The following is a 56,383-nucleotide window of genomic DNA, read 5'->3' as shown; positions in this document are numbered from 1 at the left end:
TTACATCATGCCCACACACTACAGCAGCTTGCTCGTCGTGCTTTCGACCTGCAGCGTCTTTGTGTATGGAGCAATCCGCTTGGGGGATGATCGGCGGCTTCGTTCCCCCCTGTGGAAGATGTCTGCGGTGATCGGTTTGCTTTTCGTCTCATACATGTTGATCGACGCGTTCGATGGTTTCTCTGTTTTGCTGATCGTTACCGCACTCATTGCGACCTATGGTCTATTTGATCCGGCGTTTGAGCCAGCTTGGCGTGCTCGTGAGATAAGAGGCGACAGCCATGTTTCATAATTGGCTGGATCGTTGGGACGAGGGCCGAGCCCAACGCGGCGAAGAGGCCAAGAAGACCACGGACCTCATTCTGGACGCCGATCGTGCATTTCCCGGCATGGGGGCGGCTGAAACGGTAGAGGAGTTTTGCGTTCTCGCGGAAACGGCCGCCGCTGACCCGGACTTTTTTGAGCCGCCTGATTCAAGCGACCAAACCTTTGAGCTTCGGGATGGCTGGCTGAAATTCCCTTCGGACGTTGCAACCGATGTTGCTGAAAACAACATCGTGTGGGCCAGGATCACGGAGAGCGGAAAACGCGATCAGGCGGTGGTGATCTTCCATCACTGGAACGCCGAAAGTCGGAACCGGCAGATTGCCGGGTTCCTCTCCTGGCAAGGGATTGCGGTAATCGAGATCGCCATGCCTTACCACTTGGAGCGCAAGCGTCCGGGCTCGCTCTATGCCGATTACATGCTCAGCGCCAATCTCGGCCGAACGGTGCAGGCCGTCAGACAGGCTGTATGGGACGGGCGCAAGCTTATCCGCTGGCTGAAGCGCGAGGGGTATCGGGATGTTTCTGTCCTCGGGATGAGTCTTGGTTCCTGGATAGCCGGACTGGTCGCGGCGCATGAAACCGCCGTTTCTCGGGCGTCACTCTTCCTCACGGCAGGAAGCCTTGCCGAAATGGTATGGACCGGGCGCGCAACCCGTTCGATCCGGAAGAGCCTCGAGCCGCACCTTACGCCCGCCCTGCTCCAAAGAGCGTGGGCACCTCTCAATCTCGAGAACGATGCAGACAAGCTGGCGCGGCCAGGCCTCGAGCTTCATGTCATACTGGCATCGAGGGACACGGTTGTTTTGCCGGACCTGTCAGAACGCCTGCTACGGAGGCTGAAGAATTCCGGAGCCAGAGTGAGCGTAGTGCAGCTGAATTGCGGCCACTACTCTCTTGCGCGGCCACCCTACATCTTGAGAGCTGGCTGGAGCCTGAAGCGGTTTCTGTTGCGCAAGCGCGACGCCGCTCAGGCATAGGGCGCTTGAGCGCCGCATCGAGCGGCACCCGACCGCAATGAGGGGAGCCCCCTTCGGCCCCTCCCCTCAAACTCCCCTTCCCCCTCACGACGGACGCGCCCCGCAAGCGGGACGGCTGACTGAGGCTTGTTGTCGTTTCCGGCTAGGAGCATCGACGCGAGCTCAACCACCGCTGCAGCATCACGGCGATGGAGATCCGATCTGGCGGCCGGATCACGATTTGCCGGTTGAAGGCAAAGGCGACGGCTGGGGCTACGAAGGCCGCGCTTTCAGGCCGCTCCTTAGTGGCCGTACGTAATCTAATGCTGCGCACGATACGTCAGGCCCCGCCTTGGCGTGAAACCCTGAAGGGTTCTCCTCTCCGCTTCGCTCCGTTGCGATCGCTGCGCGATGCACTCGGCGGTTCCAGCCGTATTCGAGCTTCGCGATTACGCACAACCACTAAGGAGGAACTCTGATGAAAACGCTCGTAACCTTCTGCCAGAAAACCGGCCGTCGCCTTCGCCAGTTCATCAACCGGCAAATCGCGAAGTTGTCCCGCAAGGGCCAACTTCGGTTCTCCATCGCCGTGATGCTTCCGCTCATCGCCAAGGTCGAGTTCAGCTATCAAGTCGAGCTCAACAGCAAGGCCGGAAACGACAACAAGCCTCAGTGAAGTACGGCCGCACCCTGCCCTGCAGGGTGCGGCCTATCCGTCGTGATCCCGAACCCGCGGCCTTGCATGCGCCCGCAGGAAGCATATTTGCTGGAACATGACCGACTTTCCAAAAGCGCCACCCGAAAAGGATGAAAGCCGCTACATCGCGTGTCAGATGGCGGTGGAAACTGTTTTGCAGGACCTGGTAGAGGATGCCATGCGCCGAGGTTGGGAGGAGACGGAAGTCCTCTCTGCCATTACAGAGGTTGCGGACAACCTCATGCTGGCGGCGGATGCCAATCGGGATCTAGACCTGCTTCTCGCTGCTCTGAGAAGAAACATGCCCCCGCCCAATCTTGCCGGTTAGGCGTCTCCAACATCGAGCGAATATACTGCCGCTGCGTCTTCAGGGTCGCGAAGTCCCTTGAACGAGGCGTGGCGCAGTTTCCCGTCGGACGTCCATCCCCGGAAGTCGATTTCAGCGATCAGGCCTGGATTTGTCGCGATGCGGGTCTTCTCTTTGAAGCGGATCACCGGCTTGTTCGTTTTCAGCTTGTCGAGCTGCTTTCGCAACGCTCGCGCTTGCTGATGTTTAAAGCCAGTTCCGACACTTCCGACATAGACGTACTCACCTCCTCTGAGAGCTCCGAGAAGGAGGCTTCCAAAGCCATCTGGCATAGCTGACGACAGTTCGTAGCCGAGGATGGCAAAGCTTTCGCGCTGGACGCACTTGATCTTAATCCAGTCGCCAGTCTTGCCCGGTCTGTAGGGGCGATCACGATGCTTGCCGATGATGCCTTCCAGGCCCAGCGCGCAAGCGTGTTCGATCAGCCTTTCGGGATCCTCGTTGATTTCCTCGGACAAGCGGATCGCCCCTGTGGCCTCATCAAGCAGATCCTCAAGGATGTGCCGCCGTGCAGCAAATTCCAGCTTACGCAGATCATGGCCGTCGAGGTACATGAGATCGAACGCGAACATGAGCGCGGTTGCAGCCGGGTGTTTTCCGGTCCGGCCCCCAAGCGAGCCCTGCAGCAGCCCGAAGTCTGATCGCCCCATCTCGTCGAGCACGACTGCTTCACCATCGAGGATGAATGTCGCCGGACCAAGAGCGGCCGCCGCTGACGCAATGGCCCGGAATCTTTCCGTCCAGTCAAAGCCGCCGCGTGTCAGGATCCTCACCTTGGATAGCTCCCGGTGGACAGAAATCCGGTAGCCGTCCCACTTGATATCGTAGGACCATTCAGGCCCCTTCGGCGGGCGGTTCTTCAAGACGGCTAGGCAAGGTTCGACGCGATCCGGCATGGGATCGAACAGGAGGCGCGGCTGTTCAGGGTCGCGAGGTCTCAGGCGTCCGCTTCGCAGCGGCGCCTTATCTTCCGTCAGAAGCGGTTTTGGCGGCTTTCGCGGTCCTTTTACCATTCCGCCATTTCAGCAGAGACAGCTTAACAACCCGCTTAGGAAGCCTCTGGACCTCCGTCCGCTTGCTCCATAGGGTTTCGGTGCCCGGAAACGACGTAGGACAGGCACTGGTGGATCAGGCAACCGCCCAGGAGCTGCTGAAGCTCATTCACAGTATCGCAGATCCTTGCGAGGATATCATCGCCAAGGCTGGCGATCTCGCCGGCGATCCGTCCCAACCGCCAGAGATCCAGCAAGCCTCTGCTGACCTGGCTGCGACTGTTGAACAGCTGTTTCAGATCGCCCACTACATCATGAACGCAACGCCCAGGCTGTAGAGGCAAGGAACGGTTTTGCCGGGGGAAGTCGGTCCCGGCTTCCGCTTCGCGGCGCTATGCTAAGCCTCCTGCGGCTTCCCTTCTTCCGTCAAAACCGTGTCGAGAATTCCCGCTTTCCCGCCCCTGAAGGAGGGGCGGCGCTATGCTGAAAGCTCCGATGTTCTTCATTGTCCTTCTCGGATCTCGGACTCGCGCCGATCGATCCGAGCCGAGCGGCTAACCGCCGCTATCGACACATTAAATCAAGTTGAAATGGAGAGCTGCCCGAGGAGCGGAGCGCTCATCACTCGGAGCGCAGCGGGCAGATCCATCGTTTTATAACCTGGTGAAGACGGAGAACCGGCGTCGCCGGTTCGCATCCGCAAGGAGCGGCCGGGATCGGCCGCCCATCGATCCTACCCTGTACCGCTCTTACGATAGGTCGCCGATCGCGCCAATGGGCAAGCGCGCAGGCGCCGTCGCTCGTCAGGAAAAACGGCTTTCGCCGTCAGGCCGGCAAACCTTCCGTTTTTCCTTCCTCCCGCCCCATGACCCGATCCGCGTCCTAACGGGAGCGGGCTGCGCCCTCCCCCTTCGTTCCGCCGGATGTGGGGGCACATCCTTCGAAAACGAAGGCAGAGGCTTCGCCCACTAGCGGGGCTTGCTCCCAAGGGAAACGGGAAAAACTGGAGCAAGAGACCATGAGCAACATCATCGCGGTAGCATTGAACAAGCTGGACGCAGACCCGAAGAACGTCCGCAAGACTTACACCAAGGAGAGCATCGAGAGCCTGTCGGCCTCGATCCTCGCCAATGGCGTCATCCAAAACCTTGTGGTGCGCAAGGCATCCAAGGGAAGATACCTCGTAACCGCTGGCGGTCGCCGCCTTGCAGCCCTCAATCTTCTGGCCGAACGGGGCGAGATTACGGCTGACTACGCTGTGAATGTCATTGTCCGGGAGGCGGGTGACGCCACGGAATTAAGCCTGACCGAGAACGTGATGCGGGAGGCGATGCACCCCGCCGACCAGTTCGAGGCATTCAGAGCGTTGTTCGATGAGGGCAAGTCAATCATGGACATCGCCGCCCGGTTCGGGACAACCGAAATCATCGTCAACCGCCGTCTTGCGCTGGCGAAAGTTTCCCCTGTCCTGTTCGGGGCGTTCCGCGCCGAGGATATGACCTTTGAGCAGCTTGCAGCCTTCACCATCACCGACGATCACGCTCGACAGGAAGAGGTTTGGAATGCCCTCCCCTCATGGGACCGCAGCGCCAACACAATCAAGCGCCGTCTCGCCGTGGATGAAGTCCCTGCAAGCGACAAGCGGCTCGCGCTGATCGGCGGTTTAGAGGTTTATGAGGCGGCTGGCGGTCCAGTGCGCCGCGACCTGTTTGCCGAGCAGGGAGGAGGCTTTGCATGCGATAGCGGCTTGCTTGAAAAGCTGGTTGCCGAGAAGTTGGAGGTCGAGGCGGAAGCCGTGAAGGCCGAAGGCTGGAAATGGGTCGAGTGGTGCGCTCAGCAGCCGGATAACATCTATCAGATGGCCCGGGTTTACCCGCAGCGCGTGGACCTCCGCGACGAGGATCAAGCCAAGCTTGACGCACTGACTGAGCGTTATGACGAACTGGCGGCGCAGATCGATGCGGATCAGGAGGATGAAGGTGCAGAGGCCGCCTTGTCCGCCGTCGAGCAGGAAATCGCCGTCCTGCAGAAGCGCGAAGAAGCCTATCGCAGCGAAGACCTCGCAATGGCAGGGGCAATCGTCACAATCGACCATTGGGGCAAGTTGTCGGTGCTGAGAGGCCTTGTCCGCGACGAGGACAAGAAGAAGGCCGAGGCCACGGAAGGGAAGCAAGGCGGGGCGACCGAGGAGGCTGACGGCGCTTCGAAATCTACGGGGCTGACCCATTCAGCCGCATTGATTGAAGACCTGACCGCTCAGAAGACGGCGGCACTTCGTGTCGAGCTGGCGAACAATCCCGACATTGCGCTTGTGGCGGTCGTCCACGCAATGCTGCTCAAGGTGCAGTACCGTACGGCATGGGGCATTCCCGGCCACCAGAGCGCGCTTGAAATCTCTGTCACCCATGAAGTGCTGGACGGTTCGATGAAGCGGCCCGCCGAGAACAAGGCCCTTGAGGCGTGGGGAAGCCTTGAGGAAAACTATGGGCATCGGCTTCCCGGCGATCCTGCTGACCTTTGGGAATGGCTGATGGATCAATCACAAAGCGAATTGTTGCAGCTTCTGGCCTATGCCGCCGCCCATTCCGTCAATGCGGTTGAGAAGAAGTTCAGCAGTCGCAGCCAAGCGCTGGCCCATGCCGACCAGATGGGCCGCGCATTGAACGTGGACATGCATGACTGGTTTGAGACCACGGCGGAAAGCTATTTCAGCCACGTCAACAGGCCGACCATTCAAGCCGTTGTTGCCGAGGTGCGCGGCGAGGATTTCGCCGCTGGTGTCGGCAACATGAAGAAGGGCGAGGCTGCGGAGTATGCCGCCAAGTCCATCAAGGACAGCGGTTGGCTTCCGCCTCACGTTCGGATCGCGTCTGACCCCGACGCAGAGGGTGAGGCTGAAACTTCAGAGGACAAGAACGAACACTCGTTCCCGATGGCAGCGGAATAATCCCGCCGCTGCTTTCCGCCGGTCACGTCCTCCAGCGTGACCGGCTCCCCTATTCCAGAGGACAAGCCATGCTTGATTCCGTACCTGATCCGACCCTTGCCGCCGAAAGCTGCTGCCAGCTAATCAACGCCTACCTGAACGATCCGGAGCATGTTGATTGGGATGACGTGCAAAAGGCACTCGATACAGCGCTAAAGGCCTTCGATCTGCCACCGACCCACTTTGAGGAGGCTATTCAGCGCGGCTGAGTTTACTGCAAGATCGCACCTTAGCGCCCGCTTTGGCATCGAGCCAATGCGGGCGCTTTCGCAGGTGCCTGGGAGGCAGAAACGTATCGGGGAACGGCACATCAGGCCGCTTGTTGAGAGGAGGCCCGCGCCCCCTCCTCTCAAACTCTCCTCCCCACCCGGTTGAATTTCCCCAACAATAACGGGGGGTAAATCCTACTCTGGAAACGTTCAAGATTTCAGCGTGAAGAGAGGGAAGACGCGGAAAAGCATGCTAACAAATTGAAACGTAAGCGCTATTTCAGATGCCGGCTGAATCGGCGCAGCAGCGCGGAAATGTGTCAACTTGCATCAATTCGGTATCTCAGGCTACAAATCGTAACGAGCGGAACCGTAACCGATTCCGACTCACACATTCTAACAGCTTTTTGGAGATAACACCCGGCCCAGAAAAGAAAAACCGCTCCCGAAGAATCCGGAAGCGGTCTGCAGTTCGGTAATAATAAGCCAAAACCGTTCTCGCAGACCTCCCCTCCGATGTCAATAATCAAAACACCTTTTCGGTGAACGGCGGAGCTTTGTCTGGCCTCTGACAGGAGACGGACGATGGGGGAACCCACACAACACAAGCGGCCGACAGGTCGCAGAATGACGAAGGAGCGAGCCGAATTCCGGCGACTGGCGCAGTCAACGGAAATCGGAACGGTGACGCGCGGCCAGCTGGCGGTACTTGCAAGAAACCTGATGACAATCGGGATGGTTACGACCGCAGAATATGCGTTGCTGGAAGCCATCATAACGACCGCCAAGGCAGACGCCTTCGACAAAGGAGGGCGGCCGATCGTCTACAAGTCGAACCGACAGCTCGGCTATGACATCAACAAGTCGCCAGGGCGCGTAAGCCGGATTCTCTCCCGATTGTACGACCTCGGCCTTGTCACCATGCAGGACAGTGCGAATTTCAAGCGCTACCCGATCCGTGACGGCGAAGGTGATATTGCCGACGCCTGCGGCATTGATCTGCGTGTCCTGATCGCTCGGCACCATGAACTTGATCAGCTGGTGCGCCAGAAGCGGGAAGAGATTCGAGTGCGCGACAGCGCGGCGCGTCGCTTCCGGGACGCTCTGCGTGCCGCGAGATATGCTCTGGCGTCCTCAACCGAGCGAGGGGAAGCCATTCTCGGGCGGATCGGGTCCCGTGTTGAGAAGATCGCGGCTTTCATAGGATCGGCCAAGCACGCACCGGCCCATGTCCTCCGGAAGGCAACAATGCTTTTGGAGTGGCTTGCCGACCGATTGCGCAACGTGAATCGGTCCCCGCAAGCGCCCGACATAGATGCAAATCCGACATGCGCGGATGTCGAAAACGACATGCACATACAGATTACAACCCCAAGACCTTTTGAAGCTCGTAATGATGAACGGCGTTCGCCTAACGGCGAACAAATCAGTTCGTTAAGGGCTGGCTCCGCCAGCAAGAGGGCTTTTGAGGAAAGCCTGGGGAGCCGTTCGCGCCAAAGCAATAGGCAACTGCAAGTGCGGCCTTCACTTGTGGCGCTGAAAGATGTGTGGCGGGCTACGCCAAGCCTTGCCGAATATGGCTACGAGCCCCCGCGTAGCTGGGCGGACCTGGACCGGATCGCTCCCAAACTTTGCCGCATCGCCGGCGTGTCCGAGGATGCGCGCCTGCGGGCCGTGGAACGAATGGGCCAGCAGGCGGCTGCGGTTGCGATCGCTCTGACCTTTGAGAAATACACGCGCGCCGAAATCAGCTCGCCTGGCGGGTATTTGCGGGCCATGACAGACCGAGCCGCGATCGGAGAGCTTCATCTGAACCGCTCGGTATTTGGGTTGGCAGCCCGCAATTCTATGGAGGCGCGCGCTTGATGAATATTCGCTTGGTGGGAGCCGCGCTGGCTGCGCTTCTGTTCACTGCCTCCGCTGCGTCGGCCGATTTTTCAGGCCAGGCGCGCGTGATTGATGGAGACACCTTCAGCATTCGTCAGCAGAGGATCCGCATTGCGGCTATTGATGCTTGTGAGCGCGATCAAACCGGCTTCAGGAATGGCGCGATATGGAGGTGCGGCATCGAGGCACGACGGTTCCTCGCCAGCTTGATCGATGGCAAGCATGTCCGCTGCATTGAAGTCGATCGAGACCAGTACAAACGCCTTGTCGGCCAGTGCTTCGTCGATGGCTCGGATATTGGCCTTGAAATGGTGAAGGCGGGCCAAGCCAGCCTCCTGTTGCGTTATCTGCCAAGATCCCACCCGATCGATCTGGACCAGTATCGCCGCGCCGAGGCAAGAGCTCGACAGCGAGGCCAAGGCTTGTGGGGCGCTCAGGTTGAATCGCCCTCCTCCTATCGCCGCAGCCATTCCGGCAACTGAACGACTGGCGGCGCTCAAATGGGCAACAGATGGCGAGATCTCACGTTTTGGCGAAACCATCGGTTACCCCAGCCTCTTGTTTCAGGCTGCTGGTTCGGCTGCATTCAGCACAATCCCGCCCTTGACCTGTGCCGATGTCCCATTTGTCGAGGTGACGTATTGCTGCAAGCGCTCAGGCCCCACACCTCCAAAGTGGTTGCTCTTGATGCCCGTTCGCACGGCGACGCGGTTGGCGCAAAGCCGTTCGTCTCCAAATTTCCCCCGCCTTCGGCTTCCTCGCGAAACAAAATTTGTCCCCGGCCAGCCTCCTTCGCTGCGCTCCGGCCTACGGTGCGCACCGCTTTTCGCCGTGCCTAAATGAACGATCATCGCAACCACCATAGAGGAGTGATTAACATGAGCATGACCAACTTCATTCAGTTCGACAAAGACGACATCGACAACGCCAAGGGAACCGGCCTCATCTCCACCATCGACCGGGACCTGGACATCAAGGTTACACCTTTCGACTCCACCAACGAAAAGGCTCCGACGCATCGCGTCTATGCCAAATCACCTCGCGGCCACGACATCGAAGTTGGCGGCATCTGGAAGAAGACCAGCGGAGAAGGGAAGCCGTACTACACCCTCTCCATCAAGCGCCTCGGCTTCAACGCCAACTTGGGCCGCTACCCCGGCCAAGATGACGTGGCACTGCAGGCCATCATCGAATGGGAACCCCGCGATTGATCGCCCTGGGAGGCCCGATCTCTGATCGGGCTCCCACCATAAAAGAGCTGATTACCCCGCATTCTCTGGATATTCGGCTCTTTTTGTGCTAAGTGAAACAGTAACTGGAGGCTCTGCCAATGAACGTTCATGCCCCTCGCCCCGATCGCTCTCCGGAAGCTGTTGCAGCCCGACAGAAAGCCGTCGATCAGGCTCGTGCCGCCAATATGCGGCAGGGTTACACTGGCGATCCGGTTTTGGAAGAAGCAAACGGCCGTTACGTTGCGGGAGACATCACTTCCGAGGAAATGCGCCAAGAGTTGCAGGCCCGCTTCAAGCGGGCTTGATAATCACTTAGATATTTCTCGCGGCCGCCTGTGATCTCAGGCGGCTTTTTTGCATGAGGTTTCGCTTGGCCCGCGATGATGGAGCCAAAGGCTCCTACACCTATCCAAACACTTCAGAGGATAAGGATTTAAGGGATGTTCTGAAGAACAAGCTGGATATCAGGAGCCATTCGGCGCTACGTGAGGCCGAATACGCTTTTACGGCTTTGAGGCAAACGGAGCTGGCTGAGGGAAAAGGCCCGACCGGGAATCACGACGCAGCGCATCTGAAGGCTCTGCACGGCTACATCTTTCAAGATGTCTATGAATGGGCAGGACATACGCGAAATGAAAGTCCTGTCGTCGATGGGCATCGGGTAGAGCCGGTAGGCGGGCTTTCGAAGGGCGATACGACTTTCCTCCCCGGCTCGCGCATCGAAATGGGTCTCAACGAGGCGCTGAGGCCTGCTAGAGACGTTCAGGGCTTGCGAGCCGCCACACCTGAGCAGTTCGCCGAGAAGGCCGCTCACGTCCTATCTGAGTTGAACTATGTTCATGCCTTCCGCGAAGGCAATGGAAGGGCAAACGAAGCTCTGGTGGTCTCATTGGGCCGCACCTATGGGCATGACATCGATCTGACCGTCATCACCAAACCTCGCATGATTGAGGCATCCATTGAGACCACGAATGATCCGTCCAGTCCTGCGATGAAGCACCTCATCCAGGATGCAATGGATCCTAACCGCCGCGAGGCGATCCGCAGCGCCATGTCAGATCTTGAGCAGGCTGGCGAGAAACCCTTCGAGCACAATATCCGCACGGCCCGCCCGGGCGAAGTGATCGAAGGGCAGGTTCTCGGGCATGACAATCGCGTGGCGAGTCTCGTGACCGATGGGGGGATTGTGGCCGTTGACCGCGCTGACCTTCCCGAGCGGATGCCTCTTGACGACGAGGAGGTGAAGTTCACCGCTCGATCTGATTTCAAGGCTCTGGGTCGGCCGGAACAGGTCCAAAATGCCCATTCGCAGCCAGGTCAGCAAAAGGCCCAAGAGCCTAAGTCGCAGCACATCAATGCCGAGCTTAAGGCTATCGAAGCGCAGCAGCTTGCCGATCGCCAGCGAAACCGTGACCAAGACGACCGAGAGCGCTGATCTGCGGCCCTGACGCTGCATTGAGGGCCCGTGTCGTCGGTCGGGGTGCCTACGCTCAGCGCCCTCTCCTGTCCGTTGGATGGTTTGACGGACAAACTACGATAGCCCCTCACCCATTCAACCGCTTGCGCGGTCCTACACTCCGTTGCGGCCCTACGGGTGCATGGGCTCGTTTCGCTATCTTCGGATCTTTGCCGTCAACCAACGAACAGGAGACGGCAATGCAGAGCGTAAAGGACACCTACCAGCGGATCACCGACACCATCATCCAGCAGCTCGAGGCCGGCACCAAGCCCTGGATTCGGCCATGGCGCGGAAATGTTCGCAGGTCGGCTACGCCGCTGCGTGCCTCCGGCGAAGCCTATCGCGGCATCAACGTGGTCATGCTGTGGCTCTCCGGGCAACTCGCCGGCTACGACGAAAACACATGGATGACTTACCGGCAGGCTCAGGAGCTTGGCGCCCAGGTCCGCAAGGGCGAACAAGGAACCCTCGTCGTCAAGTACGGCACCTTCACGCCGAAGGATCAGGAGGCGGACGATCGCGCAGTCCCCTATCTCAAGGGCTACGCTGTCTTCAACGTCGAGCAGGTCGATAACCTGCCTGACCGCTTCAAGAGCCCGGCCGATGATTTGCTAATGGATGCCGTTCCAGTTCTCGAAAACGTCGAATCCTTCATAGATCGCACTGGCGCGAAGATCACCTACGGCGGCAAGCAGGCTTGTTATCGCCCTGGTCTCGATGACATTCTGATTCCGGATCGGGGGCGGTTCCTCAGCGAGGTTCACCTTTACAGCACTGTTCTTCATGAAATTTCTCATTGGAGTGGTGCAAAGGCACGTTTGGGTCGTGATCTGAGTGGGCGGTTCGGCAGTGAGGCCTACGCCATGGAGGAGCTTGTTGCCGAGATCTCAGCCGCGTTCGTCTGCGCCGATCTTGGCATCGAGCATGATCCGCGAGATAACACCGCGGCTTACGTTGAAAACTGGCTCAAGGTGCTCAAGCAGGATTCACGTGCAGTCATCACTGCCGCCGCAAAGGCTCAGGCAGTCACTGACTATCTGCGACAGTTCAGCTCTTCTAAAGGGTAGGGCCCCTGGCATAACTGTCGGGCCTCATGCGCATCGACCCAAAACTTTACAACTGTAAAGTCGGGCATCCTTGATGCGTTAACTTCTTGTTAACGAAAAACGCCTTGAAGAATCGGTGTCAGTCTGGCATCCCTGACGGAAATGATCTCGTAAAGTGGTCAGAACCGTCAAGAGGATTGAATGTTGCAGCCAGCTTCTCAGAGCGTCAGAGACACTGCGTCGAAGATCGGGGTCTACACCTCGAAACTCTCGGCGGAGCTGAACGATATGCGTGAGGCTGTTTATCCACCCTCTGCGCAGAAAACATTTGGTCGGACATTCTCAACCCTTGACCTAGTGAGGCTACTCAAGGTTCCGGAAAGTACTCTTCGCCAGTTGACGTTGGAAGGGAAGGGGCCTTTGCCCGAGCGTGCAGAAAACAACAGGCGAACCTACACGATAGAACAGGTCAAGGAACTGAGGGCATTCCTGGCCGAACTTCGTCCGGACGAAGCTGGCGAGCTGCTTCCGCATCGTCGCAAAGGGGAAAAGCTTCAGGTAATTGCTACGGCGAATTTTAAAGGTGGTAGTTCCAAGACAACCACTTCTATCCATCTTGCACATTTTCTAGGGCTTCAGGGTTATCGGGTCCTGTGTCTTGATCTTGATCCGCAAGCATCGATGACTGCGCTATTTGGTATTCAGCCCGAGTTCGATCTCGGCGAGAATCAAACAGCCTATGCAGCCATTCGATATGACAATGAGAGGCGGCCGCTCGCTGAAGTGATCCGGCCAACCTATTTCCCGGGTGTAGATCTAGTTCCTGGCAATCTGGAGCTAATGGACTTTGAGTTTGATACCCCGTCCTATCTGACCTCGAAAACCAGAGATGACTTGGGTTTGTTTTTCGAGCGGTTAAGCAGTGCTCTGGCCCGCGTCGATGATCGATACGATATCGTTATCATCGACACCCCACCGTCCCTTGGATACTCAACGCTCGCCGCTCTTTACGCAGCAACGTCCTTAATCATTACCGTTCACCCGGCGATGCTCGACGTTGCATCGTGCAATCAGTTCCTGATCATGATCTCCGATCTATCGGAGGTGCTGGGGCAGTTTGGAGCAAAATTTGAGCATGACTTTTTCCGTTTCCTGCTCACCCGCGTGAACCCGAATGACGGGCCTCAGAAGTACATGTCTGGAGTCATGCGCCGATTGTTTGGTGATGATGTACTGGTTGCGGAGGCGCTCGAATCGACGGCAATCGCCGGTGCAGCGGTAGCGAAGAAGACCCTATACGAGCTCGAGTCGGGCGAGGTCGGTCGTGAAGCGTTGAAGCGTGCAATTGAGAGCGCTGATCGAGTTAACTCCGAAATCCTCGACCTCGTTCACAAAGTTTGGGGGCGTAGCACATGAAGAAAAGCATCCTTCAGCGAATGGCGGCCGCCGAAAACCGGACAGAATCTACTGTGGTGTCGGACGCGTCTGACAAGCCCTCGCTGGCGCGGCGGCACTCTTCACCGGTCATTTCTAATGTGGGTCGAGCACTGACACAGCTCACCGAAGATAGTGTCATTTCACTCGATCCTGACCGTATCGACCGCTCCCCCTATAGAGATCGCTTTAGCAACGACGAAGATGCGGCCAAAGAGCTCGAGGCGCTTAAGGTTTCCATCGCAAGCGAAGGCCAAAAAATTCCGGTTCTCGTTCGGCCGCATCCGACGAAACCGGATCATTACCAGCTTGCCTACGGTTACCGTCGATGGGCGGCGATCAAGGCCATAATGGCAGAAGCGGATCGCCCGGAGACCATAAAGATTCGAGCGTATGTTCGGGAGCTTTCCGATCGGCAATTGATTGAAGAGCAATCGCTTGAGAATGGTGTTCGGGAAAACTTGACCTGGATCGAGCAGGCAATGTGGGCAGTACAGCTCAAAAGTGCTGGCCTTTCCCATCGCGCCATGTGCCCAATCTTGGGAGCTTCAGAAGCGGCAATATCGCATCTGTTTCGAGTGACGGAGGCGGTTCCCGAAGACATCATTCTTGCGATCGGCAGAGCAAAAGGAGTTGGTCGCCCGAAATGGACCGCATTTGCCGAGTTGCTGAAAGATCCGAGCAGCGCAGCACGTGTTCGCAAGATAATCGACACGGTCGAGTTTCGAGGCGCTGACAGCTCCAGCCGTATTGCCCAAGCGATACGAGCTGCAAGTGCTGCAGCCGACAAAGTGACTGCGGAACCAGCTGAAGAGATTGTTGACTTCGCCGTGGGTGACCGAGTTTTTGGCCGCATGAAGAGTAATTCGGCTGGAACTACGGTCTCAATCCCGAAGCAGGAACGCGCTTTCGCGCGCTGGCTGGCGGACCGAATGCCTGACCTTCTAAGCGAATACAACAATCAGTCCGATCCAACTCACCAAGAGGTGTGATCGAGACACTCGTTAATTGGTCAAGAGGAGAGACCGCGACAAAAGAAAAAGGCCCCCAAAACGTTTCCGTCATGGAAGCCTCTCTCAATTCCTAGCAAGATCGAGAATCGCATTTCCATGAATCCCAGTCAAGAGTCTTTGGCATCGTTTTGGTGAGCGGATTTCTTTTGCCTGAAGAAAGGTGAAGGAATATGCAGACGGGAAATGTGACGACGCCTTTTGGGCGGCGGCCGGCGGTGCTTGCTCTCGTGAAGAGGCAGCTTCAGGCGTCCGAGACGAAACCAAACCGCCCGGTCGAAAAATGGAAGGTGTTTCGCGACGCCTGTGAGGCCCGTGAACGCCTCGGCCTCCAGGACAGGGCGCTGACTGTGCTGGACGCATTGCTGACGTTTTATCCGGAAAGCGAGCTCAACTGCGATAGCGGATTGGTGGTCTTCCCTTCGAACGCCCAGCTTTCTGTCAGAGCGCACGGCATCACTGGGACGACCCTGCGGCGACATCTGGCTGCACTGGTCGAATCCGGGCTCATCCAGCGCAAGGATAGTCCGAACGGGAAGCGCTACGCTCACCGGGACAAGTGTGGCGATATCGAGCAAGCTTTCGGGTTCGATCTTTCTCCACTTTTGGCTCGTGCTGCGGAACTTGCAATCCTGGCACAGGAAGTCGCTGCCGAACGCCTGCAGTTCAGACGGGCCAAAGAGGCGCTGACTATCTGCCGGCGTGATGTACGCAAGCTAATTTCCGCCGCGATGGAGGAGGGGGCCCACGGCGACTGGGAGGCCATCGAAGACATGTATGTCGGCATTGTCAGCCGACTTCCCCGCAATCCTGACCGTCACCAGGTGGAGGGAATCCTCGACGAGATTCAGCTTTTGCGCACCGAAATCCTCAACCTTCTGGAAAATCAGTTAGATTCTCAGAATATGGACGGCAATGCTGTTCAAAATGGCTGTCACATACAGAATTCAAAATCCGAATCCATCCATGAACTTGAACCTAGCTCTGGAAAAGAGCAGGGCGGAGCCGTCGAGCTGGAAGTAGCACCCAAAGCGGTTGCTCAGCCGTTGGCAAAGCCGGAACAGATGAAGGCGTTCCCGCTGTCCATGGTCCTGAAAGCCTGCCCGCAGATTTCGGAATACGGGCCCGGCGGCACGATCTCCCATTGGCGCGAGCTGATGGGCGCCGCGGTGGTAGTACGATCAATGCTTGGCGTTAGCCCGTCGGCTTACCAAGAAGCTTGTGAGGTGATGGGGCCGGAGAACGCGGCGGTTGCCATGGCTGCAATCTTGGAGAGGGCAGGGCACATCAACTCGGCAGGTGGATATCTCCGCGATCTCACGCGCCGGGCGAGGAGAGGGGAGTTCGGACTGGGACCGATGCTGATGTCGTTGATGCGCGCCAATGCGAACAGCGATCGGAAAACGGGGTGAGGGGTAGTGCCGACGTACCGGGTCGTGGGCTCGATCGAATAGACCACAGGGACGAGGGACGACGCGTTCCTAAATGGCCATCACTTGACGGCCCTTTCCGTTCTTCAATCGTCTGTCGGTGTATCGACCTTGGATGATTTTCGACCTGGTGGCCGGCCAGGGAGACGGCCTTTCCTGCTGACTCTCGCCGCTTTTCTAGTCAGTCGTTGGCGTTCGGCCTCAGCTTTTGCTTCGGCCTCCGCTTCCGCTTTTTGCCGAGCTTCAAGAACATCCTTAGGCGTCAGTTGGCCAACTATACCGATCAAACTGCGTATGGTGTCATGCGGGAGGTCATGAATGAGTCTGAAGAGTTCAACCCGATCATCGGCCTCTTCAGGATTTTTACCGTAGAGATGAGGTGCTGCGGCATGAATCATCTGCATCGGCAGGAACCCAAGGAGCTCGGAAAGGTGAATCATTCGAGAGACGGTCAGTCGCGAAATGTTCAGTTCGTAGCGGCTGTAGACCACTCGAGCGAGACCAGCCAGGGTCGCGAAATCACTCTGGGTCAGACCAGTTTTCGCGCGTTCGTCGAGTAGGAACGCGGAAAGTTTTGCGTCGATCTCGCCGAAGCTGACTATGCCGTCGAATCCCTCCTTGCGGTACAAGGGTCTCTGGAAATCTGGATCTGTAGTCTCAACCAGTTCCCTTGATTTGATATAGTCGGATAGATTCCGCACAGTCGGTATTCCCTCAGTCCCCAAATCCGCCTGTGGCAGATATCACGCACCATAACGTGCCATTAAGGCACTGTCATCCTGCGCGCCAGTTACAGAGCCCTAACAAAAGTGGGGGGAATGAATGCCAGGGTGCTGATCTCCTCGATATAAAATCCGCAACTCAGGGCGCGTTGTCCATCACATCAAGATCCAGTGGGATCATTCCTGTTCACGGCTTTCGCAGCGATCAGGTTCCAGCTGTGGGCGCTGGATTGAAAAACGCCTTCGACCGTTCTTTCTTCGGAGATCCAGCTCAGCTTCACGCGCATTTCGCATGCCAATGAAAGCTGGTCGATGCTGATGCACCTTGTGATCAAAATCTCAGACTTCGGCCCAAGTGTCTCAAAGTCCCACATCGCAAACCGGAACAGCTCCCGTTTCGCGTGTTCGTTGGTTGGCCAATCAGCTTGTTTGACCGGCTCGGCTGGAGAAGAACCAATAACAGGCATAGTCCTCTTTATGGACTGAATGTCGATCCCTGCCTTCTCCGCTGCTTCAGGGTTGATCAATAAGCCAAGGGTGGTGCCCACGGCCACCCCGGCCAGAAATCGAAGGTCGAGGATCAATAACCATTATCCTTCAGGAACTGGTCGATTGCGACCTTGACGATCACCGTCATTTTTAAGTCGTTTTCAGAGGCTGCGCGCTCCAAGCGTTTCTTGGTGTCGTAATCAAGAGGGCAATTGACGAAGTGCTTGCTCTCGCGCGCCTTGTTCTGCTTGAGCTCCTGCAGTCGTATTCTGGACGCCTCACGCTCCAACGACTTGTTCGTCGCTCTCTCCCGGCGAGCCTCCGGTGAGGGCAAAATCAAACTTGATCTTGGGGGCCCCTGAACGGCTGGTACCTGAGCAGGAGCTTCTTCGACAGCGACCTCGTCCGGTTGATGGCTGGCGACCGCGTTTTCTGCTTCGTTGTCTATAGCCGGCTGCGACATTGGATTGGGTACATTCCCCCGGGACCGTCGCGGTGCAACGGGAAAATCAGATATGCTGGAAGTCCCTTTAGCCATCTTACGACCTCTTCTGCTCGTTCGGCAGGAAACGTTCAATTTCTTGCATCAAGGTCATGACCTCGCTCCGGGCCTTTTTGACTGAGTCGCTCAGCTCCAGCATTTGCAGCGTCCCATATCCAAGTCTGATGTCGCGGTATGGGTTTCGCTCATAAAGCTCAGTGTCCAAGAGGTATGAATCATATCCCTGTTCCTGCAAGTTTGCGATGAAGGGGCGTATCAGGCGGTAGGCTTCCAGTGAACGTCCCGGGAGAGTAATCCGGGTTCTGAAGTTGAGATGTGGAATGTTTCGCCCGGTACGATCGCAGGTGTCAGCCACGTCCATTGCTGCCTGGCCGGCAGCAAGAATCTCGTCTTGGTTTGGCTGGATCGGGGTCATAACGATGTCCGAGCCGGCGATGATCGTGTCTCGCAGTACGGTGTCTTGACCGGGCGAGTCGATCAGCACGACGTCAAACCCATGCGTTTCGTTCTCCAGAATATGCTGAAGTGATGCGTTGGTTACTGCAGTGCGAAGCTCAATGCCGTCTGGCCTGTTGTCTTTCGCCTCGGAACGGGACCACCACTCATTCAGGTTTTGTCGGCCATCGGCATCGACCAAGAGCACTTGCTTACCATGAAGCGCATATTCTCCAGCGACTAGGATTACGGCGGTTGTCTTGCCCGCTCCACCCTTGCCGCTTACCAGCGATATGCAGATTGCCATTACACGATCCTCTCAAGACTAATGGTTCCCCCGCCCCCTAGCGATCCGACGTGGGTTCAATCGGCACATCAGTATCGTCGTTAAGATCTTCACATCGAAGCAAACCTAACATGTGAACACACGCAGGTTAAGATCAAAACATGCGTGTGAACACACGCTTTAGGACATCTATCAAACCACACGACTTAGTCGTGTGGTTTAATCGAGTGCTTAGGTCGAGTGGTGAACCCCGGAGCCGCGTGAGGCCTCACTTGGCGCTCGCACGGAGGGCGCAAGGGCGAAGAGCGAAGCGTCCCTTTCGCCTGAGTACGAGGGACAGACAAAGGCCTTCAGAAGCGGTTTTGGCGGTGAACCCTGGTGAGCGTTCCAACGGAAAGAGTGCGAAGCGAAGCGGAGCCAATCAAGAGGTGGAATTTGGTTGAAATTATGGGGTAGTGCTTTAGGTTAAGAGTGGCAGGATACGCAAAAATGTTTTACATTTTGCATTGCGATCGTGGGACAAGCCCACGATGAGGGTCGCAAAGCTCCGGGGAGGCCTAGTTGATTGATGAGTGAGGACACAATCGAAGTGCCGACAGCCAAGCAACGCAAGGGGCGTCTAATCAACGTGCGCGTCAGCGATGCAGAGTATTCGGCCATCGAAGAAGCGGCCAAGTCGGCCGGTATGAGTGTGTCTGCTTTTTTCCGTTCGCTGCTCCTCGAGGGTGCTGGCGTTCGACCCATTCTGACTGCGGAAGACAGGTTGATCATGGCCGCGTTGCTCGAAGACATGCGGATGATCGGCATCAATTTGAATCAGGTAGCCCGCTCCCTGAATGCAGGAAAGGGTGTCCATCCCTCAGAGCTGGACATCAACCTTGGCAACGTACAGCGGATTCAGGCGGCTGTAATGAGTGAGCTGCGGACACTTTCGCGCCGTGCCGGGCATGAGCGCCGAGGCGAGGTGTAGGCCGTGGAGTTCTTTTTCGGCACTTTCACAAGCGAATGGGAGCAAAGGCGCGCGGCGCTATTGCACGAAATGACGCTCGGCGGCCGTGGGAGGGCTGTCGAGGAAGAGCTTGAGAAGAGACTGAAGAATCTGCAGCACCAGGTTGGGATGTCTAAAGGCGGGTCGGCATCTAGGGGAGGGGTGAGGACTTCGGCATTCAACGTGTCATCGCCTTCGAGGACGATGGCTGCCGGTTCGGGTGCTATGCGATCAATGGACGTTCGTCTTGCGAGCGTTGCCAAAGGGAGCCAGCCAGCAGTTGTCAAACTGGCTTCCTACGGTGGTGGCGCCCGCGTCGGCTCGATGCTCAACTATGTTTCCAGAGGGGGGGAGCTGAAGGTTGAGAACGAGAACAGCGAGACGTTGCGTGGCCGTGAGGAGCTGGCGCGTCTCCGTGGCGATTGGGATCACCTTTTCCAAAACAGGACCGAGAGCCGCGATATCGGCGCGTTTAGCGTCGAGGTGAGCGTTTCCGGCGGCTCGAACCCGCATGAGCAGGTGCGGGACGTTCTCAGCAGTGGCTTTGGTGATCGACGCTACGCTTACTCTGTCGAAACCCGAACCGACGGATCGCTGAAGGTCGAGGGCTATGTTGTGTTGCGCAGCGGGCAGGGCGAGCGGCTGACGGCTGACGCGAAGGCGGCCGCCATCGTTCAGGAGCGTTTCGACGCCAGCGCCGTTGCGAAAGAGGCCCCCGCGGCTTTCTCGTTCACAGGCTATGGCAATGGCGTGGAATATGGCGCTGCCAAGTTGCGAGACCTGATCGCGCAGCGGAACGACGTTCGAGACGATCAGGGACGCTCGATTGCCGATGACAAGGCTGCGGGCGACCTGGTGCAAAAGGAATGGCGGGATGAGCTGCATAGCCGCAAGAGCCGTGACGTGATGCACGTGATCATGTCGGCGCGTGCCGGCACGGATGCTGTCGCTTTCGAAGGAGCTGTTCGCGACTTCCTGGCTGAGCAGTTTGCGGGCCATCGGTACGTTTTCGCTATGCACGATCCGGAGAGCGATCCGAAAGAAGCAGGGGAGGGGGGCAAGCGGCCGCATGTTCATGCTCATGCCATCGTTACCATGCGTTCGGAATCGGGCGACCGGATCGAGACGACTCCGGCCACCTTCAGGCAATGGCGTGAGGTCATGGCCGAGAAGGCGCGTGACCACGGCATCAATATGGAAATGACCGATCGGCGAGAGTTCGCCACGCCGCCAGCCTTCACGCGAAATCAGGTTCGCGCCGTCAAGCATGACGGTCGAACCGAGCATGTAGGCACCAGCGATCCGGCGCAGGCGCGATATGACGCAAAGCGAGCTGGTCGGCGCGTGGTGGCGACGAGCCAGAGAAGCCGCCAGTACATCCTAAAAGCGCAGGAGACCTGGCAGAAGATTGCAGTCAACGCCGGCGACACAGTGGTTGCGGCCTACGCCGCTCAGCATCGCTCCTATCTGGAAAACGGCCTTGCCCAAACGGATCAATCGCCTGCTGGTGCAGTCATTCATGCAGATTTCGGCGGTGATTACCGCTCCAATATGGTAGCAATCAGAGACATGTTGTCGGAGGCAAAGGACATGCGCGAGCAGACACGCCCAGAGTTCGAAGCGTACGAAAAGACTGTTGAAACGGCTCTATTCAACCTTCAGCGCAGCGCTGGTCCAGAGGACCGGTCAGGCTTCGAAGAAGTTTCCTCCCTCGCTCGCGAGATCGTCGATCTGCGCAGGCAGATGCTCGAAATGAAGGAGCGTGGGCTTGATGAGCAGGATGGACGCAACGCTGCTGGCGACGTCTCCAGAGAAAGTGGCGTCGCGCCGGAAAGAACGGCATCTGAGGTGCAAGAGCAGACGAATGCTAACCTTCAGTGGGAGGCGGCTGTTGCCAAGCATGGAGAGGCTGTCGTTGAGGCTGGTAACGATGCGATGGCAAATGTGGAACACTATCGCTCCGGCCTCGCCCATATCGAAGCCGGCGAGCTCGGAGACGAAAACCGGGAGCAGTATGAGAAGGGCCTTGAGGCTTCGCTTCATCATGCAGCTCAACTCGCCGCTACCGGAAACGGCTATCTACGGGATGTTGCCAACGAAGATCCGGAACTGCGCGCGGAGATCGAGACCATTGAGCGCAATGAAGAGCGTGGGGACGAAAACAAGTCAAACAAGCAGCCGATAACTGCGGATACTGCCGACGATCGCCAACGCGATCTCAGGGTGGATCTGGAAGAGGAACGTCCGATTGGGCAAGCGGAGCGTGAGGCTCACCAGCTCGCTGAGACGGTGGACGCTACTCAGAGGCAGCAGACAAGTGTAAACAGAGACAGGGAAGCGGCCCAGCGGGGCGGCGAGACCACTCGGACTGATCCCGCGCAACAGCACATTCCTCGTCTCGAGGAGTTGGAGCGTGAACAGGTTGAACAGAGGGAGCGTAATCGGGACGACCGTGATCGCTAAAGTGTCATGCAGGACGGTAATCAGAACACCTACCTGGTGGAAGTAAACGACCCCAAGTCTGCCGACATCGTCGGCAAGATGATGGTGTGGGGTATGGTCTCCGTTGGGATCCTCGCGATCCTGATCAAGGTCTACGGGACCGTGATCGGCTGGTATCATGCTTCTGTGGCTTGGCTAACAGAGGCGGGTCAGTACGCAGCCAGCTTCTGGCCCTTCTGAACCTGAATTAGCGGCCGGCCTGTTCCATGATTGGATCAGGAACGGTCGCTGCGAATAGCTCTTCCAAGCTCTTCCTCTTGCGCGGTGATTTGCCTTCGGCTTCCCGTTCGACGAACTCCCTTAGACGACTAACCCGATCATTGTGCGCTTTTTCGATGTCGTTCTCTGAGACAGGTGTTGTGTGCTTTTTGGGAGCGGGCACAGCTGCCTTAGCAGGTTCCGGAGTGCCCCCGGCGCTGACCTTCTTGTTGGCCAGGGCGGATGGATTCACAACACGAGCGGGCGAGGTGGAGGGCGCTGGCTCTTTCGGAGCCTCCTCCTGGACAGGCGCCCGCTGCTCCTCCTCTTTCGCCTCAGTCGCAGGCTTTATCGCTTCCGCTTGTTCAGCTTGTTCCTGGCCTGCATTGGCATAGGCTGGCGTGGTCGCTGGAACAGGTTTAGGTGGCAGGTAATCGACAGTTGGAACGGTCGGTATGTGTGTCTGAGAATAGGCCTCCGCCTCCTTGAAGGGCTGCGTCTTAAAGAAGCGCAGCTTGTCTCCAAAGATTGGCCGCTGACCCTCCACCAGCAAGATCATCTTGTTCTCGGGCATCTGGCGCACTTCCTGCGGCATCATCAGGTCCCGATCGCGAATTTGCTCGACCTTTGTTCGGCGCGGGAGGCCCATAAGCTCGATAGTGCGGGATTCAGACTGATATCGGATGGTTCTCTTGCCAAGCGCGCGGGAAGCATATTCTGCCGTGGCCTGGTCATTGGCACCAAGGATGAGCTGATAGCCGCAGTTGCCAAGGAGCGAATGTCGGGACGTCTCACCATAGATCTCATCCAGGTTCTTCAGGTCCTGGATGATGAAGGCGAGCTTGATCTTATAGCCGGCCACATAGGGCAGCTTCGTCATGATCTCGTCCATGCGCTTCAGCTGGCGAAACTCATCCAGCAGGAAATAGACCGGCACGGAGTTGGGATCATGCTCAAGGGTAAGTATGTCCATCACCTGTTGAACGAACAGCGTCAGCAGCGGCCTAAGAAGCGTGATGTCGGTGATGTTCGGGGCAAGGTAGATTGTGATGGGGCGACGCTTCATGGATCGAAGGTCCATGTCGGTCATGTTCGTTGCGGCCACAACGCGTTCGTTCTTGAACGGCCTCATCGCCTTCTGGATATCAAGCAGTGCCGAGGCCGCGGCCCGATCCGAGAGAGACAGGTAGGAATTGAAGCTCTCCATCGTGAACTTCGACAGGTATGGCTCCTTCTCCTTGATGTACTTCATCAAGGCCTGCAGATCGGTCCCGCTGTTGAAGAAGGAGTTGATCTCGCCGAGGTTCCTGCGTCCTTTGTAGAAGGGGCTTTCGAGAACATAGCTGATGGCGCCGGCGAGAACCTGTTGAGCTGTGGCTTGCCAAACTGAATTCTCGGATTCGGTGTTTTCCGGTACAAGAATGCTGGCGATATTTTGAATGTCAGTCGTGCGATTGCCTCGCTCCGGACGAACGAAATCCAAGGGATTATAGCTGTTGGTCGTCTCGGAACCCGGCGCGAACAAGAAGACCTGGCTGCCGTTGCGCTTCCGATAGCCGGCGGTTGCCTTGTAGACCTCGCCCTTCAGATCCGTGACGATCATAGAGCCTTCGTGCATGAGAGCGTTGGGGATGACGTAGCCCGCGCCCTTACCGGATCGCGTCGGGCCAATAATGAGGTGGTGGCGATCGTCATACGCGCGGAGGACGTTGCTCCCGATGCGACCGAATATGTGACCTTTCTTGCCAAACCACTTCCCGCGCCGAAGGGTTGCAAGATCCTGAAAGGCCGCATCCCCCAATGGATTGCTGGTAGGTTTGAGCCCAAGGTAAGCAATGAGGCCTGATACGAGCAGCGCGGGCACTACGGAGCCGAGCGCGACTTTTTGAAGGGACGGGGAGGAGCTATAGGCCCAGAACTGCTGAATTGGTGCGAATGGGTTTGAGGTAATTGTCGCCTCGAGGATCCTACCGTCACCGTAGAAGAGCTGAAGCCCCGCCCCGTATGCCAGCATCCAGACTGCAAATGCGATCAACAGGCAGAAGAACAGATAGAAGGCCTGTAGCCCCTTACTCATGATGCATCCCGCGCGAAGTAGATTTCGGAAACCCCGCGCTTGCCGCCTTCCCGCCTGAGCTGGATCACGATCGGAATGACCATTTGGATGTAGGACATCAGGTCCTGCTTGGAGTAGCCGGCGGACATGCCGGACTGCTGCATCATCATGGCAAGCTGTTCATAGGCGCCGAGCGGCGTATCGGCGTGTACTGTCGACATGCTGCCCGGGTGGCCTGTGTTGATGGCGCGAAGGAATGAAAAGGCCTCAGCGCCACGAATCTCGCCAACAAAGAGGCGATCCGGCCGCATTCGAAGCGCCGATTCAAGAAGGTTTTGAATCGTCACGTTTGCAGTGCCTTGCCCACCCTTGGATGCGATCAGGTGGACCGCGTTCTTCTGTGGTGGGAATAGCTCACGAGTGTCTTCAAGCGTCAGGATCCGCTCATTCAGGTCTACAGAGTTCAGGCACGCGTTCAGAAACGTGGTTTTGCCCGACGACGTGCCGCCACTGATCAGGATCGAAACCCGCTTCGTGATGGCCGTATGGATGAAGTCGTAGATCTTCTCCGCGCGTAGATAGGCGATCAGCTCCCGATCCACGTCGCTTAGGCCCCCGACGGCAACCGAGACTTTGTCGAGAGAGCCGTTGTCACGGTAGTCCTGCAGAGAAAAATTCTGCACAACCTGCTTACGGATCGTGATCGACCCACCGTCAGGTGCCGCGGGCGGCAAGACGACCTGGATACGTTCGCCGGTCGGCAGTGCTGCGCTAAGGATCGGATTAGCGGCGTTGAGGAACTGCTTTGTCGCTGCGGCAACCCGCTCGCCAATGTTCTCGATCTCGCGTGCCGTCAGAGCATCGATTTCATGATGCTCCATGTGATCAGCACCGAAGCGTTCAACATAGACTTGGCCTGGCCGGTTCACCGCAATCTCAACCACCTTCGGGTCATCGAGAAATTGCCTGATGGGCTCCAGAGACCGGTTCAGGAAATAATGAGGATCATGAGCGGTCGTGTTACCTACCATAACGTTCACGTTTGATCTCCTTCATCGCTTCCGTGACAGGATCGTCGTACATGGCGCTGAAATCGAGGTCCTGGCGAACATAGACAAAGATCCGCTCGCCTTGCGGTACGCTGATCGTTGGCGGGATCCTCAGGTTTTCGGCAAGGACCGTGTTCGCCATGTCGCTGAAGGTCTGCGCGATCGTCTCTCGCGCCAATTCAGCACCTCTTTCGGCGTCATCGTTTCCGGAGCTGGAGTCGCTACCGTATCCGGTTAGATAGCTTGCACCGCCTCCGACGATCGACAGCAAGATTGATGCGCCAAAGCGCTCACGGAACTTGTTGTCGACATGACCCGACAGGCCCGATCGCCCGAGGCTGTCCGTGCCGATGGAGTTCAAGCGCACCGACACGCCGTCATCCCGGATCAGCCTCGTCCACACGACAAAGACCCGCTTCTGCCCCCGCGTAACTTCGGACTGATATTCCCCGATCAGGCGTGTTCCTGTTGGGATCAGGACACGCCGCCCATCGAAGGAGTAGACATCCTTGGATGTGATAGCCCGGACCTGGCCCGGAAGGTCGCTGACGATCGCCGTTTCCAAGATGCCGGGGATCAGCGTACCCTCTGGGATCATGGCGTCGATGCGCTCAATCTGCCGGGCTTTGGCGGAACGGTCACCGATCGCACTTGCTGAGGACAGGTACTGGCTGTTGCGATCCTCGCCAGCGACGGTCAAAGGCGTGCCGCTGTTCGAGCCATCAAGCGAACCATTCGCGGATCCTCCCAGGTTCTGGTCAAGCGTGATTAGCTTTGACCGAAATCGCTCCGGAAATACCTCTTCGGCGGGCGGGGGAGCGCTCGCCGGTTGAGCTACTTCGGGCGGGGGAGGCACGTTGAATTCAGTGACGTCCACCGGCGGAGCTGGCGGCGGAGGAGGCGGAGGTGGAAGTTCCAAGACAGGCTGTTCGGGTGGTGGGGGAGTGGGTTCTCCATCGCGCACGAAACCGGGCGGCCGGAAGGTCGTGGTACGGAACTCCTCCTCACTTTGAGGGCTTTCAGGCGGGCTTTCTCCGGACGTGGCTAGCACCAGGTACGCGGCGAAGACGCCAGCCAGCAAAAGGGCGGCCATGCCGACCGTTTGATTGCGCTTCACGTTTCGATTGCTGATTTCGGCCTCGTCGGCCGCCGCCATTGCGTCGAGTTCAAGGCTGCGCTTCATTAGTTGCCGCTCCTCCTGCGTTTGCTGGCATCAAGATCCGGTTTCGGAGCCATGATGTCAGGATCAGGTGCTGCAAAGTCCGGCTTGCGGAGGTTGAAAATGCACGTCCACTGGTTTCCGTCCCGGAGCGTGTATTGCGTGGCTACGCCGTCAACGACGATGTATTCGCCTTCCTTGCGGAAGTTTCGCAGGGTCTCGGAGAAGTCGGATTGAACGGCAAAAATGGCCGGCACGGTCCCTCGGCCGAACTTGAAAAAGGTCTTCTTTCCGTCATCGAAGACCATTGTCGGCTTCAGCGCCGCGTCGCCCGAGAAAGAGTAGTCAATATTGACGTTCGCTTTGTCGATGCTCGAAATGTTCGGGTTAGCTGCCCGAAACTCAGCCTCCTTCCGCAGAGACTCGTTCAGGTTCTTCTCCGGATAAACGAAGCGAATGCCGAAGACCTTTTTCCCTGCTTCCGGTGCATAGTCGTTGAGCTCAAGGAAGTAGATCCTCTTTGAGGTCACCACGTTCATGTTTGTGGAAACGTCCTTGGCTATCGGCTTGACGAAAAGGATGTTGCCCTTTTCGGACGGGGCAACCTGCCAACTGTCGGTGTCGCCAAGCGAGATCGTCTCAAACTTCTCATCTTCGTCGAAGATGATCATCGTTGAGATGCCGTAGGTCGCAGACACCTTCACGACGTTGTTCGGCTGATAGACGACACTGGTCACACGCGCATCCAGACTGCCAGGGCGGGGCTGTTGCGCCGCATAGGCGTGAGTCATCGTGAGAGCGGCGATCGACGCCGCCAGTAGGAAGCCATATTTCACTGCTGGCCTCCCGAGGTCACCGTTTCCTGATCTCGGCGGTAGTCATACACCTGGAAGCCCAACGGGTTTTCGAAGCGCCATTCGTTGCGCTCAGGCGTATCCGTGTAGCGATAGCGAACGATAGACATGAAATGGCGCGTGATGACGTCTGAATCAGAGCGCTCATGCGTCGAGAACCGGACGAGCGCCGTTGTCGTGTTCGGGAAGGTGACAGACTTTATGTCGACGGTGATCGACTTATTTTTGCCGAGCCGGCGAGCTGGATTGTCAGGGTTCGCGGCACTCCATTGGGCTTGGAGGTCGCGCGCTGCGTCGCCGGTAGAGAGCAAAGCTGCAATTCCAAAGTTCTGCTCGATGGCAAAAGGATCATAGCCCTCGCGGGATCTAATGTAACGGACGACATTCGCCTGAGTGACCGCCTGCTGATCGGTGATATTCGATGTTCGGGTCAGCCCTGTCTTGACCTCAATATAGCCAGTGTTCTTGTCGACCTCGACAATGTACGGCTCGAAGCTCTTGAGGGGCACGAGCATCACCAATGCGGAGAGCGACAGGATCGTGATGCCGCCGAAGATCAGCGTAATCAGCCAAGCGAACGACTTGGACCGTTTGGCCTTTTTGACGATCTCTTGTTCCCAACGGTCCCCATCCTGAAAATAGCTCCGGAGAGCATCGTTATTCTCTGCCATGTATCCTAGCCCTTAATCCCGCCACCAGTTGCCTAGTTGGGCAGACTGTTGTTGGTAATTCTGTTTTGCATCGCTTCTGCTGCACCGGCGTTTTGGATGTTTCCCCTCATGCCGGCATGGGTTCTGGCGCGTGCGGCCATTCCTAATTCTCCAGCCCTGCCGGCTACAGAACGTGTCGCGGCCAAAGCTCGTGCCGGCAGTGCACCACCGGTCGCGTAGCCAACCGATCGAGCGATCTGCCCAACGCCCGTTGCCACGCCCCCGGTAATTCCCTGGGCGAGAGTTTGAATGTTGAAGAGGACAAAAGCGCCAGCCGCACAGATCAGGACGAAAGCCGAGATATCGTCTAGCTGGATCTCGTTCGCGGATGCTGCCGCTGCGACCTTCTGCAGTTCAGCGTCCATGGTCGTGATGAGAAAGGCGGCGACGACGTAAACGAAGAGCGGAATGATCGCGTACGTCAAAACCTGCTGGAACCAAGCCATTCCGTACTGGCGTGTGGAATCAAACAATAGGCAGGCGATAAAGATCGGTGCAGTGCCAAGCAGCACCCACATCATCACCTTCGCAAGCACGAGGATGGCAAGCGCAACGGCAATGAACAGCCCAACCGCCAGCATGATCAGGAACCCTACAAGGCCCGGGAGAATGGCGAAGTAGCCTGACTGCTCCGCGAATGCTGCTGCTGCCTCATTTGCCGTCTCCCAAATCATGGAGAGGCCGTCTGTCGGCTCAGTTATCCCGGTACTGCTAGCCGTCAAGAGCGCCCGCCCCACGTCTTCAGGCGTGTTGTTCAGCCAGTCGTAAAAGAAGAGTTGGAAGTTGCCCCACTGATCAATAAAGGCGACGATAAGCATCATCCGCACGACCCGGCCGACGATCTCGCCGACGCTCACTCGCGCGGTCCCCATGACGAGTTGAAGTCCGTAATAGGCGACGTAGGCAATAAGCATGATCGTCAGCAAGGGCATGATCTCGTCGCCAACGACCTCATAAGCCCGTTGGGAGAAATTCCGCCCTGCATCTTCAAGAGCCTCAAGCAGGCCGCCTAGAAAGTTCATGGGGTCACTGCTCTCCGCTTGCAGCGAAAGCGTCGATCGCCGCCAGCGCTTCCGATGGGTTGCCATTCACGCTGGTCATTGGGCCACATTCCTGTCGCGGATCCTCGGCGTAGGATGTGAGGTTTGCCGGCCTCTTGCATGGTGCAGTCTTCTCTTTTGGAGCACCGGCGCAGCCGGTTACGCCGGCAGCAACCAGAACGGAGAGGAGCACAAAGCCTTTCACTCGAAACGTCTTAGTCACCGTAGGTCAGCGCCTTCTTGGTATTGGAGATGTCGACAAGGCGGCGCTGGTTTTGAGCCTGCAGGGAGCCGACTGCCCCATTCATCACGCCAATCATTTCGTTGATCGTCAGGCCGGTTTGAACCTGCAGCTGCGTGTTCTGATCGATGGACCCTTTGATGTCTTGTGCCTGGCCGATCTGCTGACCTGCCTGCTGGAATGCCTGTGTTCGCGACTGAACGGCCTGTTGCGAGCCGGTGACTAGGGCAGCAACTCCAAGGACGGTCTTCATCATTTCTTCGTAGGACTTGTCGCCGGAGAACGTGCTGTCCGCCTTGCCAGACAAGTTCTTAACCAGCTGGAGACCGTTGATGAAGGTGGTGGCAATCTGGCCGATGTCACCGCCCATGCTGCCGAAGTTCGGGACTCCGCCCTGCATGAGGCTGTCGAGTGACGGCATCTGAGAAACGCTGAACCCTTGACCAACGGCGAGGTTCTGCATGGGATTGGAAACGCTCCCGCGATCCCCCGTGACGGCTTTCAGCGTCTCTTCTACCGTCTTCAGAACCTCCTTGTTGGTATCCAGGATCTGATCGGTTGTCTGAGAGGTTTCCCTTGCAATCTTCAGGTTGGCGCTGTCGATCACAGGGACCTGTGCATGCGCAGTAGACGCCATCGCTAGCGAAAACGCAGTCAGAAATGCTCTTTTCATGGCCGTTCTCCTTGTCATTCGGCGCTCAACATCAGCTTCATGTCAGCCTCTGGTTCGAGTTTTCGAACGCAGGCCTGTTCGTCCGGATTCCACTCAAGCTGCAGTTCCTTGTCGCAGAGGTCAGCTACCTCGCGATCGTCTTCCTTCTCGTCTCGCTTGTAGTCGCTGGACCGCGAAGACCCCGAGAGCCCGCCCAGATCGAGTGCATTTTGAGAATTCAATAGCTCCGCCATCGTTGTTCCGAGGCGGATGACCTGGTTCATCATCTCGAGGTTCGCATTGCGTGCGCCGGAATTGTGGTCCCAGCTGTCTTGGATCGTGCCGCTTTCCATCTGGCCGAGTTGCTGAAGCCATGACGCAACGTTCCCGCTGTTTTCGGAAAGCGACTGGCTGGTTGCCATGGAGTTGATCGTTGCGTCTCTCGCACCTGAAAAGCCTGACGTGCCTCCGCCGAAGTTTTCGGGGATGTTCGACACATCGGAGCCTCCGAACTGAGGCATCCACTTCCCTTTGATCGCGGCGACATACCCCTGCGTCTCCTTGAACGGAGGGATGCCGCCATACTTTCGAACGTTGCCTGGCCCCGCGTTGTATGCGGCAAGGGCGAGGTTGGTATTGCCGTTGAAGGTACGGAGCTGCTGCTTCAGGTAGCGTGCGCCGCCGCGAAGGTTATCCTCGATATCGTGAGGGTTCACACCAAGATCCTTGGCTGTGCCCGGCATCAGCTGCGACAAGCCCATGGCGCCGACAGGCGACTTTGCGCAGGGATTGAATCGGCTCTCCTGGTAGACGAGAGACATGAAGAGGGTTTCGTCTACCCCTTCCTCACGCGCCACTCGCTTCACGAGCCCGACAATCTCCGGATTGGCTTGTGCTGCCGAGGGGGCGTCACCTCCGCGCCCAGGCCGGTACATCGAGCAGGTGACGCTCTTGCTCACGGAGTGCCGGCGACTGTCTGTTCCCTCGATCTGCTTCGTCGTTTCATTGCGCACTGCATCGGTTGAAGTGAGGGCACCATCCGTAACAGGAACCTGCGAGGAGGCGGGGGGCGCTGTGCCCCAAGTCAAGGCTGCAACCAGCAGCGTTAGAGTCCGACTGTTCCTCATTCGGCCTTCTCCCATCCGCAGAATTTCGCCAACCAGTTTTCGGGTTCGTCTCCGTACTGCTCGCGAAGTGCCGCGCACTCCTCGATCGTCTCCTTGCGTCCTGAAAGCACCTTCACGAGATCCGGCATTGTCGACAGATCGAGACGCGCAATGACAGAGTCGTTGCCATGCTTAATCAGGAAGGTTCTCTTTTCAGGAGGCGTGTTCTTGATGAACTTGAACTCCTTCACCGTCAGGCCGAAGCGCTTGATGTAGCTCTCTTCGTCAGCCCGTGGGTTCGGGAAGTGGATGTTGGTCGCCGATTGCTCAATGAGCGTGTGCGACGCTTTGGATTTGGTAATGTCAGCGGCCGACTGCGTACCAAAGCCCACGATGCCGTTGAGCTTTCGGATCGTCTTCATCTTGTCGACGATGAAGGCGCTGAAAGTGTCATCCATCAGAAGCTGCCAGCCTTCATCCATGAAGAACATGACGGGGTTACCGTCCAGCAGCTCGTCCAGCCGATGGTAAAGATACATCAGCGCAGGGGTTCTTAGCTCCTCGTTTCCGAGGATGTTGGTCATATCAAAGCCAAAGACGCTGTGACCCGAGAAGGAAAGGACGTCATGGGGAGCGTTGAACAGCCAGGCTTTTTCGCCTTCGATCCAAGGGCGAAGCCGCGAGTATAGATCGTTGGCATCGGCCTTGGACCGCCCCATCAAGAGGCCGGCAAGATTGGGGAGGTTCCGCTGAGCTGCCGGCTCCTGCATGATCCGGACGATTGCCTTTTCCAGCGTGTCCTCGTCCTCTTGCGTGAAGTCGGTGCGACGATCGCCGCGCAGCATGGCCTTGAGCAGGCGGACCAGAAATTCCCGGTTCTCGCCGGTGTTTTCCAGTTGCAGCGGGTTAAAGCCCGTGGGCGTTCCCGGAGACAGAACCTCGTAGGCTCCGCCGATCGCCCTGACGAAGATCTCAGCGCCACGGTCCTTGTCGAAGAACACGGCGCGAGGCGTGGGTGAAACCCGCATCGCCTGAGCCAGCAGGAAGGTCAAACCTACGGTCTTGCCAGATCCTGTCGGACCAGTCACCGTGAAGTGCCCGATATCGCGACGGTGGAAGTTGAACCAGTAGGGGGTTTGTGAGGTCGTTTCCAGAATGGTGATCGGCAGGCCCCAATGGGTGCGATCCGCTTGTCCAGTCGCGAAATTATGCATCGAGGAAAGGCCGGAGAAGTTGGCGCTCGACAGCATGGCGATGCGGGAGATGTAGGAGCGGTTCCCCGGCAGCTGCGCCCAGAACGCAGCTTCAAGATTGAGATCTTCCCGGAGCCAGTTGATGTTCATGTCGGTGAGGCAAGCGCCAAGTTCCGACACGCAACGGCTTAATCCGTCGAGGTCCCGCGAAATGCACAGAAGCGAAAAATGATGGAAGCCGAATACAGCCTCCTGATTGAGGAGGCTGTTCAAAGCATAGTCGATGTCGGATTCGACCGAACTACCTGCTTCGTCGGACGCCTTGATTTGGCGTTGAAGGCGGCTGATCCGCTCTTGTGCGATCGGCTTGTCTGCAAGGGTGAAGGACTGAGTCAGGATGAACTCGTGGTTCACCTGCAGCAACCCATCCAACATGCCGGGACCAGTGAATGGAGGATATTCTTTGATCGAGAGTAGAGCGGCATAGCGGCTATCTTCTTCCACCGCCGCTTGTGCCTGCATAGTCCGCTTTGAAAAGTGAAGCCGTGAAGTGCCGACGTAGTTGCGAATTCCCATGCGCGGAAGTCGCATCTTTCGCGGCACACCGCAGGTCAGGATCGTGTTGAAGAACTCGCAGGGCTCCGAATACGGATCGCCTTTAGCCTCTTCTCCATCGATATCCTTTTTCGCGGTATCGTCTGATTTCTTGCGATACGTGATGCCAAGCGGCTTTGCGCCGTACTTGTGCAACTCTTTCATGATGTTCCCAACCAGCTCTTCGAGGTCGGTCACGTCTTCACGGGTCGCTTGGGCCCTGGCCTGCTTGTTCGAGCGTTCAAAGATCCGCTTCAGCGAGTCGCCGAGGCCAAGCGCCCCTTTAATGCCCGAACGCACAATCGTCAGGTAGATTTCGTTCGTGAACATCCGCTTCTTGCGAAGTTGGTCCATATAGCGATCGTTCAGGATCTCGCAGAAGGAGGAATCGAACGAACCGCCGATTTCGGTCTCGACCTCACGACGGATTACAGTCGACCAAAGAGAATAGCGGCTCGAACCTAGTGCTCGGATCATGGTGTTCTGCACAACAGAACGCATGTTCAACTCGGCCTGGTCCTCCGTCTGGAAGAACAGTCCATCAAGCTTGATGACGCTGATCAGGGTTCCATTCTCGAGCCCGATGACCGTGTCAGACACATGCCGCATATAGGGGATGTGAACGGACATAGGCCGCTCGTTGCCGGCGACCTTCCCAAACCCAAGCTCTTCCTTGACGACTTTCAGCATCTACTATGGTCCGTATGAGTTGGTGCCCCAAAAGCGCTTGTTGGGGGTCCTTGGCGTCTTGCGGGACGTGACCTGCAGGACGTCGAGAATCTTGCTGTCCCAGGCACAAAGCGAGAAAAGGACAAGGTAGGCGGCTGGCGCGATCAGCAGTGCCGCCAGATGGTTCGTCACCAGCCACCCAATGATTGTCACGCCGATGATCAGGACGACCGCCATGTAGGGCACGCCCCATAGCGTCGGAGAACGGGTCAAGCCGATCACCAACGGCGTCAAAGCTGGCTTCTCGTCCTGAAAATCGCTCATCAGCCGCCGCCTACCGACGAAATCATCTGGTCAACGATGGCAGGGGCGCCGAACACGAGACCGATGCCAATGACGACGGCTCCGGCCGTGAACCACGAAAGCCTGCCGGCAAATGCAAGGAAGCCGAGGCCGATCACGGCGATGATTGCCATCAGACGTCCGAAGGGGCCGGTGATGAAGTCAACGATCATCTGCACGGCTGTCTGAAGGGGGGCGAATGCACCGCCGCCGCCACCGCTAGCCTGTGCAAGCGCTTGATCAGCGCCTGCAACCTGCAGGGCTGCCACCAAGCCAATGACCGCTACTGCCTTCAATGCCCCGGAATGCCGGGAAACGACGTTCTTCATAGTTCTCTCCTTAAAAATGCATCACGCCGCCGACGAACTTGCCGGTCTTCTCCACAGCGATGACTCCGGCATCGCTGGTGTTCTTTGCCGCCATGTCTCGGACGATCCCGCTCGCCTTCCGTTTGCCGGTTGGCATCGGTAGGCCAAGCTGGAAATTCACGACCTTTGCGACATAGCCGACGGTTTCTTGGAACGGCGGAACGCCGCCATATTCGTAGATGCGCCCCTCCCCGCTGTTGTAAGCGGCTGCGACGAGAAGCGGGTTCTGAAACTCATCGAGCAGGAAGCGGAGGTACTTCATCCCGCCCTCGATGTTTTGAGCAGGATCGCAAATGTCCTGAACACCGAAGCGAGCCGCCGTTTCGGGGATAAGCTGCATCGGTCCGCGTGCGCCTTTCGGTGAATTGCGGATCTCATCGAATCGGCTTTCGGCCCAAGCAATCGCAACCGCGAAGCCCTCATCGACGCTGTATCGGCGCGCAGTGGATGCAACCAGCGCTCTAATCTCCTCAGGTGACAGGGGCGACGGCCCGCACTCTTCAACGGGAGTTCCTGCCCCTAGATTTTCGGGGGTATCACTAGATGTAGTATCTAGAGTAGGAGTTTGGACAGGCTCAATGCGGCCCGTGGCGCGCTCTGAGACATCAAAATACGCGCTGACAGCCGCATCAATGTGATGCCCTTTGGCGCCCGCGTCGTTCGACGCCGTTGCGCCCAAAACTTCGGCTCCGCCCTTCGTGACAACACCGTTTGCACCAAGGACAAATTCCTTCTCTGATGTCTCGACACCGCTCCAGCGATCTTCGAAGTTCGTGACAAGAGATTCCTCGTTGATTGTCACATAACCGTTGTAACTGCTGGAAATACGGCCTGTTGTGGCTAGGTCTTGTGACGCAGCAGTATTGGCCGCGAGCAGCATGGATAATGCTGCGCTAGTCAGGGTTCGCGGGCCTAGATACCCTCCATAGACAGTGTTTTTATCCATCGCACCCGCCCGTCAAACGGTGTTGTGATCGCCACGAAAACCGACTAGAGTTAATGCACACATGATACCGATTTGATGCACTCTTACAAGTTTTCTGATCGGTGTTAAACCCTATTTTGCAGGGTCTACAATCGCACTACGGATGGTTAGGGCTAGATTATGAAACAGGCCATCATTCCCGCGCTTCTAAGTTGCGCAATGGCAACACAAGCGCTTGCCGCTCCTGCGGTGAACAAGGACTACATCAGATCGCTGGCGGCGCCGGGCAAAACTGTTCTTGTCGTCGAGTATTACGACGGGACCGGTAAAGTCGCTGATCGCAAAGGTTACGCCACGGCCAATGGCTTCAAGGCTATCTCGGCGACTGAGTTTCGCGTCGATGAATCGACAACGTTGCATCTGTATGGCGTTCAGCCCTGCAACGGCGATCTGGTCAATCGCGCGGAGGACTATTCCGGGACTTGCGAGGAGTTTGGTACGCAGCAGCTGCAAACGATGCTGCAAAGCCCCAAGGTTCTGTTCTGCAGGGCCTTCATCAGCGAGCAGACTGCCCCCGTTCAGGATGTCACTTGCTACGGCTACTATAGCTATCCTGGAGCAATGGACACGGTTGATAATCTTGAGGAGCAGCTTCTGTCGTTGGGAGCGGTTCGCCTGACTAAGAAAGCCGATGGTTCATTCGAACGTCCTGATCTCACGGAAGCTCAGGAAATCGGCCAGAAGGGTTCCTACGGTATGTGGGCAGATCCTCGGGTGAAGGCGCAATGAAGCTTGCTGCTGCACTCGTCGCGACTCTACTGCCCTTTGCCGCCAATGCCGCACCTGAAGGGTACTTCGATCTTGCTCCCGGCGTTACCTTGGAAACGGGGGACACCTGGATCTCGAACGGAGAGCGGTTTCGTCTCTATGGCATCCAGTCCTGCTTACGCGGCACTGCCTACACGGATGGTCAGGGCAATAAGAAGGACTGCGGTGAGGCATCGCTTGCGATGTTGGCTGCCTACATCAAGGACACCAAACCGATCTGTGCCCCCGTGGCGAAGCTTAATGGCATCTCATATGTCGTTTGTTACGCCACGGTTGGCAGTCAAAGGCTCGACCTCGCGCAGATCATGGTGACAAGCGGCTATGCATTCGCCGCCTTGAAGACCGATGGTCTCCCTTATCATGCCCCCTACGCCATAGCCGAGCAGCTTGCTCAGCAAAAGAAGGCCGGCCTTTGGCAATTCTCCGACGTTCAGCATCCTTCCATCCTGCTTAGTCGTGAGGCGAACCAGCGATCGAGGAGCGCCCAGCCATGATAAACCGCCTTATCCTTTTTATCGCCGCAAGCTCTTTAGCCCAGCCAGCGTTTGCCGCCGATCCGATCTATCAGAACTGGCACGCCCTACGCGGTCAGGCTGCGCCTCCAGTTGCTGCTGCTGTTCGGTTGCCGACGTTCAAAGGCCCGGTAACCGTTCTCGACGGCCGCACGCTATGGTTCGGCACGCTTGGCAATGGCTATAAAGTGAGGTTGGCTGGCATCGACACCTGTGAGCTTCCTCAATGGGCTTTGAACCCAAAGTGGACCAACCGGGAGAAGCAACAGGCTCCTACCCCCGTTCCATGCGGTCCCTTCGCCAAGGCCTGGCTGAAAAGGACTGTCGGAAACAGACCCACGACTTGCGTCGGTCTGGCCTACGCGAACGATGGGATACCCGTCGCACAATGCACGACTAACGGTGTGGATCTCGCCGCCGAAATGCTGCGCGTCGGTTGGGCTCGTCTCGATTCCCCTTACATCAACGCCCAATATTACGCTTATCAGACCAACGCGATGGCCGCCCGGTATGGGATGTGGGGAACCTACGTGTTGGACATGAACGAATGGCGCCGCAAAGCTGTCGACAAGACGCTAGATCGGCATCCGATCGCCGACTTCAATCTATTGGCCGAGAGGAAAAGCGAGATCTCTCCTCCTTTTGCTGATGCGCGAAACAAGCCGAAGAGGACAGACCGATAGTTGCCAGACCTCGCACATATTGCGAACTCTCTCGCAACGGATCCCTTGGCTGGTTTGCTCCTTGCCATCTCCCTCTCGATCGCCCTCATAATCCCGGCGCTGAGACTCTGGTGGATCCACGCGCTACTAGCGGCCTTCCTTCTCATCCTGTCGCTGGCTTTCCACGACAAGCGTCACTTGTCCTTCGACAGCTACCTGGTCGGGCTCTTCGCCTTCGCCGCGGTTTCTCGGGACATTCCCAATCAGCCATTGCTCTATCGCATCGGCATTTCCTGGTTTGCGTGCTTCGCACTGATCTCGGCCGTCATCTACGCTGCAGGCGAACGCATCCAGCACAGGACTCCGCTCGAAAGATTTCTTTCCGAGCCGGCAATTTCAGCAGCATTGATCAAGAGGGACACCTGATATGAAACCAGTGTATTTTGCCGCAGCCGGTCTCGCGGCTCTTGCCATCTCTCCAGCATCTGCCAAGGCCGAGGATGCCTCATGGGGTTGCCAGATCCTCTTGTGCGCAGCCTCACAAAGCCCGTCATGGCATGGCGTCCCCTACTGCGTTCCCCCGATGAAAAGGCTCATATCAGCTATGGCGAAGCCCGGCTTCTCCTGGCCGATCTGCCATGAAGCAAAAGCCGGAAAACCGGGCTATGAACCTTACGAGGAATGCCCTGCCGGCATGACCGCCGTTTCCTCCCGCACCGATGGGGACCGGCCGTTCTTGGGCCGAGACGACAAGGATCAGTGCACGAAGACCGTCAACCAGTGCAGCAACCGTGCCGCCTTCCGTACCCAATTTGGTGACAGCCAAGAAAACGAGCGCAAGGGTGTCACGATCCGGCAGATCAACCAGAACAACGACAATGATGTTTTCAACCGAGACAATGGGTGCATGGTGCAGATCACTCAGCCCCGCCCTCGCCGCGCAGACCCTTATTATTTCGACATTCCGAACGATAGGGGCGTCAAGCAGCGCGCTTGGTTCAACCTGAATGACTGAGTGGATGACATGAACAGCAACATTCTCATCGTAGCAGCCGCAGGTATCGGCATTCTCGCCGGTGCTGGAGGTACTTATCTCGTCATGCCGGAGCCAGAGCCGGTTGTTCGGGCCCCTACTGATGCGGAGATCGCGGCCCTTATTGCAGCCAATCCCTCCCTAATTGCCGAACCTCCGGCCCCTGTGCTTGAAATACCGACAGAAGAGGAAGCTCTGGCCGCATACCGCAAGGCTTATGCCCGCAATCCTCTGAGGACCGGCCGCGGTGAAGCCGATGTAGCCCTTGCTTTGGGAGAGTGCGACGAGAACGCCAGCGGTCCAGGCGTATCATGCGTTGCGGCCATCAAGAGGAATCCGAACGCAGCTCCTCTCGATCGCGTCATTGGATTTGCCAAGTCTGCATCCGGCGAATGGGTTGCCACCAACTACTGATTTCAGGGCCAGATGCCTGTTTAGCATCAATGCCCGGACAGTGAGGTGGAGCCTGAAAGAAGAAGCTCCATTTCCTCAGGGCTTAGGTTCCCCTTGGAGGCAATCAGATACCCTGCTACGTAAAGCAGCTTCTGATCTATCTCATCTGGATCTGACGGCGCGTGCCTGATGATTTCCATACGTGCCTCCGCCTCCTGATCCATGTCAGCGCCGCCCATGCCGCTGAGGACTGCCAGGTAAGCCGCCCGGTGACGTTCGACCTTCACGGACAATGGCTCGTCTGGCTGCAGCTCAAGCTTTTCTATCATCTTTCCCTCTCCACAAGCGCAAGCGATCACTCCTTGACCTCCCGAAATCGAGGGGAGGGCAGGAGCCCCGCTCCTGCTCCCGAGCTCGTGCGGAACAGCTGGAGAGAGGGGGACAAGCGCTAAACCGGAGGGGGATCACCCACCCGGAGGGCCGAGACGTATTTCATGGAAATGCGGCCGGTGCTGCAGGCCGCAGGCCGAAGCATGGGGAGACGGGTTTAGTGCTTGTGGGGGAGAGAGGGCAGAGCGCCTTTCTCCCCTCTCAGTGCGCTGAATAAATTCGCCTTCCGGCCCGAAGGATATATTCCGGCACAGATAGCTGCCAGGCGGCTACGCGCCGTCATTTCCGTCATTCGAGAGCGCCAGAACACATCCTGGAAGCAGCCATTCTCCACTATGGAGCTATCGCTGCCTGTATCGGTAGCTCAAGCGTGAAAACGCTGCCCAACCCCGGACCACCACTCCATACCGAAACATCGCCGCCGTGTAGCTCCATGAGTTGCTTGACGAGGGCGAGGCCGATCCCAAGTCCCCCATGAGCATGCTTCCGATGCTCTTCGACTTGCTCAAACATCCTGAAGATTGCGCCAGCGGCCTCGGTAGTGAGGCCCAGCCCATTGTCAGTTACGCTTATGCGATAGGTGCGCGGATGTAACTCCAGCGCTACCTCAATCTGACCGCCCATTGGCGTGTATTTTGCGGCATTATTCACGAGGTTTGAAATGCACTGTGTCAGCCGAACCTTGTCAGCGGATATCATGCAGGACTGATCCGGAACCCTGATGGTCACTGCATGGTTTCGCTCCTCGATTGCCTGTCCTGTCATGTCCAGCGCAGAGTGAATGGCATCTCTCAAGTCAAAGTCAGCCTTAACGAGATTGATTTTGCCCTGCGTTATCCGTGACACATCGAGCAGGTCGTCAACGAGCCTGATTATGTGGTCCATCTGTTGGTGCATGAGGCCATGGATCTGCTCCACCTTGCCAGCATCCGGCTTTCTCGAAAGAATTTTCAGCCCGCCATTGAGAGCGGCGAGTGGGTTGCGCAGTTCATGGACGAGAACGCCGATGAACTCGTTCTTTCGCTTGTCGGCGAGCTGAAGCGCGCGAGTCTGCGCCTCGAGAAGGTCGCGCTGTTCGGAAATCATTTTACGCTGACGATAGAGCTCTGCAAAAATCTCTGCCTTGCTGCGCAGAATATCCGGCTCGATCGGTTTTTGAATAAAGTCGACGGCGCCCGCTTCATATCCCTGGAACCGCCGCTCGGCTGTATGGGTACCGGCAGTCACGAAAATGATCGGAACCCGCCGTGTCCGCTCATTGCCTCGCATAAGTTCGGCAAGTTCGAAGCCGTTCAGTCCTGGCATCTGAACGTCAATCAGCGCCAGTGCCACATCATGTTGGAGCAGAAGCTCGAGAGCCTCATCGCCGGACCGCGCCTTCAATAGCATCAGCTCGTCGCGTTGTAGCAGAGCTTCCAGAGAAAGCAGGTTCTCTGGAAGGTCGTCAACCAAGAGGAATTTGACGTCAGTGTTCATTTTCGATGTTCTGCAAATAGGTTGAAATCTTGGACAAGGTCAAAACATGAGCGCCTGGGCATGCGCGGATAGCAGCTTCGGGCATGGCCCGAGTGAAAGCCTCGGTCGGATCCTGAACGATTGCCGTTCCGCCAGAACGAACGACGGCCGAAAGGCCTTGGGAACCGTCATGATTGGCGCCCGTGAGGATAATCGCTGTCAGTTGGCTGCCCCAGGCATCTGCCGCGCTCTCGAATGCCACGTCGATCGAGGGCCGCGAGAAGAGGACCTCTTCTTCGCTGGATAAAGCGACATGCGTTCGCCCCTCGAGCGACAAATGATAATTAGGGGGCGCGAAGTAGATGAACCCGGCTTCCACGGGCTCCTTGTCTTCCGCCTCAATCGCGCGAAGCTGACATTTGAGGTCAAAAATCGCGGCGAGCACACTGCGTTTGTTTGGCGGTAAGTGCACCACGACGAAGATGGGATATGGATAAGTCGCAGGTAGTGGTGGCAATAGCACGGACAGGGCTTCGAGCGCCCCAGCAGAGGCGCCGATGATGATCGCACCGTTCGGATTGTCCTTCACGAGCCGATCCTCTGATAGATCTTCTCATCTCGGACGAACTCCCGGAAGCCATCGGCATGCGTTGAAAACCGCAGTGTTTCCTTCGAGCCCAGCCCGAGAAAGCCGTTGCGTGGCAGCGCATCCCGGAAAAGACCGACAGCCCTGTCCTGTAGATCCCGGTCGAAATAGATCATGACGTTCCGGCAGGAGACCAATTGCATCTCACCAAAGACCTGGTCCGTCACAAGACTATGATCTGAGAACACGACATTGCGCCGCAGGCTTTTGTCCAGGATGCACCGGTTGTAGCCCGTCGTGTAATAGTCAGACAAAGATCCCTTGCCGCCGGAGTCACGATGGTTCTCGGTGAACAATCTGACCCGTTCGATGTCATAGATTCCGGCTTCCGCTTGGGCGAGGGCCTCTGGATTAATATCCGTCGCATAAAAGAGGGTTCGCTCCTCAAGCCCTTCCTCGCGAAAAAGGATGACAAAGGAATAGAGCTCTTCGCCCGAACTGCATCCGGCAATCCAGATCTTCAAGGAGGGGTAAGTGCGAAGATGCGGAACGACCTTCTCCCGGATCGCCGCGAAGTAGGACGGGTCGCGAAACATCTCGCTGACCTGGACCGTAAGGAAGCCGAGCATGTCGTCAAGCATCTCGGGATGATGAAGGACGCGCTCCTGCATGGCTGAGATGGTCGCAAAGCCCAACTGTTCGCGTGCCTGGCGCAACCGCCGCCGGATCGACGACATGGCGTAGCTGCGAAAGTCATAGTGGTAGCGATGATAAAGCGCCTCCAGCAGCAGCCGGATCTCAATATCCTCCACCTTTTCGAACGTCTCCGTCATTGCGGCATCCAGACCCGCACGAGAGACAGAAGCTTTTCGACGTCAAGCGGCTTTGCCATATAGTCATTGGCGCCGGCTTCAATGCAGCGTTTCTGATCGTCAGGCATTGCCTTGGCGGTCAAGGTAATGATCGGCAACTTCTGCCATGCTGAGTTCTTGCGGATGTGGCGGGTTGCGGTGAGGCCATCCATGACCGGCATCATTACATCCATCAAAACCAGATCGATCCGCCCGTCCGGTTTACTCAACGATTGTTCTAGTTTTTCCAGTGCCTCCTCGCCATTTCTGGCGATATCGACGATCACCCCGCGTGGTTCGAGGATGTTGGTCAGGGCGTAGACGTTGCGCACGTCGTCCTCGACGATCAGAATGCGGCGCCCTTCCAGCAGTTCATCGCGATTGCGGGCTTTGCGGATCATTTGCTGCTGCTCGTCCGGCAGCTCGGAGACGACCTGGTGCAGGAAGAGTGTAACCTCGTCGAGCAGCCGTTCCGGCGATTTAGCACCCTTGATGATGATGGATTTCGAGTAACGGCGAAGCCTCTGTTCTTCTTCGGACGAGAGAACTCGTCCGGTGTAGACGATGACAGGTGGGAAGGAATGCATGCCCGCTTCGCTCAACGTTTCCAGAAGCGCAAATCCGGACGTGTCCGGTAACGACAGATCCAGCACCATGCAGTCGAAGGTCTGTTCAGCCAGCAACGAGATGCACTCTGCCGCAGTCCCGGCCCCCACCGTTTCGACGTCATGCGACGACAGAAGTTTCGAGAGCGCGTCTCTTTGAACGGCGTTGTCTTCAACGATCAGCACGCGCCGCAGCGTTTGTTCGGCCTTTGCGCCTAGGGACTCGATCATAGATACCAGATGATCGCGTTGAACGGGCTTCAGCGCATAGCCGACGGCGCCCAACGAGAGAGCCCGATCGGAATAATCCTCGGCGGAGAGGATGTGGATCGGAATATGGCGCGTCCGCACGTCACGCTTCAGGCGGTCAAGCACCGAAAGGCCGGATTGATCCGGAAGACCGACATCGAGCAGGATGGCGTTCGGCAGATACTGATGGGCGAGCTCCAGCGCTTCGTGAGCGGTTCCGGCAACGAGCGCCTGGAACTTCAACTCGCGGGCGAGATCGCGCAGGATGAGTGCAAAGGACTGGTCGTCCTCGACAATCAGCAGCTTGCGGGCCGTTGCCTCGGATGCTGCGCGGTCGTCATCGACGATAGCGACGGCCTTCGGCTTTTGTGCAGTGATCTCTGCTTCAGCCCGCAATACGGGTTCTGCAGCAGACGCGATGGGCGGGGCCAAATCCTGCTTCGGAGCCTGGACCAGTGCACTGTCGAACTCTGCCGGGATGATGACGGTGAACGTGCTGCCCTGACCAAGCTGGCTTTGAAGCTGGAAGCGGCCGCCAAGCAAGCGCACGAGTTCGCGAGAAATCGACAGACCAAGGCCGGTGCCACCGAACTTGCGGCTGATGGTGCTATCCGCCTGATGGAAGGCCTCGAAGATCCGCTTTTGCTGCTCGTCCGCAATCCCGATGCCGCTATCCTTGATCGCAAAGGCCACTTCATTGTCGCCGTGACGGCTGACCCCGAGCGACACACTGCCCTTCTCCGTAAACTTCACGGCATTCGCCAAAAGGTTCTTCAACACCTGCTCGAGGCGCTGCGGATCGGTATGGATGACGGCCGGCACGCTGGCGGCGACGGAGACGTCAAGCTTGAGACCCTTGTTTGCCGCAAGCGGTTCGAACATGTGGCGCAGTCCGTTGATGGTCCGCTCTATGGATACCGCTTCCGGATTTATCTCAACGTGGCCCGCCTCGATCTTCGACAGGTCAAGAATGTCATTGATCAGGTTCAGGAGGTCATTGCCTGATGACTGGATCGTTTGGGCGAACTGGACCTGTTGGGCAGTCAGATTGCCTTCGGAATTGTCGGCCAGAAGCTTGGCAAGGATGAGCGACGAATTCAGCGGTGTTCGCAGCTCATGCGACATGTTCGCCAGGAAGTCCGATTTGTAGCGGCTGGCAAGTTCCACTTCCTTCGCTTTGGCTTCGATTGCGTCTTTCGACCGTTCAAGATTGTCCCGCTGCCGTTCCAGTTCTTCCGCTTGCTCTTCGAGCTGGGAATTGGTCTGTTCGAGTTCGGCCTGCTGCTGCTCCAGCCGCGCTTGCTGTTCGCGAAGCGCGCGTCCCTGTTCTTCGAGCTCTTCGTTGGAAACGCGCAGCTCCTCGCCCTGCACCTGCAGCTCTTCCGATTGCCGCTGGGTCTCTTCCAAAAGAGCCTGGAGGCGGGTCCTGAATTCCGCTGATCGGATGGCGACAGCAACAAGCTCTGAGACCTGTTCAAGAAGCGCCAATGTCTGATCGCTGATGGGAGACAGGAAGCCGAGTTCGAAAACGCCTCTTATGTCCCCTTCAACGATCGCAGGCGCCAAGGCGAGATAACGGGGCTTTTGCTGTCCAAGACCGGATCCAAAACTGATATAACCGTCCGGAACCTCGCCAACCGCGATCGGTCGGTGATCCCGCAATACATGGCCGAACAGGCTGTCGTTTTGGCCGAAGCTTGTAGGCAGCATCACGTCCGATGGCACGCCGTGCACGGCCATGCGATGAAATCGGCCGGCATTTTCGACATAAATGGCACCTGCAACGGCACCGAGATAGTTGGTGAGGAAGCCCAGGATGTTTTCGCCAAGTTTTCCGATCTGCTGCTCACCGGTGACGGATGCAGCCAGGCCCAATTGTGCATCCCGCAACCACTGTTCGCGCTTCTGCGCCAGAGTGGATTTTCTCACAAGTGCGGAGATCGCGAGGGTCAGGATAATGCCAAGCAGCCCCGAAGCTAGCGCGCTCGCCCAGGCGATCATGTATGACGCATTCATCTCCTCAAGGCGCTGGCTCCGCTCTTCACCAGCCTCGCTGCGCAGTTGGGAGATGACGTTGCGGATGCCGTCCATATCGCTGCGACCGCGGTCTGATTTTACAAGGGTCAACGCTTCGACGGACCCTCGTGTCTCGAAGACCTCCAGTGTTTGTGCCATCACTTCGAGTTTGGACGAGACAAACGCCCGAAGTTCCTCAACACTCCCACGCTCGCGCATCTCGGCTGTGGCAGCCGAGCTGATTGTGTCCATTCGGGTCTGAACCTGTGGGAGGGCGCGGTGATATGGCGCAAGATAGGCCTCCTCAGAGGTCAGGAGAAAGCCACGTAAACCCGTTTCTGCATCTTGTATGTCGATCAAAAGCAGGTCGAGTGCCACCACAAGACCATGCGTTTGCGTCACTCTCGCATTGCTGTTTCGGACGTTCTGGACTGTGTAAACGGTTAGCGCGGTGCTGATGACGAAAAAGAAGATCGCGGTCACTGCGCCGATAAGAGCGCTTCGCTCCAGACCTAGCATTTTGTTGCCTGTCAGTGCGGACGTTTTTCTGTGCATCAGAAGGTCTCTAAATACTTGGTCAGATGATATTATCACGTAAGAGTGACGGCGTCGGATAAGGGAATTGGCTAGCGGGGTCGCAAAGCGTGTGGTTCCTGTGTCCCACCCAATCCCGCCGATCACGTCAACTTGAATAGAGTGCTAGGTAGCAATAATTTTATGAGGAAAGCAAGATTACGCTAAAAATGGAACGAAATGAGTTGCTTGCCCTTCAGGGGTTGGCCCATTCGCCGCAACGTCACGCAAGGAAGCTCAGCGGCTTCACGGTGGAGTACGTTCAACCAGAGTTGGGTGCTGCTTTCAGTTACGACTGGACGAGCGACCTCCATTTTTGCGCCTACCATGACATTGTCCTGGAAGATGGGGGCATACGTGCAGGGGATGGATTGGAGGACAACCGCCGTGACCTCCGCCACACGCTGACTTATGTCCCGCGGGGTGCACGCGTCACTGGCTGGTCCGAACTCCAAAGGCGGAACAACTCGTTCACAGCTATCTATTTTGATCCGGCAGCTCTCCGGCAGGAGCTGGACACTCGCTTCGCCGAACATGTCGATGAAAAGGTTTATTACCGAAGCGACGAAGTCGCGGGATACCTGCGCCAATGGGCCGGCCTGCTAAAGCGAGATCATTCTGATGCTCTATACGAAGAAGCATTGGGCCTGATCACGATCTTGGCGATCCACAAAGCAACAATGCCGGCATTGAGACAGCCGCCGCCCCTTGGCAGAGCGCCCCTGGCTCTGATCGACGAGTTTATCGAGGAGAACCTTGGCTCAGATCTCAGCCTGTCGAGCCTTGCTGCACTCGCGGGCCTAAGTCGGTTCCATTTCAGCAGGGCCTTCAAGGCGTCCACTGGAGAGACCCCATACCAGCACGTGCTTCGACGTCGAATGGAAAGGGCACGATTGCTCTTGGCCGCAGGGGACCTGCCCATCGACGAAATCGCCAGCAGGCTGGGCTTTCGGGATAGCGCGTATTTCCAGAGGACTTTCAAGTCATGGGTGGGAATGAGTGCGAAAGAGTTCAGGGACCGGATGTAGGTCCTCACTGAATGAGCGCTTCAATTGTCCGGCCAATAAGAGCAGAATGTCTGCCTGCGCCTGCGCCTGCTTCGCAGCTAGGAACTCTGCGAACTCTCTCTGGCCAATCGTGGCTAGACGAGAACTGAAATGGGTATCTCACAATCGGCCCTACCAAACCGCGTGGACCGGCTTGGAACGCTGGCAAACAAGTTGGCGTCAGCCAACCTTCAAAAATCCCCGTTTGGGCAGTCCGAATCAAGATCTGTAGAAAGGCGTTAGGTTGCTGCATCAATCTTCGCAAAAAGATTGCAAACTAGTCCCGGGTCCCAGTTTTCTGGAACATCAAGCCGTGTTCGGTGGATATTGAATATTTGTGAATGAAGGAACAACTATGCGAAAAATCGGTCGAGTGCGGGAAGTCTGGCGCTATCCGGTGAGTTCTCTCGGCGGGGAGACGCTCGCCTCGATCACCGTTTCGCCCGAGGGCATCGCTGGCGACCGGCGTTTTGCCCTGTTCGATCCGGAAACGGGCCTTGCCGCCGCGCCCGAGAAGGAAACGCGCTGGCGCCCCGCCCTCTTCATCACCGCCTCGCAACCGCCTTCCGGATTGCCGGTGCTCCGCTTCGCCGACGGCGCGGAGCATACGCTCGATGATGGCGCATTGCCGGACCGTCTGGCGGAACATTTCGGCTTCCCGGTCGCGGTCGGGCTCGTCGGGTCTGGCGATTACCGCTTCCCCGTCGTCTCCAATCGTTACAAGCCAGCGCCGCTTCACCTGGTGACGACCGCTTCGACGGAGGCGCTTGCCGCGATAACAGGCCTTCCGCCACTCGACGCAAGACGGTTCCGCCCCTCCGTGCTGATCGAAACGGAAGAAGGCGAAGGTTTCATCGAAAACGAGTGGGTTGACCATACGTTACGCATCGGAGACACGGATATCCGCGTCACCGAGGCGTCGCGCCGCTGTGGCATGACGCTTGTCGCACAGCCCGGCATGGCGGAAGAGCCCGATGTGCTGCGCGGGATCATGCGCCACAACAAGCGCAATCTCGGCGTCTATGCCACGCCCACCGAGGGCGTGACCATCAGTGTCGGCGATGCCGTTTACGCCGAGATCTGAAAGAGCGGCGTTTCCGCCTGCGAGATATCCTTGAGGATTGCCCGGCCGACAGTCTCGCCGATATCCCGGGCACTGGTGATGCCCTGAACGAAGGGCTCCTTGTGCAGGAGGAAGGCGATTGCCGCGCAATAGAGCCGGCCTTCCGACATCAGGCCGAGACGCGGGCGATAGAATTCATCGACATCGATGCCGCCGGTGCGCACCATATCGGGATCGCGATCGAGCGACATGATCGCCTCGACCTTGGGCGTCGCGGCTTCGCGCACGCCTCCCTGATCGACAAGCGTCGGAAAGGGGAGATCCGTCGCCGAGAGGGTTTCCTGACCGGTCGCATCGATGAAGGCGCCGAAGCGATGCACCGTGCCTGACAACTCGACCTCTGCGCCCCGCTCCAGACCGACCTCGGCCGTGCGGATCGTATAGTCTTCGCCGAGCCGCAGGATGGACAGTTTGCCGACACGCGACAGCGCGAGCAGACGGCGGATCGACATCAGCGGCACGGTTGCATAGTCGTCGATGAAGATGCCCTTGAAGTGGCGGTGGAAGCGCTTGAGGTCTTTCTCGTCCAGATGCGGAATGACGCGCGCGACAATCTCGTGGGTGATCAGGATCGCATAGCGCCACGGCACGGTATAGCGCTTCACCCTATTGTCCTCGGCCTCGGCCAGGTTCTTCGCGGCCCAGACGAACGGATCGCTTTCGGTTCGGTCGGCATAGTAGGCGGCTGCGAAGGTCTCGACGGTCAGCTGCGAAAGGCCGATGCGGGCGGCATAATCCGGGTCGCGGGCGACGATTTCTCCGCGGAACAGCTCGAAGACCTCATCGAGCAGGTCGTGACGACCTGTCGCGATCAGCGCGTCTATGGCCTCTTCCGTGCAGACGAGCGGCGTCACATAGGGCAGCGGGCAGTAGAAGTCGGCCTCCGGTAGGATGCCCTTGCGGGACATCAGCGTCGCGCGAAAATCCTCAGTCCCGGCAGCCGGCTGATATTGCAGATCACCCGCCGCATCGCTGTAGAACATGCCGTGGGCCGTCGCCACGGTCATCAGGGCGTCGATCCCGCTCAGCGAGGTGCCAAGAATGCCGACGGGTTCATTGCGGATCGACTTCAAAACAGTGGCCGGCCAGGGCGAAACGAAGTAGCCGGGTCGTATTTCGGTGCTGTCGGGCCAATTGTGGCCGGTCGCCATCACGACGTGGTCGAAGACTGCGTCCTCCTCTGCGTCGGGACGGGATACCCTCAGCCGCACTGCGGCCGCCTGTATCTCGATATCGGTGACCTTATGGCGGGCCAGCACGTGGATTTCGTGGCCGCGTTCGCGGGCCAGATTTTGCATCCGGGCAAACTGCGCCTGCATGTAGTCGCCGAGCACGAGGCGGGGATAGAATTCCCGCTCATCAATCGCCTCGCGGCGGATGCCGTGGCGCATCAGCGTGTCCTCATCCTGCCGCCGCAGCCATTCGACCAGGGTCTCGGTGAAAGCCGGAAGCTCGATGCTCGGAATGTTGGAGAGCATCGCCGGGTCATTCATATCGGGGTGATAGGGCGTACCCTTGCCCGGCTCTCCCTCTGCTTCATAAAGGGTGATCGACAGGGGAACGGTCGAGCCGATCAGTTGTTTGAACGTGTAGAGGCCGGTTGGACCCGTGCCGATGATCGCAATTCGTGGAAGCATGGACATATCCTATGTCCGGCGAATAATCTCGCACGGCTGTCAGGGAATGTTCCACCCTTGAAATTGTTCCCGCCCTCATGCGCCCGCGCGAACTAGCCTTCGAGAAAAGGGGGATCGTGTGAACGTGATGTGAGATCGGCTGTTTATGTTATCATGCCTAAATCATAATGACGTGTTCAAGTGTTCGCCAACTTTGTCAAAACACTCCGTCCCTTGGACCTAATGTGAAGCCGGGTTTCGACAGGGGGCATCTATCATACAAGATAATGACGTTAATAAAGATGTTATATTGGCTCGCCTAGGGAAAGAAACACTGAGGTTAAATTGAGTTAGGCTGTCGATCCGCAGCTTTGGGTTCATACCGCACAAACGTCTAAGGCGGAACTTTCCCCAGGCGCGCGCATTTTCGCTACCGGACCGAGCAACCAGGTCTGCAAAGAGGAAAACCCATGAAAAAGATGATTTTCGCGGCGGCGCTTGTGTGCGCCACGGCAGTGTCTGCCTATGCCCAGACCACCACTGTTCCTGCGACGGACGGCGACACGCCAGCCGTAGCGACCCCGGAAACACCAAATGCGGCAGCCCCCGTTGAGGGCGCAAATTCCTTCACCGAAGAACAGGCGCGTGAGCGCATCGAAGCGGCCGGCTTCACCGGTATTGCCGACCTCAAGCTCGACGACCAGGGCGTCTGGCAGGCTACGGCGATGAAGGACGGCAAGTCCATGCCGGTGGCCATGGATTACCAGGGCAACGTCGTCTCCAAATAATTTCGCGGAAACGCAAAGAAAGGTCATTCCCATGAAAACCGTTACCGGACTTTTTGACAACTACAATGATGCAAGCGCAGCCGTCAGCGCGCTGGAAGCGCGTGGCGTCCCGTCTGACGACATCAGCATCGTTTCCAACAATGCTGACAACCGCCACAAGCATGAAGATAACGACAACGGTGCCGCAGAAGGCGCTGGCACCGGTGCCGGCATCGGCGCTGTCGTCGGTGGCGCAGGCGGTCTTCTGACTGGCCTCGGCATCATGGCCATTCCCGGCGTCGGACCGGTTGTTGCAGCCGGCTGGCTTGCCGCCACTGCCGCTGGCGCCATCGCTGGCGCGGTTGCCGGTGGTGCGGCTGGTGGCCTCATCGGCGCACTGACGGATTCCGGCGTCTCGGAAGACGAGGCCCATGTCTATGCTGAAGGTGTTCGCCGCGGTGGCACGCTGGTCACCGCTCGTGTGGATGACGGCATGGAAACCGAAGCTGACATGATCCTCAAGCAGTCCAACCGCGTCGATCCGATGGCGCGCCGCCAGGCCTATTCGGAGCAGGGCTGGACGAAGTTCGATCATTCCGCTGATCCTTACGGCCCCGCCGAAATCGAGCAGGAGCGCGACCGCTATCGGGTTCGCACTGTCTAAAGTCTGATATGCGAGGACCGGCTCACGCCGGTCCTCGACGTTTTCGAGGCACATCATCTATCAACAGGGATGTCGGTTGGCTTTCCGGAACCTCAGAAGGTCACCCATGCGAAGCATTTCCGATACCATCGAGCGGCTCGCGCCCGCGCGCAGGCGCCAGGCGCCACTGGCGAGACGAATAAGCTTGCCCGACTGGCCGATCCTGCGCGAAACCCTGGGCTGCCAGCGGTGCACGTGTAGTTTGAGTGCTCGTCCCGCCCGTGGATGCGCCAGCTATCCCTAGACTTACAGTGGCTTGCGTGATCAATCACCATCTCCTGGGCCCTCGCACACTTTCGAGGGGCAAGTGAGGGAGTTGAATGGAAAGTCAGAGATCGTCAATCGTCGACGGCACAAACGGTATGCGAGTGACAACTCCTCCTAACCTCTGAGCTTAGTTATTGACGAGACTAAACATCTGGCAGGTGCGCGGTCATCGGCACGAGTAGCCTCCACAAGATCTGCGGGGCCAAACCTTAAATTCTCCGCTTTACAATTGTCTTCTCCAACGCTTATCGGGTGTAAAATGCGCTGTCCGCGTCTGCTCAGCCCATAGCATTATGAGCAAGTCCATTGGTCCCAGAGCATCATGGTCGACCGGTTCAGTAACCATCAACTAAACCTCGTCCAAGATATAATAGAACGACGCCACTTCCTTTCCCAGATGGAACAAAGTCCCACGGCATGGAGTTTCCTCGTCACCTCCGGAGCCCCGGATGTATTTTAGGAAACCGGAAGGAAAGTTGAATATGGAAGACGCAGGTATCGGCTGGATCGCGGCGATCATCATCGGTGGCATTGCAGGGTGGCTTGCAGAGACGTTTATGAAGAGCAACATGGGCGTCATCATGAATATCCTTCTCGGCATTGTCGGTGCGATAGTCGCCAACTTCATCCTTTCACTGTTCGGGATCGTTCTCGGAGGCTGGCTCGGCTACCTTATCGCCGGTTTCATCGGCGCATGTATCTTAATTGCGCTGGCGCGGATGGTAAGGCGAACAGCGTGAAGCAGTAAAATCGTTTGGGCGGCGTCGTGTGCAGACGCCGCCGGGAACCTTACCCGGCATCAACCGACATGGTAGAACCGAAAACCGTGTGTAGTGCCGGAGCTACCGGCAGAGCGCTGGTGCTTTGTGGTCTCTTCGCCCGGCAGCAGAGATCATTATCGGTCGGACATTTAATCTCCTACCTAAAGGCGCACACATCCGGGCTTGCTGCTCGACGTAGCGCCGCAAATGATTGGAACTAGTTGTCTTCGCTCGGAAACCGCCTTTCCGGATTAAATTAGTTCACGACCTTTAGAAGCGCGCGCATTGGAAGTCCGAGATGACGCGACAAATGCCGCAAATCGCAAAGGCTCGTCAATCACGTCCTAGTTGAGCTCGTCAAACAACTGTTCTTCATCGATTTAAAGGATCAGCCCGGCTGCGCCCCCTTGGCAGCCTTGTCGCAATCCGTGCGCTAAAAGCCATTTAGCCGGCCGCCGAGACCGTTGCTTGGAATTGTAAGCCTATAGTGGCCCGAATAAATGTTCCCAGCCCGCCGGTACGGCGCCAACCCCAATTTGGACGGGTCCCCATCCGTCGCTCTCGATGTTATTCGGCTCAGCAAGCGCGGCCAGCAGGGACTTTATATACTCACTCCTCATTTATGGGCTCCGGGTGCGTTATTTCATACGTGCTTGTCGTTCCATGGAACGCCAACATTGGAAACAACTATCTCGTCCCTCACCGTTTAGAGAGAACGGCGCGGACATGAGGTCCGCGCCTGAACTTCAAACGACCGGAGGCGAGGCTTTGCCGAGCTTAAGAGCAGGTTCCCGGCCCCACACCCGCAACTTCCCAAGTTCGGATACAAAAGCGGCAACCCCCCCTTCACCGGGAAGTGCGATCGTGCCTTCGTCGAGATCGTCGGTGATTCCAGCCTTGACGAGAAGCGGGAAAGCGCTCTCGTCGTAGCCGATGAACTTGCAGTGCTGGAATGCGTCCGCCACGAAGTCCCGTGCTGTCGCCTCCTTCACCAAATCCTCAACTGCGCCCGGAGCCGCGAGGACGGCTACGGCGTCGAACAGCACCGAGGGGCCACCGTCGATCATGTGCTGCGCCTCTATCCAGGTCCCATCGGACGCGGTCACGCCTCCGATCTTCGGCGCAATCAGCTCGACCAAAGCCTTCTCCTTCTCGATCACCATCATCAGCTTCTTGAGGAGCTTTGCATCGACGCCATCCGTTACAAGCACGCCGAGTTTGCGGCCCTCAAACCGCTTCGGTCCGCCTTGCACGATGCTAAGCGCGGGAGACGGCTCCAGATCCTGACGTGTGGGCATGGCAGCGTCGGCGGGCTTAGGCATTGTCTGGATTCCGAGCTTCTGGGCAACGGTGGTGGCGAGCGTCTCGTCGATGTTCAGCAGGTGCGAGATCATCCGTTCGCGGATAGCGACGGTCTCGACCTTGCTTAGCTCGAACGTGAGTGCCATCGCGATGTGCCGCTGCTCGGGCGGCGTCTGACTGAGGAAAAACTGGCGGGCCTGGCTATAGTGGTCGGCGAAGCTTTCCGGACGCAGCCGCACTTTCTGGCCGTTCTCCTCGGCCAGAAAGTGGCGGTATCCTCGGGACGGGGCCTGCCGGGGACCTTCCCCGAACGAGTTCGGCTGGTAGTTTACCCTGCCGACCGGGTTGCGCATCGCCATGTGCCCGTCCTGCTGGAAGTTGTGGAAGGGACACTTTGGTGCGTTGATGGGAAGGTGCGTGAAATTCGGTCCGCCAAGCCGCTTGAGCTGCGTGTCGAGGTAGGAAAAGTTTCTGCCCTGAAGAAGAGGGTCGTTGCTGAAGTCGATCCCCGACGGAACGTTGTGCGTCATGAACGCGACCTGCTCGGTCTCCGCGAAGAAGTTGTCCGGCATGCGGTCGAGCACGAGACGGCCGATTGGTTTTACCGGCAACAACTCTTCCGGAATAATCTTCGTCGGATCGAGGACGTCGAAGTCCCAGTTGTCGGCAAACTCTTGATCAAAGAGCTGCACAGAGAGTTCCCATTCCGGAAAATTGCCGGATTGGATCGCCTGCCAGAGATCGCGACGATGGAAGTCGGGGTCGGCGCCGTTGATCTTGACAGCCTCGTTCCACGCAACCGACTGGAGGCCGAGCTTTGGCTTCCAGTGGAACTTGACGAACGTGGACTCGTCTTTGTCATTGACGAAACGAAAGGTGTGTACGCCGAACCCCTCCATGAAACGGAAGGATCGTGGGATGGTGCGGTCGGACATGATCCACATGACCATGTGCATGCTTTCCGGCGTAAGGCTGATGAAGTCCCAGAAGTTGTCGTGGGCGGTCTGCGCCTGGGGGAAGGCCCGGTCCGGCTCCTGCTTTGCGGCATGTACTAAGTCCGGAAACTTGATTGCGTCCTGAATGAAGAAGACAGGGATGTTGTTGCCGACGAGATCCCAGTTGCCTTCCTGCGTATAGAACTTCACGGCGAAACCGCGGACATCGCGGGCGAGGTCCGCAGAACCTTTGTTGCCGGCGACAGTAGAAAAGCGGACAAAGACAGGCGTTTTCTCGCCTGCGCGCTGAAAGATGTCGGCGCGGGTGACGTCGGACAAGGATTCATAGGTTTCGAAGAAGCCGTGGGCGCCATAGCCACGTGCGTGAACCACGCGTTCCGGAATTCGCTCGTGGTCGAAGTGGAAGATCTTCTCGCGGAAATGGAAGTCGTCCATCAGCAGCGGACCGCGGGCGCCGATCCGAAGAGAGTTCTGGTCGTCGGCGATTGGTCCGCCTTGCGACGTGGTCAAAACGTCGGCACCGTCCTCTGCGATCTGGTGGAGTTCGCCGCCCGCGCCTCGGTGAAGCTGCTGATCATGGATGGTGACAATGTCCGTGGAAGAGGACGAGCGGGTCGCCCGTTTTATTCGCTTTGCCATGTTTTTCCCCTTTGGTGATGGCTGGATACAAAAAGGCCGCCCCTGTGGGACGGCCTTGAATACTGAACTGGGACCTCAGGAAGTCTTGCTTTTGCCCTTGGCGTTCGCAGAGGCCTTTGCAAGCTGCGTGAGCTTTTCGTCTGTCGCCTTCTCCTCGGCGAGGTTGGCCTCCAGCAGGGGTACGGCGTCCTTCAGACCAAGCTGTTTGGCCCACTCGATCAACGTGCCGTAACGGGCGATCTCGTAGTGCTCGACTGCCTGGGCGGATGAGATGAGGCCTGCATCCAGAGCCGGAGACTCCTTGAACTCCTCGATGATCTCTTCGCCTTCGGCAATAATGCCCTGAATGGCTTCGCAGGTCTTGCCGCGCGCCGCCTTTCCGAGCAGTTCGAAGACCTGTTCCAAGCGTTCGATCTGGCCCTGGGTCTCGTCGCGGTGCTGCAGGAAGCCTGCCTTTCCTTCTTCCGAATTGGCGGCGCGGGCCATCTTCGGAAGGGCCTTCAAGATCTGCTTCTCTGCGAAGTAGATATCTTTGAGAGTGTCGAGGAAGAGGTCGTCCAGTGTCTTGGTGGCTGCCATATCATTTCTCCGTTGTGAATGAGGATCAGGTCTAAGAGTTTGGTTCAGTCAAGCAGGTCTGCGGGGACCTTCCCTCCGTTTTCCGACAGCTTCTTCATGAGAGCCTTGTGAAGAAAAGAGTTCATTTTGGCGCTGCCATCGGCGTCGCCGGTGTAGCCTAGTTCCTGCGCCAGTTCCTTTCGCTCTCCAAGGCTTGCGTCCATGCCGAGAGCCTTCATCAGGTCAACAATTGAGTGGCGCCAGTCGAGCTTCTGGCCAGACGTCTTTGCCGCTTCGTCGAGGATCGATTCGACGTCGACCGGAGTCCGGGAGTTTCCGCTGTAACCAGCGCCTCCTTCTATCTGCGGAACAGGGTTTGCAGTCTGTGCTGCGGACGTTTGGGGAGTGTTGACGGCCGGGGTGGGAGCCCCTGATTGGGCGGGCGGTTGGGAAACAGGCGTGGCTGAAGATGCCGGTGCCGTGGAGCCCATGCTTGACCCTTGCGAGGACGGAGCAGCATTTGCTTCGCCAAAAATTGCGTCCTTAATGCGGTCGAAGATGCTCATTCATTTCTCCTGCTGTGACTTGGTCAGGGCGCTCGATCCGCTCCGGAGCTGCAGCACGCGTATGTACCCGGCCGTCGCGAAAAATTGATGTGCTGTCGCCCCGCCGATTAACGCGGTGGACAGATCGCGGTTCCGTCTGCCTCAGGCTCGGGAGCAAAATTCCTTCGCGGCGGTCTCCAAGCGCAAGGCTCCCCGGTTCAACGAGCGCGTGGACAGCCGCGATGCTACTTAGTGCACGTTGGTTGGCTTGTTTCTTTACAGGCAGTGTCTCTAAGCGAATGGCTCGATCAAGCCAGTGACGACGATGCGTGCCTCAAGCAGATAAAGTTTCCCGCGGCCATACATCTGACGCTTTACGAGCTTGAGCTTGGTGATCTGGCCTTCAGTCTGGCCGTTCGACCACTGGGAGGTTATGGCATTCTGGATTGCCGCTCGGTCTCGGATAACGCCATTCGCGAATGATGCGACCACCCGCGTAAGGCGCGTTCGTCGTAGCCCCCAAACAGGCATGCCAACAGGATGATAGCGAATGCGAGCCAGGCGCATCGCTGGGCGAGCCAGAACCGGCGCTAAAACGGGCCATGATCTTCGACACCTTCCGGTAGCGGTATCGGCTTAGGCGTTCGTTTCATGGGACGATCCCTCTGTGGGTTCGGCATAGTGGTAAGCCGGCCCTACTCGACAAATTCGACCATGACGCCCGGCTTGACCATGCCGGCCAGTTCCTCGACGTCCCAGTTGGCCAGCCGAACACATCCATGCGATCCGACCTTGCCGATCAGCTCCGGTACTGGCGTGCCGTGAATGCCGTAGG

Annotated in this window: 58 protein-coding genes and 1 pseudogene (1 of these 59 cut by a window edge); 30 read left to right on the top strand and 29 right to left on the bottom strand. The window is 57.6% G+C overall.

The window, feature by feature from the left end; genetic code table 11:
* From OK142_RS23260 to OK142_RS23245, 4 genes are all read left to right on the top strand, one after another.
* Positions 1-292 carry the end of an RcgA family putative transporter gene (locus OK142_RS23260; RefSeq protein WP_498685500.1) on the top strand. 1,325 nt of this gene lie to the left of the window's left edge, so 292 of the gene's 1,617 nt are visible here — the last part of the coding sequence; the start codon falls outside the window, past its left edge; the stop codon is at positions 290-292.
* Entirely contained in the window at positions 282-1,304 is a 1,023-nt protein-coding gene (locus tag OK142_RS23255) for an alpha/beta fold hydrolase (protein ID WP_498685498.1), read from the top strand. The genes OK142_RS23260 and OK142_RS23255 overlap by 11 nt, the downstream gene beginning before the upstream one ends.
* Positions 1,305-1,761: 457 nt before the next feature.
* Positions 1,762-1,959 (top strand): hypothetical protein, encoded by a 198-nt coding sequence (locus tag OK142_RS23250; protein ID WP_153423356.1) that lies wholly within the window; start codon positions 1,762-1,764, stop codon positions 1,957-1,959.
* A gap of 97 nt (positions 1,960-2,056) precedes the next feature.
* The gene (locus tag OK142_RS23245; RefSeq protein WP_052642495.1) at positions 2,057-2,308 is read left to right on the top strand and encodes a hypothetical protein; all 252 of its coding nucleotides are present in this window, start codon (positions 2,057-2,059) and stop codon (positions 2,306-2,308) included.
* Here OK142_RS23245 and ligD read toward each other — a convergent pair.
* The gene (gene ligD, locus OK142_RS23240) at positions 2,305-3,360 is read right to left on the bottom strand and encodes a non-homologous end-joining DNA ligase (protein WP_498685496.1); all 1,056 of its coding nucleotides are present in this window, start codon (positions 3,358-3,360) and stop codon (positions 2,305-2,307) included. The two genes, OK142_RS23245 and ligD, sit on opposite strands and share 4 nt — an antisense overlap.
* Before the next feature lie 110 nt (positions 3,361-3,470).
* Here ligD and OK142_RS23235 point away from each other — a divergent pair, with 110 nt between their 5' ends.
* The 12 genes from OK142_RS23235 to repC (OK142_RS23180) all read left to right on the top strand — a co-directional run bounded on the left by OK142_RS23235 (position 3,471) and on the right by repC (OK142_RS23180) (position 16,014).
* Positions 3,471-3,677, top strand: coding sequence for a hypothetical protein (locus OK142_RS23235; RefSeq protein WP_037094711.1), 207 nt, complete (start codon positions 3,471-3,473; stop codon positions 3,675-3,677).
* 680 nt (positions 3,678-4,357) lie between these two features.
* Entirely contained in the window at positions 4,358-6,286 is a 1,929-nt protein-coding gene (locus OK142_RS23230; protein WP_498685495.1) for a ParB/RepB/Spo0J family partition protein, read from the top strand.
* A 68-nt stretch (positions 6,287-6,354) separates the two neighbouring features.
* Positions 6,355-6,534: a hypothetical protein gene (locus OK142_RS23225; protein WP_052642527.1), complete on the top strand. Its 180-nt coding sequence runs from the start codon at positions 6,355-6,357 to the stop codon at positions 6,532-6,534.
* Positions 6,535-7,161: 627 nt separating this feature from the next.
* The gene (gene repC / locus OK142_RS23220; protein WP_498685492.1) at positions 7,162-8,400 is read left to right on the top strand and encodes a plasmid replication protein RepC; all 1,239 of its coding nucleotides are present in this window, start codon (positions 7,162-7,164) and stop codon (positions 8,398-8,400) included.
* On the top strand, positions 8,400-8,903 hold the full coding sequence (locus OK142_RS23215) for a thermonuclease family protein (RefSeq protein WP_173995126.1): 504 nt from the start codon (positions 8,400-8,402) through the stop codon (positions 8,901-8,903). Before repC (OK142_RS23220) ends, OK142_RS23215 begins: the two co-directional genes overlap by 1 nt.
* Before the next feature lie 396 nt (positions 8,904-9,299).
* Positions 9,300-9,632, top strand: coding sequence for a DUF736 family protein (locus tag OK142_RS23210; protein WP_102022171.1), 333 nt, complete (start codon positions 9,300-9,302; stop codon positions 9,630-9,632).
* A 119-nt stretch (positions 9,633-9,751) separates the two neighbouring features.
* Positions 9,752-9,958, top strand: a complete 207-nt coding sequence (locus OK142_RS23205; protein ID WP_107341934.1) for an antitoxin VbhA family protein — start codon at positions 9,752-9,754, stop codon at positions 9,956-9,958.
* A gap of 65 nt (positions 9,959-10,023) precedes the next feature.
* Positions 10,024-11,088 carry a Fic/DOC family protein gene (locus tag OK142_RS23200; RefSeq protein ID WP_234823858.1) on the top strand — a complete coding sequence of 355 codons (1,065 nt, stop codon included), beginning with the start codon at positions 10,024-10,026 and terminating at the stop codon, positions 11,086-11,088.
* A gap of 221 nt (positions 11,089-11,309) precedes the next feature.
* Positions 11,310-12,179: an ArdC family protein gene (locus tag OK142_RS23195; RefSeq protein ID WP_107341936.1), complete on the top strand. Its 870-nt coding sequence runs from the start codon at positions 11,310-11,312 to the stop codon at positions 12,177-12,179.
* Positions 12,180-12,359: 180 nt separating this feature from the next.
* Entirely contained in the window at positions 12,360-13,574 is a 1,215-nt protein-coding gene (gene repA, locus OK142_RS23190; protein ID WP_102022175.1) for a plasmid partitioning protein RepA, read from the top strand.
* The gene (gene repB, locus OK142_RS23185) at positions 13,571-14,584 is read left to right on the top strand and encodes a plasmid partitioning protein RepB (RefSeq protein WP_137040029.1); all 1,014 of its coding nucleotides are present in this window, start codon (positions 13,571-13,573) and stop codon (positions 14,582-14,584) included. The genes repA and repB overlap by 4 nt, the downstream gene beginning before the upstream one ends.
* Before the next feature lie 191 nt (positions 14,585-14,775).
* Complete coding sequence (repC, locus tag OK142_RS23180; RefSeq protein WP_137040028.1) at positions 14,776-16,014, top strand: plasmid replication protein RepC; 1,239 nt, start codon at positions 14,776-14,778, stop codon at positions 16,012-16,014.
* Positions 16,015-16,118: 104 nt separating this feature from the next.
* Here the strand turns inward: repC (OK142_RS23180) and OK142_RS23175 are convergent, their stop codons facing one another.
* From OK142_RS23175 to OK142_RS23160, 4 genes are all read right to left on the bottom strand, one after another.
* Positions 16,119-16,733, bottom strand: a complete 615-nt coding sequence (locus OK142_RS23175; protein WP_234823861.1) for a helix-turn-helix domain-containing protein — start codon at positions 16,731-16,733, stop codon at positions 16,119-16,121.
* A 182-nt stretch (positions 16,734-16,915) separates the two neighbouring features.
* A complete protein-coding gene (locus OK142_RS23170) occupies positions 16,916-17,338 on the bottom strand; it encodes a hypothetical protein (protein WP_107341962.1) in 423 nt (140 codons plus the stop codon).
* Complete coding sequence (locus OK142_RS23165) at positions 17,335-17,706, bottom strand: hypothetical protein (RefSeq protein ID WP_234823862.1); 372 nt, start codon at positions 17,704-17,706, stop codon at positions 17,335-17,337. The genes OK142_RS23170 and OK142_RS23165 overlap by 4 nt, the downstream gene beginning before the upstream one ends.
* 76 nt (positions 17,707-17,782) lie before the next feature.
* Positions 17,783-18,487 carry a ParA family protein gene (locus OK142_RS23160; RefSeq protein ID WP_137040027.1) on the bottom strand — a complete coding sequence of 235 codons (705 nt, stop codon included), beginning with the start codon at positions 18,485-18,487 and terminating at the stop codon, positions 17,783-17,785.
* 547 nt (positions 18,488-19,034) lie between these two features.
* Here OK142_RS23160 and OK142_RS23155 point away from each other — a divergent pair.
* From OK142_RS23155 to OK142_RS23145, 3 genes are read left to right on the top strand one after another with little or no spacing between them, the layout of a single operon-like run.
* A complete protein-coding gene (locus OK142_RS23155) occupies positions 19,035-19,436 on the top strand; it encodes a DUF6290 family protein (protein ID WP_107341890.1) in 402 nt (133 codons plus the stop codon).
* 3 nt (positions 19,437-19,439) lie between these two features.
* The gene (locus tag OK142_RS23150) at positions 19,440-21,917 is read left to right on the top strand and encodes a relaxase/mobilization nuclease domain-containing protein (protein ID WP_498685485.1); all 2,478 of its coding nucleotides are present in this window, start codon (positions 19,440-19,442) and stop codon (positions 21,915-21,917) included.
* Positions 21,918-21,923: 6 nt separating this feature from the next.
* On the top strand, positions 21,924-22,136 hold the full coding sequence (locus OK142_RS23145; RefSeq protein WP_052642558.1) for a hypothetical protein: 213 nt from the start codon (positions 21,924-21,926) through the stop codon (positions 22,134-22,136).
* A gap of 7 nt (positions 22,137-22,143) precedes the next feature.
* Here the strand turns inward: OK142_RS23145 and OK142_RS23140 are convergent, their stop codons facing one another.
* Genes OK142_RS23140 through OK142_RS23080 form a run of 13 tightly spaced genes read right to left on the bottom strand, consistent with a single transcriptional unit; the run spans position 22,144 to position 35,067 of the window.
* The gene (locus tag OK142_RS23140) at positions 22,144-24,231 is read right to left on the bottom strand and encodes a type IV secretory system conjugative DNA transfer family protein (RefSeq protein ID WP_107341888.1); all 2,088 of its coding nucleotides are present in this window, start codon (positions 24,229-24,231) and stop codon (positions 22,144-22,146) included.
* A complete protein-coding gene (virB11, locus tag OK142_RS23135; protein WP_037093762.1) occupies positions 24,228-25,250 on the bottom strand; it encodes a P-type DNA transfer ATPase VirB11 in 1,023 nt (340 codons plus the stop codon). The genes OK142_RS23140 and virB11 overlap by 4 nt, the downstream gene beginning before the upstream one ends.
* Positions 25,231-26,442, bottom strand: coding sequence for a type IV secretion system protein VirB10 (gene virB10, locus OK142_RS23130; RefSeq protein WP_137040026.1), 1,212 nt, complete (start codon positions 26,440-26,442; stop codon positions 25,231-25,233). The genes virB11 and virB10 overlap by 20 nt, the downstream gene beginning before the upstream one ends.
* Positions 26,442-27,254 carry a P-type conjugative transfer protein VirB9 gene (gene virB9 / locus OK142_RS23125; RefSeq protein WP_107341995.1) on the bottom strand — a complete coding sequence of 271 codons (813 nt, stop codon included), beginning with the start codon at positions 27,252-27,254 and terminating at the stop codon, positions 26,442-26,444. The genes virB10 and virB9 overlap by 1 nt, the downstream gene beginning before the upstream one ends.
* Positions 27,251-27,943 (bottom strand): VirB8 family type IV secretion system protein, encoded by a 693-nt coding sequence (locus tag OK142_RS23120; RefSeq protein ID WP_498685482.1) that lies wholly within the window; start codon positions 27,941-27,943, stop codon positions 27,251-27,253. The genes virB9 and OK142_RS23120 overlap by 4 nt, the downstream gene beginning before the upstream one ends.
* Before the next feature lie 32 nt (positions 27,944-27,975).
* The gene (locus OK142_RS23115; protein ID WP_498685478.1) at positions 27,976-29,004 is read right to left on the bottom strand and encodes a TrbL/VirB6 family protein; all 1,029 of its coding nucleotides are present in this window, start codon (positions 29,002-29,004) and stop codon (positions 27,976-27,978) included.
* Between the two features lie 4 nt (positions 29,005-29,008).
* Positions 29,009-29,245 (bottom strand): hypothetical protein, encoded by a 237-nt coding sequence (locus tag OK142_RS23110; protein WP_037093750.1) that lies wholly within the window; start codon positions 29,243-29,245, stop codon positions 29,009-29,011.
* Positions 29,238-29,936 (bottom strand): type IV secretion system protein, encoded by a 699-nt coding sequence (locus tag OK142_RS23105; RefSeq protein WP_244712661.1) that lies wholly within the window; start codon positions 29,934-29,936, stop codon positions 29,238-29,240. The genes OK142_RS23110 and OK142_RS23105 overlap by 8 nt, the downstream gene beginning before the upstream one ends.
* A gap of 14 nt (positions 29,937-29,950) precedes the next feature.
* Complete coding sequence (locus OK142_RS23100) at positions 29,951-31,042, bottom strand: lytic transglycosylase domain-containing protein (protein ID WP_498685476.1); 1,092 nt, start codon at positions 31,040-31,042, stop codon at positions 29,951-29,953.
* The gene (locus OK142_RS23095; protein WP_427928532.1) at positions 31,039-33,498 is read right to left on the bottom strand and encodes a VirB4 family type IV secretion/conjugal transfer ATPase; all 2,460 of its coding nucleotides are present in this window, start codon (positions 33,496-33,498) and stop codon (positions 31,039-31,041) included. The genes OK142_RS23100 and OK142_RS23095 overlap by 4 nt, the downstream gene beginning before the upstream one ends.
* A gap of 3 nt (positions 33,499-33,501) precedes the next feature.
* On the bottom strand, positions 33,502-33,801 hold the full coding sequence (locus OK142_RS23090; RefSeq protein ID WP_081950740.1) for a VirB3 family type IV secretion system protein: 300 nt from the start codon (positions 33,799-33,801) through the stop codon (positions 33,502-33,504).
* Complete coding sequence (locus tag OK142_RS23085) at positions 33,801-34,148, bottom strand: TrbC/VirB2 family type IV secretion system protein (protein WP_052642572.1); 348 nt, start codon at positions 34,146-34,148, stop codon at positions 33,801-33,803. Before OK142_RS23085 ends, OK142_RS23090 begins: the two co-directional genes overlap by 1 nt.
* 10 nt (positions 34,149-34,158) lie before the next feature.
* Positions 34,159-35,067 carry a lytic transglycosylase domain-containing protein gene (locus tag OK142_RS23080; protein ID WP_498685470.1) on the bottom strand — a complete coding sequence of 303 codons (909 nt, stop codon included), beginning with the start codon at positions 35,065-35,067 and terminating at the stop codon, positions 34,159-34,161.
* Positions 35,068-35,292: 225 nt separating this feature from the next.
* Here OK142_RS23080 and OK142_RS23075 point away from each other — a divergent pair, with 225 nt between their 5' ends.
* The 6 genes from OK142_RS23075 (at position 35,293) to OK142_RS23050 (ending at position 38,561) form a co-directional block, all read left to right on the top strand.
* Positions 35,293-35,901 (top strand): hypothetical protein, encoded by a 609-nt coding sequence (locus tag OK142_RS23075; protein WP_427928534.1) that lies wholly within the window; start codon positions 35,293-35,295, stop codon positions 35,899-35,901.
* Complete coding sequence (locus tag OK142_RS23070) at positions 35,898-36,434, top strand: thermonuclease family protein (protein ID WP_227705953.1); 537 nt, start codon at positions 35,898-35,900, stop codon at positions 36,432-36,434. Before OK142_RS23075 ends, OK142_RS23070 begins: the two co-directional genes overlap by 4 nt.
* Positions 36,431-37,135, top strand: a complete 705-nt coding sequence (locus tag OK142_RS23065) for a thermonuclease family protein (RefSeq protein WP_427928535.1) — start codon at positions 36,431-36,433, stop codon at positions 37,133-37,135. Before OK142_RS23070 ends, OK142_RS23065 begins: the two co-directional genes overlap by 4 nt.
* On the top strand, positions 37,136-37,540 hold the full coding sequence (locus tag OK142_RS23060; RefSeq protein ID WP_498685466.1) for a hypothetical protein: 405 nt from the start codon (positions 37,136-37,138) through the stop codon (positions 37,538-37,540).
* A gap of 178 nt (positions 37,541-37,718) precedes the next feature.
* On the top strand, positions 37,719-38,129 hold the full coding sequence (locus tag OK142_RS23055) for a hypothetical protein (protein WP_498685462.1): 411 nt from the start codon (positions 37,719-37,721) through the stop codon (positions 38,127-38,129).
* Positions 38,130-38,138: 9 nt separating this feature from the next.
* Positions 38,139-38,561: a hypothetical protein gene (locus tag OK142_RS23050; RefSeq protein ID WP_427928538.1), complete on the top strand. Its 423-nt coding sequence runs from the start codon at positions 38,139-38,141 to the stop codon at positions 38,559-38,561.
* 26 nt (positions 38,562-38,587) lie between these two features.
* Here OK142_RS23050 and OK142_RS23045 read toward each other — a convergent pair whose 3' ends face one another.
* The 5 genes from OK142_RS23045 to OK142_RS23025 form a co-directional block, all read right to left on the bottom strand.
* Positions 38,588-38,869 (bottom strand): hypothetical protein, encoded by a 282-nt coding sequence (locus OK142_RS23045; protein WP_244712640.1) that lies wholly within the window; start codon positions 38,867-38,869, stop codon positions 38,588-38,590.
* A gap of 394 nt (positions 38,870-39,263) precedes the next feature.
* Positions 39,264-40,406, bottom strand: coding sequence for a hybrid sensor histidine kinase/response regulator (locus OK142_RS23040; protein ID WP_244712638.1), 1,143 nt, complete (start codon positions 40,404-40,406; stop codon positions 39,264-39,266).
* Positions 40,396-40,974 (bottom strand): chemotaxis protein CheB, encoded by a 579-nt coding sequence (locus OK142_RS23035; protein WP_244712627.1) that lies wholly within the window; start codon positions 40,972-40,974, stop codon positions 40,396-40,398. The genes OK142_RS23040 and OK142_RS23035 overlap by 11 nt, the downstream gene beginning before the upstream one ends.
* Positions 40,971-41,804 (bottom strand): CheR family methyltransferase, encoded by an 834-nt coding sequence (locus OK142_RS23030; RefSeq protein ID WP_498685456.1) that lies wholly within the window; start codon positions 41,802-41,804, stop codon positions 40,971-40,973. Before OK142_RS23030 ends, OK142_RS23035 begins: the two co-directional genes overlap by 4 nt.
* A complete protein-coding gene (locus OK142_RS23025) occupies positions 41,801-45,211 on the bottom strand; it encodes a response regulator (RefSeq protein WP_498685514.1) in 3,411 nt (1,136 codons plus the stop codon). The genes OK142_RS23030 and OK142_RS23025 overlap by 4 nt, the downstream gene beginning before the upstream one ends.
* Before the next feature lie 224 nt (positions 45,212-45,435).
* Between OK142_RS23025 and OK142_RS23020 the strand changes: the two genes are divergently transcribed.
* Both OK142_RS23020 and OK142_RS23015 read left to right on the top strand, forming a co-directional pair.
* Complete coding sequence (locus OK142_RS23020) at positions 45,436-46,293, top strand: helix-turn-helix transcriptional regulator (protein ID WP_498685454.1); 858 nt, start codon at positions 45,436-45,438, stop codon at positions 46,291-46,293.
* Positions 46,294-46,666: 373 nt separating this feature from the next.
* Positions 46,667-47,395, top strand: a complete 729-nt coding sequence (locus OK142_RS23015) for an MOSC domain-containing protein (RefSeq protein WP_244712619.1) — start codon at positions 46,667-46,669, stop codon at positions 47,393-47,395.
* On the opposite strand, the gene OK142_RS23010 is transcribed toward OK142_RS23015, so the two are convergent.
* Positions 47,380-49,071: an FAD/NAD(P)-binding protein gene (locus OK142_RS23010; protein WP_427928544.1), complete on the bottom strand. Its 1,692-nt coding sequence runs from the start codon at positions 49,069-49,071 to the stop codon at positions 47,380-47,382. The two genes, OK142_RS23015 and OK142_RS23010, sit on opposite strands and share 16 nt — an antisense overlap.
* A gap of 449 nt (positions 49,072-49,520) precedes the next feature.
* Between OK142_RS23010 and OK142_RS23005 the strand changes: the two genes are divergently transcribed.
* The 3 genes from OK142_RS23005 to OK142_RS22995 all read left to right on the top strand — a co-directional run bounded on the left by OK142_RS23005 (position 49,521) and on the right by OK142_RS22995 (position 51,527).
* The gene (locus OK142_RS23005; protein ID WP_244712613.1) at positions 49,521-49,838 is read left to right on the top strand and encodes a PepSY domain-containing protein; all 318 of its coding nucleotides are present in this window, start codon (positions 49,521-49,523) and stop codon (positions 49,836-49,838) included.
* A 31-nt stretch (positions 49,839-49,869) separates the two neighbouring features.
* Entirely contained in the window at positions 49,870-50,481 is a 612-nt protein-coding gene (locus OK142_RS23000; RefSeq protein WP_183368339.1) for a general stress protein, read from the top strand.
* Positions 50,482-51,269: 788 nt separating this feature from the next.
* Positions 51,270-51,527, top strand: a complete 258-nt coding sequence (locus tag OK142_RS22995) for a GlsB/YeaQ/YmgE family stress response membrane protein (RefSeq protein ID WP_097143482.1) — start codon at positions 51,270-51,272, stop codon at positions 51,525-51,527.
* A 767-nt stretch (positions 51,528-52,294) separates the two neighbouring features.
* On the opposite strand, the gene katE is transcribed toward OK142_RS22995, so the two are convergent.
* From katE to OK142_RS22970, 5 genes and pseudogenes are all read right to left on the bottom strand, one after another.
* A complete protein-coding gene (gene katE, locus OK142_RS22990) occupies positions 52,295-54,445 on the bottom strand; it encodes a catalase (protein WP_244712610.1) in 2,151 nt (716 codons plus the stop codon).
* A 75-nt stretch (positions 54,446-54,520) separates the two neighbouring features.
* Positions 54,521-55,024: a YciE/YciF ferroxidase family protein gene (locus tag OK142_RS22985; RefSeq protein ID WP_092938722.1), complete on the bottom strand. Its 504-nt coding sequence runs from the start codon at positions 55,022-55,024 to the stop codon at positions 54,521-54,523.
* A 44-nt stretch (positions 55,025-55,068) separates the two neighbouring features.
* On the bottom strand, positions 55,069-55,569 hold the full coding sequence (locus tag OK142_RS22980; RefSeq protein ID WP_244712608.1) for a DUF3597 domain-containing protein: 501 nt from the start codon (positions 55,567-55,569) through the stop codon (positions 55,069-55,071).
* A gap of 270 nt (positions 55,570-55,839) precedes the next feature.
* Positions 55,840-56,064: pseudogene (locus tag OK142_RS22975) on the bottom strand (transposase); the annotation flags it as partial.
* A 179-nt stretch (positions 56,065-56,243) separates the two neighbouring features.
* A partial coding sequence (locus tag OK142_RS22970; RefSeq protein ID WP_498685512.1) for a L,D-transpeptidase occupies positions 56,244-56,383 on the bottom strand: 140 nt, incomplete at its 5' end.

Source organism: Agrobacterium sp. BT-220-3 (assembly GCF_025910175.1).
Classification (GTDB): domain Bacteria; phylum Pseudomonadota; class Alphaproteobacteria; order Rhizobiales; family Rhizobiaceae; genus Agrobacterium; species Agrobacterium oryzihabitans.
Note: the sequence above shows the minus strand (reverse complement) of the source record. Positions and strands in the feature narration are given on the sequence as shown.

Excerpts from the sequence above, each read along its gene's own strand:
- OK142_RS23255 (WP_498685498.1), top strand. The coding sequence starts at position 282 with ATGTTTCATAATTGGCTGGATCGTTGGGACGAGGGCCGAGCCCAACGC.
- OK142_RS23250 (WP_153423356.1), top strand. The coding sequence starts at position 1,762 with ATGAAAACGCTCGTAACCTTCTGCCAGAAAACCGGCCGTCGCCTTCGC.
- OK142_RS23245 (WP_052642495.1), top strand. The coding sequence starts at position 2,057 with ATGACCGACTTTCCAAAAGCGCCACCCGAAAAGGATGAAAGCCGCTAC.
- ligD (WP_498685496.1), bottom strand. The coding sequence starts at position 3,360 with ATGGTAAAAGGACCGCGAAAGCCGCCAAAACCGCTTCTGACGGAAGAT.
- OK142_RS23230 (WP_498685495.1), top strand. The coding sequence starts at position 4,358 with ATGAGCAACATCATCGCGGTAGCATTGAACAAGCTGGACGCAGACCCG.
- OK142_RS23225 (WP_052642527.1), top strand. The coding sequence starts at position 6,355 with ATGCTTGATTCCGTACCTGATCCGACCCTTGCCGCCGAAAGCTGCTGC.
- repC (WP_498685492.1), top strand. The coding sequence starts at position 7,162 with ATGACGAAGGAGCGAGCCGAATTCCGGCGACTGGCGCAGTCAACGGAA.
- OK142_RS23215 (WP_173995126.1), top strand. The coding sequence starts at position 8,400 with ATGAATATTCGCTTGGTGGGAGCCGCGCTGGCTGCGCTTCTGTTCACT.
- OK142_RS23210 (WP_102022171.1), top strand. The coding sequence starts at position 9,300 with ATGAGCATGACCAACTTCATTCAGTTCGACAAAGACGACATCGACAAC.
- OK142_RS23205 (WP_107341934.1), top strand. The coding sequence starts at position 9,752 with ATGAACGTTCATGCCCCTCGCCCCGATCGCTCTCCGGAAGCTGTTGCA.
- OK142_RS23195 (WP_107341936.1), top strand. The coding sequence starts at position 11,310 with ATGCAGAGCGTAAAGGACACCTACCAGCGGATCACCGACACCATCATC.
- repA (WP_102022175.1), top strand. The coding sequence starts at position 12,360 with ATGTTGCAGCCAGCTTCTCAGAGCGTCAGAGACACTGCGTCGAAGATC.
- repB (WP_137040029.1), top strand. The coding sequence starts at position 13,571 with ATGAAGAAAAGCATCCTTCAGCGAATGGCGGCCGCCGAAAACCGGACA.
- repC (WP_137040028.1), top strand. The coding sequence starts at position 14,776 with ATGCAGACGGGAAATGTGACGACGCCTTTTGGGCGGCGGCCGGCGGTG.
- OK142_RS23165 (WP_234823862.1), bottom strand. The coding sequence starts at position 17,706 with ATGTCGCAGCCGGCTATAGACAACGAAGCAGAAAACGCGGTCGCCAGC.
- OK142_RS23160 (WP_137040027.1), bottom strand. The coding sequence starts at position 18,487 with ATGGCAATCTGCATATCGCTGGTAAGCGGCAAGGGTGGAGCGGGCAAG.
- OK142_RS23155 (WP_107341890.1), top strand. The coding sequence starts at position 19,035 with ATGAGTGAGGACACAATCGAAGTGCCGACAGCCAAGCAACGCAAGGGG.
- OK142_RS23145 (WP_052642558.1), top strand. The coding sequence starts at position 21,924 with ATGCAGGACGGTAATCAGAACACCTACCTGGTGGAAGTAAACGACCCC.
- OK142_RS23140 (WP_107341888.1), bottom strand. The coding sequence starts at position 24,231 with ATGAGTAAGGGGCTACAGGCCTTCTATCTGTTCTTCTGCCTGTTGATC.
- virB10 (WP_137040026.1), bottom strand. The coding sequence starts at position 26,442 with ATGAAGCGCAGCCTTGAACTCGACGCAATGGCGGCGGCCGACGAGGCC.
- OK142_RS23120 (WP_498685482.1), bottom strand. The coding sequence starts at position 27,943 with ATGGCAGAGAATAACGATGCTCTCCGGAGCTATTTTCAGGATGGGGAC.
- OK142_RS23115 (WP_498685478.1), bottom strand. The coding sequence starts at position 29,004 with ATGAACTTTCTAGGCGGCCTGCTTGAGGCTCTTGAAGATGCAGGGCGG.
- OK142_RS23105 (WP_244712661.1), bottom strand. The coding sequence starts at position 29,936 with ATGAAAAGAGCATTTCTGACTGCGTTTTCGCTAGCGATGGCGTCTACT.
- OK142_RS23100 (WP_498685476.1), bottom strand. The coding sequence starts at position 31,042 with ATGAGGAACAGTCGGACTCTAACGCTGCTGGTTGCAGCCTTGACTTGG.
- OK142_RS23095 (WP_427928532.1), bottom strand. The coding sequence starts at position 33,498 with ATGCTGAAAGTCGTCAAGGAAGAGCTTGGGTTTGGGAAGGTCGCCGGC.
- OK142_RS23090 (WP_081950740.1), bottom strand. The coding sequence starts at position 33,801 with ATGAGCGATTTTCAGGACGAGAAGCCAGCTTTGACGCCGTTGGTGATC.
- OK142_RS23085 (WP_052642572.1), bottom strand. The coding sequence starts at position 34,148 with ATGAAGAACGTCGTTTCCCGGCATTCCGGGGCATTGAAGGCAGTAGCG.
- OK142_RS23080 (WP_498685470.1), bottom strand. The coding sequence starts at position 35,067 with ATGCTGCTCGCGGCCAATACTGCTGCGTCACAAGACCTAGCCACAACA.
- OK142_RS23075 (WP_427928534.1), top strand. The coding sequence starts at position 35,293 with ATGAAACAGGCCATCATTCCCGCGCTTCTAAGTTGCGCAATGGCAACA.
- OK142_RS23070 (WP_227705953.1), top strand. The coding sequence starts at position 35,898 with ATGAAGCTTGCTGCTGCACTCGTCGCGACTCTACTGCCCTTTGCCGCC.
- OK142_RS23065 (WP_427928535.1), top strand. The coding sequence starts at position 36,431 with ATGATAAACCGCCTTATCCTTTTTATCGCCGCAAGCTCTTTAGCCCAG.
- OK142_RS23055 (WP_498685462.1), top strand. The coding sequence starts at position 37,719 with ATGGCGAAGCCCGGCTTCTCCTGGCCGATCTGCCATGAAGCAAAAGCC.
- OK142_RS23050 (WP_427928538.1), top strand. The coding sequence starts at position 38,139 with ATGAACAGCAACATTCTCATCGTAGCAGCCGCAGGTATCGGCATTCTC.
- OK142_RS23045 (WP_244712640.1), bottom strand. The coding sequence starts at position 38,869 with ATGATAGAAAAGCTTGAGCTGCAGCCAGACGAGCCATTGTCCGTGAAG.
- OK142_RS23040 (WP_244712638.1), bottom strand. The coding sequence starts at position 40,406 with ATGAACACTGACGTCAAATTCCTCTTGGTTGACGACCTTCCAGAGAAC.
- OK142_RS23030 (WP_498685456.1), bottom strand. The coding sequence starts at position 41,804 with ATGACGGAGACGTTCGAAAAGGTGGAGGATATTGAGATCCGGCTGCTG.
- OK142_RS23025 (WP_498685514.1), bottom strand. The coding sequence starts at position 45,211 with ATGCTAGGTCTGGAGCGAAGCGCTCTTATCGGCGCAGTGACCGCGATC.
- OK142_RS23020 (WP_498685454.1), top strand. The coding sequence starts at position 45,436 with ATGGAACGAAATGAGTTGCTTGCCCTTCAGGGGTTGGCCCATTCGCCG.
- OK142_RS23015 (WP_244712619.1), top strand. The coding sequence starts at position 46,667 with ATGCGAAAAATCGGTCGAGTGCGGGAAGTCTGGCGCTATCCGGTGAGT.
- OK142_RS23010 (WP_427928544.1), bottom strand. The coding sequence starts at position 49,071 with ATGCTTCCACGAATTGCGATCATCGGCACGGGTCCAACCGGCCTCTAC.
- OK142_RS23005 (WP_244712613.1), top strand. The coding sequence starts at position 49,521 with ATGAAAAAGATGATTTTCGCGGCGGCGCTTGTGTGCGCCACGGCAGTG.
- OK142_RS23000 (WP_183368339.1), top strand. The coding sequence starts at position 49,870 with ATGAAAACCGTTACCGGACTTTTTGACAACTACAATGATGCAAGCGCA.
- OK142_RS22995 (WP_097143482.1), top strand. The coding sequence starts at position 51,270 with ATGGAAGACGCAGGTATCGGCTGGATCGCGGCGATCATCATCGGTGGC.
- katE (WP_244712610.1), bottom strand. The coding sequence starts at position 54,445 with ATGGCAAAGCGAATAAAACGGGCGACCCGCTCGTCCTCTTCCACGGAC.
- OK142_RS22985 (WP_092938722.1), bottom strand. The coding sequence starts at position 55,024 with ATGGCAGCCACCAAGACACTGGACGACCTCTTCCTCGACACTCTCAAA.
- OK142_RS22980 (WP_244712608.1), bottom strand. The coding sequence starts at position 55,569 with ATGAGCATCTTCGACCGCATTAAGGACGCAATTTTTGGCGAAGCAAAT.